Raw genomic sequence first — 57,671 nt, 5'->3', positions numbered from 1 at the left:
GCGGCCGGGTGCTCGGCGTCGTCAACACCGTCGGCAGCGCCATCGCCCGCGAGTGCGACGGCGGCATCTACCTGCACGCCGGCCCGGAGATCTCGGTCGCCTCCACCAAGGCGTTCACCTCCACCGTGGTCGCCTTCGCGCTGATCGCCCTGCACTTCGGCCGGATCCACGACCTCTCGCCCGCCGACGGCCGCCGGATCGTCTCCGCCCTCAAGGCGCTGCCCGACCAGATCCGCGAGGTCCTCGCCCAGAGCGACGCCATCGCCGAACTCGCCGCCGAGTACGCCGGGTCCGAGGGCATGATGTTCATCGGCCGGGTGCGCGGCTACCCCGTCGCCCGCGAGGGCGCGCAGAAGCTCAAGGAGATCTCCTACGTCCACGCCGAGGCCTACCCGGCGAGCGAGCTGAAGCACGGCCCGCTGGCGCTGATCAGCCCCGAGCTGCCCACCGTCGCCCTCGTCCCGGACGACGAGCTGCTCGACAAGAACCTCACCACCCTCGGCGAGATCAAGGCCCGCTCCGGCCGCGTGCTCGCGGTCGCCCACCGCCGGCCCGAGGCGAAGCTCGCGGACCACTGCATCCTGGTGCCCAAGAGCGAGCCCGAGCTGGACCCGCTGCTGCTCAACATCCCGCTCCAGCTGCTCGCGTACCACGCGGCGGTGGCGCTGGGGCGCGACGTCGACAAGCCGCGCAACCTCGCCAAGAGCGTCACCGTCGAGTAGTCGCGGACGCGCCCCGGGGCCGGCCGTGCTCCACGGCCGGCCCCGGGGGCGCGTTCCGAGCGCTGTCGCTGTCGCTGTCGCTGTCGCGGGCCCGGAGGTCGGACGGTCAGCCGGCCGCCCCGCGCACCGCCCCGGCGGCGCGGACGACGGCCTCGGCCAGCCGGTGGTTCTCCGGGCCGAGCGGGAGGGAGCTGAACCGGCGCCGCGTGTACCCGTAGGCGACGCCGCTGCGCGGATCGGCGAAGGACTGCGCGCCCACCGCGCCGCTGTGACCGAAGGCCTCCGCCCCGAGGAACGGGAAGCGGGTGCTCTGCGCCTCGAAGCCGAGGCCGAAGTGGTCCACCTCGCCGGTCACCAGGTCGGTGCCGTGCGTGCGGACCGGACCGAACTCGGCGATCGTGGCCGGTGCCAGGAACGGCGTCCGCCCGTCCAGCCCCTGCGCCGCCGCCGCGTACATCGCCGCCAGACCGCGGGCGCTGCCGAAGCTGCCGGTCGAGGCCGGGCCCTGGGCCTGCACCGGGCGGAGGTTGCCGAAGCCCGCCAGGTCGGTGGGCGGGGAGGCGTTCAGGTTGAAGGCGATCCCCATCAGGCTGTCGGGTGCCGGCTGCTCGCCCTGCTGACCGGGGAGGGGGACCGCCGGAAGCACCGACAGGTACCGCGACTCCAGCTCCGCGGGCAGGCCGAGGAAGAAGTCCAGCCCGTACGGGGCCCGGATCCGCTCCTCGAACAGCTCCTGCACCGTGCGGCCGGTCCGGCGGCGGACCACCTCGCCGGTCAGCGCGCCGATGACGTAGGCGTGGTACCCGTAGGCCGTCCCGGGCTCCCAGTAGGGCTTCTGGCCGGCCAGCCGATCCGCGATCCGCCGGTCGTCCGCCAGCTCCTCCGTCGTGAAGCCGCCGTCGACCCCGATCAGCCCCGCCCGGTGCTCCAGCAACTGCCGGAACGTGAGTGCGCCCTTGCCCTCGGCCGCGAACTCCGGCCAGTAGTGGGCCACTTCCTTGTCCAGGTCGAGCACGCCCTCCTGCACCAGCAGGGCCGTCACCAGGTGCGCCGCCCCCTTGGCGGAGGAGTAGAGCGCGAACAGCGACTCGCCGGAGACCCCCTCGCCGGCCCACAGGTCCACCACCCGCCGCCCGTCCAGGTGCACGGCGAGCTGCGCGCCACCGCCCGCCGGCTCCTCCGCCACCACGGCGGCGAACTCCTCCCGCACCGCCTCGAACCCCGGCGCCACGCTTCCGCCGACGACGTCACTGCTGGACATGCTTCCCCCTGAATGCGCTCCTGCGGCCTTGATCACCGGCCTGCCGGGGCGTCAACCCGCCCCGGCGCCGCAGTATTCCGGCGCCGGGGCGGGGAGCGGGCGGGTCGGTGTCAGTAGTCCGCGCTGGGTGCGCGGGTGGTGGGGCCGAGGTCCGGCTCGTCGCGGATCTCCAGGGCCTCGGCGTGGCGGTCCAGTTCGAGCACCACGAGGGTGTTGCGGCCCGGCAGCCAGAGCGGACCCGGCGCGTACAGGGTGCGCTGCGGGCCCTCGTGGGTGTAGCGGCCGAGCAGGAAGCCGTTGAGCCAGAGCAGGCCCCGGCCCCAGTCCGGGAGCGCGAGGAAGGCGTCCGCCGGTGCCTCGACCTCGGCCTCGAACCGGTGGAAGACCGGGTCGCCCCCGGCGGCGCCGACGTCCTCGCGGAAGGCCAGCGCGGAGAGGTCGGCGAGCGGCAGCGGCCGGATCTCCCAGTTGTGCAGCCGCTGGCGCTCGTGCTGGACGCCGCGCCGGATGCCCTTGCGATCGTCCAGCTGCGGGCCGTAGTTGGCGCGACCCAGCGCCTCGACCAGGATGTCCAGGGTGACCCCGGCCGGGCCCACCGCCAGCGGCAGGGTGCCGCCCGGGGAGTTGCGGTCCAGCACGCCGAGCGGGCGGCCGTCCGCGAACACCTGCGCGCGGTCCCCGACGCCGTCGATCCGCAGCGGCATCTCCGGGCGCGGCCCGGGGACGTGCGTGCGGTAGTGGATCAGGCCGAGCGACTGGCCGACCCGCTCCATCGGCTCGGTGGTCGGCCGGTGCAGGGGCATCGACAGCGCGTCCAGGGAGTCCAGCAGCCGCGCCCGGCCGCTCGCCCGCTCCAGCCGGCGGGGCTCCAGTCGCGGCGGCCGGGCCGGGAGTTCCCCCTCGGGGAGCGGCACGTACTTGCCGATGACGGACCGCAGGGCGTGGAACTTCTCGGTCAGCTCGCCCGCCTCGCCGATCGGCGCGTCGTAGTCGTAACTGGTCACGGTCGGCTCGTAACCGGCGGTCTCGGGCCCGGTGCCCGAGTGGTTGGCGCCCGCCCAGAACCCGAAGTTGGTGCCGCCGTGCGCCATGTAGAGGTTGACCGAGGCGCCGGTCGCGAGCAGCTCGTCGAGCGAGGCAGCCGTCTCCGCGACGTCCCGGACATGGTGCGGCTGACCGATCCGGTCGAACCAGCCGATCCAGAACTCCATCGCCGCCAGCGGTCCCTTGGGCTGCTGCCGCCGCAGCACCTCGAAGCGCTCCGGCGCGCGCGAACCGAACGTGCCGGTGGCCAGCACACCCGGGATCGCCCCGCCCTGCTGCATGAAGTCCTCGGAACCGTCGGCGGTGAACAGCAGGCAGTCCACCCCGCGCGTCACCAGCCCGTCCCGCAGATGCGTCATATAGGCGGCGTCGTTGCCGTAACTCCCGTACTCGTTCTCCACCTGCACGGCCACCACCGGCCCGCCCCGGCTGCCCAGCAGCGGCAGCAGCTCCGGCACCACGGCGTCGAACCAGCCGTCCACCTCGGCGAGGAACGCCGGGTCCGAGCTGCGCAGCCCCATCCCCTCGGCGGTGAGCAGCCGGGCCGGCAGGCCGCCCGACTCCCACTCGGCGCAGATGTAGGGCCCCGGGCGCAGGATCACGTCCAGACCGTGCCGTTCGGCGGTCCGGACGAACCGGGAGATGTCCCGCCACCCGGTGAAGTCGATCCCGCCGGAGGGCAGTTCGTGGAAGTTCCAGGGGATGTAGGTGTCAACGGTGTTGGCGCCCAGCGCGCGCAGGCGGGCCAACCGGTCGTCCCACAGCTCCGGGTGCACCCGGAAGTAGTGCAGCGCTCCGGAGACGATCCGGTGCGGCGCGCCGTTGCGGCGGAAGCCGTCGTCGTCGAAGTCGAGCTCGATCATGCGGACCAGCTTTCGGTTGACGCGGTCGTCGGTCGGGTACTGCTGCGTCGGAGCCGGCCCGGGGGTGTCGGCCCACCGGGCCTGCCCTCGTCCAGCCAGCGTATACGACGTGTGTACGCGTCCCACCTACGTTTCGGCGGGCACGCAACACTCCGTAGGAAGGCGAGGTCGCCGACGCCCATGCGCCGGGATTCCCTCAGTAGCAGAACGCGGTCGCTGGTGGCCGCGATGATCGCGGGGGTGATGGCGGTCCCCCTGGTGGGCGCCGTGTCACCGGCCGCCCACGCGGTGGAGCCAGCTTCGTTCACCGGTCTCCATCCGTGTTTCAACACCGACAGTCCGCCTCCGCTGGAGGTCTTCCGGGGGGTGGGTCTCAACTACGGAAGCAGCAAGAACGATGCGAACCCCCAGAAGGCACCGGAGTCCCAGGGCGTGGACCCGGACACAGTGTTCCAGGTCGGCTTCACCGCGCGAGGGCAGAATTTCTCGCTGAAGCGACACATCGAAGGTGATAAGGACGGTAGCGCCCCGGCCGATTCGGGCTATGTCAGTACGAGCGAGCTCTACACTGTGGCCCGGGAGTTCGCCTCGCTGCACTCCGGCTTCTCCGGGCAGGACGACAACTCCGCCTGGTACAAGGAGGGCTGGGTCTACACGATCGTGCCCGACCTCCGGTACGTGGGTGTGGTGCAGCAGTACCTGCCCGAGAAGCTCCCCCTTAAGGCCAATGGCGAGTACGAGTGGGCGGGCATCGGTGCCATCCCAGCCAGCAGCGTGAAGTCGGCCAGGAAGGTGCGGACAACCTACACACGCAACGTCGCCGGAGAGATGTTGGCCGGCGAGCCCGTGGAGATCGGGGGCGAGGTACCCAACGTTGGGTTCAGGCAGCCGAACCGGACGGAGATCCCGGACCTCAACAGCTTCGGCTTCAGGCGTCCGGCATGGCGCATGGTCGGGGTCGGCGCGCCGAACCTCCCGGAAAATGCGAAGGAACTGTGTGGGAAGGCCAACGAAGGGGACTTCGAGTTCGAGGACGAAGAGGAGTGCACGACCCCCGGTGGAACCCCCGCGCCGGTTGCGAAGAGCGGGGTGCGGAGTGTCGCGCTCGCCACGGCCTCCGCGACGGAGCCGGTGCCCACGGCCCCGCCCGTGCCGTCCCCGATCGACGGAGCGATGTACCAGTTCAGGGCGGCGGGGTCGGCGAACGGTCCGATCTACAATCTGGACGTGCGTGGCGGGGTGAGCACCAACGGGACCACCGTGCAGGCGTATCCCCGAAACTGCACCGCCTCGCAGAACTGGCGGCTGCGCGCGGCCCCGGACGGCCGGTTCGTCCTGGAGAGCGCGCTCGCCCCGGGCATGGTCCTGCAACAGGACCTCTACAGCCACAACACCCTGCTCTGGCCGCTGCAGCGTGACGACCAGGGCCGCTCGCAGGGCACGCCCAACCAGCAGTGGACCGTCAAGGACGCCGGTGACGGGGCCTACAGCCTGGTCAGCGCCGCCGACCAGAAGTGCCTCACGATGGCCGGGCAGGAGTCCGTCGGCCTGAGCGTCAAGCCGTGCGACGGCGGCCCGGCGCAGAAGTGGACCCTGGCCGTGCCGTGCGTGCCGACCGACCCGGCCTCGCTGCCGGCCACCGGCCGCACCGTGCCCGGGTACCCCGCGCTGAAGTGGCCGACCGTCAAGGGCCACCCGGAGCTGACCTGGCCGTCGGTGCCCGGCGCTCCCGGGGTTCCGTGGCCCGCGGTGCCGGGCAGCCCCGACGTCCCGATGCCGGGCCGACCGGATCTGCCGGTGGTCGACTGGCCGGGCGCGCCAGCGCTGCCGAAGGTGTCCTGGCCGACGCAGGCGGGGCAGCTGCCGTGGCCGAAGGTTCCCGGCTTCCCCGAGGTGAACTGGCCGATCATGCCGGGGACCAAGAACGTCCCCTGGCCGATCCTGCCGCTGCCGGTCGTGCCCGGGACGGGTCCCGACGCCGGCGCCGGGATCGTCGTCCCGGGTCGGCCCGTGCCCGACCGGCCGACCGTCGCCGGTCATCCCGAGCTGACGTGGCCCACCGTTCCCGGTTTCCCGGACGTACGGTGGCCGTCGGTGCCGGGATCCCCGGACGTTCCGTGGCCGGGCCACCCGGACATGCCCGCCGTTTCCTGGCCGGGCGCTCCGACCCTGCCCGCGACCGCCAAGCCTTCGTTGCCGGGCTTCCCGAACTGGACCTGGCCGGACATCCCCGGTTTCCCGGGGGTGCCGTGGCCGTCGCTGCCCGATGTGCAGCGGGCGCCGTGGCCCTCGGCCTCCGACTTCCCCGAGGTGCCGAAGACCCCGTCCGTGCCGATCGTCTGCAAGCTGCCCACCGACCCGGGGACCAACCCCACCGACCCGGGGACCAACCCCACCGACCCGGGCACCAACCCCACCGACCCCGGTGGGCCCGTGCCCTCACCGCCCGGGATCGGGCTGCCGAGCTTCCCCTTCCTCCCCATGCTGCCACCGTGGGGCACGCCCCCCACCGGCCCCGGTGGCGGCCCCGGCGGCGGGCAGAAGCCCGACCCGGTGCAGGGCATCGGCCTGGTGTCAGCCGCGGACCCGCAGCTGGTGCCCGACGTCGCCGGCGGCGTTCCCGCCTCCGGGACGCCCGTGCAGGCGTGGACGCCGAACGAGACCGACTCGCAGCGGTGGGCGTTCTGGGACCGCGGCAACGGCAACTGGCTGATCGAGACGCGGCTGACCTACGGCGGCAGCGACCCCGCGTCCCGCCTCGTCCTCGGCCAGGACCCCGCCACGCACCGCACCGCGCTCCAGCCAGTGGCCGCCAACCGCACCGAGCAGCAGTGGCGGTTCGCCGACGCCGGTGACGGTCGGACGACGATCGCCAACCGCAACGGCGGCGGCTGTCTGACGCTCGCCGCCAAGGGCCAGCCGCTGACCGTCGCTCCTTGTGACGGTTCCGACCGGCAGAAGTGGCGGCTCAACGGCGTGGTGGCCGGCGGCGACGGCAACGCCGACGGTGCCCCCGTCCACTCGGCCTTCCCCGGCAAGTGCGCGGATGTCACCGGCGGCAACACCGCCGACCGCACCCCGATCGACCTCTACGACTGCAACGGGACGCCCGCCCAACGCTGGACGGCGTCCGCGAGCACCGGTGTGTTCGCCCTGAAGGCGTTCGGCAAGTGCCTGGACGTCTCCGGGGGCCTCACGGCGCACGGCACCCGGGTCGGCCTCTACACCTGCAACGACTCGCCGGCGCAGCGCTGGCAGAAGGGCCCGGACTCCTCGCTGGTCAACCCGAACTCCGGCATGTGCCTGGACGTGACTGGTGGCGTCGACGTCAACGGGACCGTCCTGCAGATCTGGGACTGCAACGCCACCGACTCCCAGCGCTGGGGCCTGGGTACCGTCCCGCCGCGTGCGCCGGTGACCCCGAACCCGACCCCGCCGCCGGGCACCGGAGCGGTGGTCAATCCGGGGATCGGCACCTCCCAGGTGTCCACCCTCGTCTCGGCCAACAACGGGACGGTGGCCGACCTGGACCGGTCGAACACCGGCTCCGGCACGTCGATCAAGGCGCTCGCTCCGAACGGCAACGACGCGCAGCGCTGGGCCTTCTGGAGCACCGCCAACGGCCGGTGGATCATCGAGACGCTGCTCACGGACGGGAAGGCGGCGGCCGGTCAGGGCATGGTCATGGACCACGACCCGGGCCCGCACCGCACCCATCTGATCCGCACCATGGACGGGAACGCCAACCAGCACTGGGCGTTCCGCGCCGCGGGCGGCGGCTGGTTCTGGGTGACCAGTGACACCGACAACAACTGCCTGACGGCCAACAACGCCGGTGAGGCGCTGGCCGTCTCCGCCTGCGACGGCTCCGACCGGCAGAAGTGGCGGCTCGGGGACGTGACCGACGGCCCGGCGCAGCCCGGCCAGCCCGGTCAGCCTCAGCCGAACCGGCCGGACCCGGCCACCGGCCCGGCGGTCACCCCCGGTGGCGTCCGCAACAACCAGGTGGCGGTGCTGCGTTCCGCGAACAACGGGATGGTGGCGGACCTTGACCGGTCGAGCACCGCTTCCGGCACGTCGATCAAGGCGCTGGCGCCGAACGGCGGCGACGCGCAGAAGTGGGCGTTCTGGGACGCCGGCAACGGCCGGTGGATCCTGGAGACGCTGCTGACCGACGGGAGGACGGCGGCCGGTCAGGGCATGGTGATGGACCACGACCCGGGCCCGCACCGCACCCATCTGATCCGCACCATGGACGGGAACGCCAATCAGCACTGGGCGTTCCGGGACGCGGGCGGTGGTTGGTTCTGGGTGACCAGTGACACCGACAACGGCTGTCTGACGGCCAACAACGCCGGTGAGGCGCTTGCCGTCTCCGCCTGCGACGGCAGCGACCGGCAGAAGTGGCGGCTCGACGGCCTCACCCAGGGCCCGAACCCGCCGAACCCGGCCACGGGCGCGGTGGTCAACCCCGGGGTGGCGAACAACCGTGTCGCCACGCTGCGTTCCGCGAACAACGGGATGGTCGCCGACCTCGACGGTGGGACGACCAACTCCGGCACGTCGATCAAGGCGCTCGGCGCCAACGGCAACGACGCGCAGAAGTGGGCGTTCTGGAGCACCGCGAACAACCGGTGGATCCTGGAGACGCTGCTCACGGACGGGAAGGCCGTGGCCGGTCAGGGCATGGTGATGGACCACGACCCGGGGACGCACCGGACGCATCTGATCCGGACGATGGACGGGAACGCCAATCAGCACTGGGCGTTCCGGGACGCGGGCGGCGGCTGGTTCTGGATCACCAGTGACACCGACAATGGCTGTCTGACGGCCAACAACCCGGGTGAGGCGCTGGCTGTCTCCGCCTGCGACGGCAGCGACCGGCAGAAGTGGCGGCTGGACAACGTCACGGACGGACCGGCGGCCCCGCAGCAGCCCCAGCCGGGCAACGGCGGCTCGGGTGGCGGCGGCCCGGTCGTCCGGCCGGCCGTGGGCAACAGCCAGGTCGCGACCCTGCGGTCGAACAACAACGGCCTGGTCGCCGACCTCGACGCCGGCAGCACCGCCTCCGGCACCTCGATCAAGGCGCTCGGCGGCAACGGCAACCCCGCCCAGCGCTGGGCGTTCTGGGACGCCGGCAACGGCAGCTGGATCGTCGAGACCCTGCTCACGGACGGCAAGTCCGCCCCGGGCCAGGGCATGGTGATGGACCACAACCCGGGTCCGCACCGGACCCACCTGACCCAGAACCAGGCGGGCAACGCCAACCAGCGGTGGTCGTTCCGCGATGCCGGGAACGGCTGGTACTGGCTGGTCAGTGCCGCCGACGGCGGCTGCCTGACCGCCAACAACGCCGGTGAGCAGCTGGGCGTCTGGCGCTGCGACGGCTCGGACAAGCAGCGCTGGCGGCTGGACAACGTCCAGACCGGTCCGACCCCGGGCGCCGGTTCCGGCGGTGGCAACACCGGCGGTGGCGGTAACACGGGTGGCGGCGGCGGTGGCGGTAACACCGGCGGCGGTGGCGGCTGGGACGGCGGCATCGGCGGCGGTGGCAGCGGTGGCGGCAACGGCTCCGAGCCGGGCGGCTGCGGCTTCCAGGAGCCGACGGCCGAACACCGGGGCGGCTGGATGTGGAAGAACTGGAGCATCTGCCGCGGCACCGAGATCTCCACGGGCGACAGCGAGCAGTCGACCGCGCTGCGGATGCGGGAGGACGGCACGGTCGAACTCGTCTACTCCTGGTACAGCGAGACCACCAGCCGGATGGTCTCGGCCGTCAGCTGGACCGCCCCGAACACCACCGGGTGCGGGCGGACGGCCACCATGCAGACGGACGGCAACTTCGTCGTCTACGGCGACGGCAACCGAAGCTGCTGGTCCTCCGGGACGAGCGGCTACCAGAACGCCTGGCTGGAGGTGAACCGGAGCGGCACGCTGACGATCTGGTGGGTCGACGACAACGAGTTCCAGCAGGCGCGCAGCCAGGCGGGCCGCCCCGGGCCGGGCCTCGGCGGCAGCTTTCTGGACCTGGTGATCACGCTCGCCCGCATGATCCCGCGCCGGGAGTGGGGGGTGGGAACGCAGCACCGGATCTCGACGCCGAACTGCGGGAAGATCCACTGCACCTGACGCGGTGGCGCTCCTCCTGACGAAGGACCGTCCGGGCACCCCGCCCGGGCGGTCCTTCCGCGTCCGCGGCGCAGGCTGTTCCGGACGCCGCTCCGGCCCTAGACTGCTCAGCTCGCGCGGCATTACCGACGGGTAGGTACGTATCCGCGGGCGCCGCCACCGACTGGCAGGGATGGGGAGTCCGGATGGCCGACGAGCGGGTGCACGCGTACGCGGACGACGCGCTGGGGGAGCACGACGCGGTGGCGCTGGCCGCCCTGGTGCGGGCCGGTGAGGTCGCCCCCGCCGAGCTGGCGGCGGCCGCCGCGGCCCGCGCCGAACGGGTCGACGCGGCGCTCGCCCCGGTCGCCTTCGCCGCGTACGGGCGGCCGCACGGGGCGGACGACAGTGCGCGGGACGCCCCGCTGTACGGCGTGCCGAGCTATCTGAAGGACAACACCGACCTGCGCGGGATGCCGACCGGCCAGGGCAGTTCGGCCTACCGGGCCAGGCCCGCCCGCCGCAGCGCGGGCTTCGCCGAGCAGTTCCTCGGCACCGGCCTGGGCGTGCTCGGCAAGACCCGGCTGCCGGAGTTCGGGCTCAACGCCTCCACCGAGTTCGCCTCCGCCCGACCCGTCCGCAACCCCTGGCTGACCTCGCACTCCCCGGGCGCCTCCTCGGGCGGCGCGGCCGCCCTGGTCGCCTCCGGTGTCGTCCCGATCGCGCACGCCAACGACGGCGGCGGCTCGATCCGGATCCCGGCCGCCTGCTGCGGGCTGGTCGGACTCAAGCCCACCCGGGGCCGGGTGGTGCCCAACGCCCAGGGCCGCCGGCTGCCGGTGGACCTGGTGACGGACGGCGTGCTGACCCGCTCCGTCCGCGACACCGCCGCGTTCTTCGCCGCCGCCGAACGCCACTACCGCAACCCCGCGCTGCCCCCGCTCGGCCTGGTCGAGGGCCCGGGCGAGCGCCGGCTGCGGATCGGCCTGGTGGTGGACTCGCCGGTCGCGACCAGCGACGCGGCGACCCGGGCGGCGGTCGAGGGGACGGCGGCCCGGCTGGAGGCCCTGGGGCACGAGGTGACCCCGGCCGTGATGCCGTTCGGCGAGGAGTTCTCCCGCGACTTCGTCCTCTACTGGGGCTACATCGCCTTCCTGATCGCCACCACCGGCCGGCTCACGGTCGACCCCGGCTTCCGGGCGAGCCGTCTCGACGGGCTGACCACCGGGCTGCGGCGGCTCTTCCACCGGGAGTTCCGGCGTGTGCCGGGGGTGGTCCGGCGGCTGCGGAGCGCCGAGGAGACGTACGCGGGGATGTTCCGGACCCACGACGTGGTCCTCTCGCCGGTGCTGGCGCACGTCGCGCCGCCGATCGGCTACCTGAGCCCGAACGTCGCCTTCGAGGAGCTGATCGACCGGCTGACCCGGTACGTGGCGATCACCCCGGTCAACAACGTCACCGGCGGCCCGGCGATCGCGCTGCCGACCGGTGCGAGCGCCGACGGCCTGCCGATCGGCGTCCACCTGTCGGCGGCCCACGGGGAGGAGCGGGTGCTGCTGGAGCTGGCGTTCGCCCTGGAGGCGGACCGGCCCTGGCGGCGGATACAGGACTGAGGGCGGACACAGGACCGAGGGCGGGCAGCGGGCCGGGCGCCGCGGTGGCCGGTCAGCCGAGCACCGGGGAGGCGATCGCGCAGGCGGCCCGGACCTCGCTGCGCAGCGGGCCGAGCACGTCGGGGCCGGTCGCCCCGGCCGCCCCGGCGGCCGCGTCCCCGTCCGGCTTCGGCAGTGGAGTGCCGGTGCGCAGCGCCCCGGCCAGGGCGGTCAGGTCCGCCGCGATGGCGGCGACCTCGTCCGGCGGCGGCGCCGGCTCCCCGTGCTCGACCCGGACCCGGGTGGCGGTGGTGGCCTCCACCACCCGTTCCACCGCGATCACCAGCGGCCACCACGCGGCCGCCCGGGGCCCGGTCGGCGGCGGTTCGGTGAGCGCGCGCTGGAATTCGGAGCGGACCGCCGAGAGGTCCCGGTAGAGCCGCCGGCGCCGGACCGGCCGGGCGGGCCGGTCGTGGCCGGGGGCGCCGGCGAAGGCCAGCGCCACGTACGCGGAGGCGTCCGCCACGGTGTCGGCCAGCCGGTCGCCGATCCGGGTGTGCCAGGACTCCGGCCAGCACAGGTACCCGGCGACCAGGGCGATCCCGCAGCCGATCAGCGAATCGTAGAGCCGGGGCAGGACGAGCCCGAACCCCTGGTGGTTGAGCAGGTCGGACAGCAGCAGGATGACCGGGGTGATGGCCGCCGTCTGGAACGCGTACCCCTTGGCGGAGAAGGCCGGGATCAGCGCGGCCAGCACCGCGACGGTCGGCACGTCCCACCAGCCGCGCGGCACCTCGGCGAGCACCGGCACGGCGAGCAGCAGCCCGCCGGCGGTGCCGAGGGCGCGCAGCACGGCCCGGGAGAACACCGAGCCGAAGTCCGGCTTGAGGACGAAGGTGACGGTCAGCGCGACCCAGTAGGAGCGCGGCACCGGCAGCACCGACACCACCACCTGGGCCAGGCCGATGCAGAGCGCGAGTCGCAGGCCGTAGCGCCAGGACGCGCCGGAGAGCAGCGCCGCCCGGGCCGCGCGCCGGGTCCGCACCCAGGGCGCGGCGGGGCGGCCGAGGCGGTCGGGTTCGGCGGTGTGCGCGTGGTCGGGCTCGGCGGCGACGGCGGCCGCGTAGCGCAGCGCCCGTTCCAGCGCGCGTTCCGAGGGGCCGGTCGGCGCGGGCAGGTCGAGCGGGAGGGGCTGGTCGGTCCGGGCCCCGTCCTCGGTGCCGTCCTCGGTGCCGTCCTCGGTGCCGTCGGCGAGTGCCGCGACGGCCGCCGGCCAGGCCTCCGGCAGCGGGCCGAGCCGGGCCGGGCGGAGTTTGGCGGCGGAGGCCGCCTCGACGATCGGGATCAGCGCGTTGAGCCGGGCGATCAGCCGGGTCAGCCCGGGGGAGCGGCCGTGCCGGCGGGTGCGGTGGGCGAGCAGCAGGTCGTAGGAGGCGTTGAGCGACTGGGTGACGTCCTGTCGCCGTTCGTCGTGCTCGGGGGTGCCGGCGGCCCGGACGAACGCGGCGACCGAGCGGTAGGAGGCGGCGACCGCCGCCCGTTCGGGGACGCCGCCGCGCAGCGGCCAGCCGAACAGGGTGAGCAGCAGCACCACCGCCCCGCCCGCGGTGAGCAGCAGCGGCGCCGTCCACCACGGGCGGGGCATCGGCAGCCCGGCCCCGACGACGGCGTTGAGGAGCAGCAGGAGTCCGGAGACCGAGGCTACCGAGCCGATCGAGGAGATCATCCCGGAGACCAGCGCCACCAGGGTGAGGACGGCGACGGCGGTCCAGTCGCGGCCGTACACCAGGGTGCCGAGGGTGACGCCGACGGCGCCGAAGAGCTGGGGGACGGCGATGTTGAAGAACCGCATCCGGTAGGCGTCGGCGGTGTCGCCGATCACGCCGGACAGGGCGCCCATCGAGACCAGCGCGCCGTACGCGGGCCGGCCGGCGGCGAGGCCGACGGCCAGCGGCGCGGAGAGCGCGACCGAGGCGCGGGCCACCGCCGCCCACGGCACCGGCGCGGGTCCGGGCCGCAGCCCGGCCGTCAACCAGGTCGGCGGCGAGAGCCGGACGCCGTGCGCGTGCTGTGCCATGGGCCCAACCTACGGCGCCCGCCGCTACGGCCCCGGGCGCGGCGCGCTCGGGCGGGCGGGGTCCACCGCGTGGGGTCGACCGCGCAGGTGAGGGCGGGTCAGGCGGTGGCGGCGGTGGTGCCGCGTCCGGGCGCCGGTGCGGGTGCCGGGTCGGCCGGGCGGCGGGTGGTGGGGAGGTCGCGGACCCGGCCGACGGGGGAGAGCAGCAGGACCAGCGCCGCCAGCGGCACCCCGGCCGTGGTGATCCACATCGCCGGGCGCAGGCCGACCGCGGTGCCGAGCACACCGGCGAGCAGGGCGCCGACCGGGATGGTGCCGTAGTTGAGGACGGCGGCGCTCGCGGTGATCCGGCCGAGCAGCTCGGGCGGGCAGTAGTGCTGCTGGAAACCGGACTTGATGACGTTCCCGGCCACCACCCCGGCCGAGACCCCGAACCCGCCGACGGCGTAGCAGAGCACGCCCGCGCCGGTCCCGGTGAGCGGGATCAGCAGCGCCAGCGCGGGCAGGCCCAGCTCGAACAGGATCATCGCGCGCGCCGTGCCGACCCGGGCGGCAACCCGGCGGGCGGCGAACGCGCCGAGGACACCGCCGCTGCCGGCCGCCGCGACCAGGGCGCCGACGGTGCCGGGGGCGAGTCCGACCTCGCGGACCAGGAAGGCGACCAGGATCGACTGGTAGCCCATCAGCGCCAGGTTGGAGGTGGCGCCGTAGAGGGTGAGGGTGCGCAGCCAGCGGTCCCGGGCGACCAGTCGCAGGCCCTCGCCGATCTCGCGCCGCAGCGCCCGCTCGGCGCCGCGCTTGTTGTCGGCGCGGGTCTCGCGGTGCCGGATCCGGCCCAGGCAGAGCAGCGAGACCAGGAAGGTCGCGGCGTTGGCGAGCATGCCGTTGGCGGCGCCGGCCAGCTGGGCGAGCAGGCCGCCGGAGCCGAGGCCGACGATCTGGGCGGCGGAGGCGCTGCCGTGCAGCTTGGCGTTGCCCTCGGGCTGGTCGGCGGGGGAGAGCAGGTCGGGCAGGTAGGCGGTGTACGCGGTCTGGAAGAACACGGCCGCGGTGCCGGTGAGCAGGGCGACCGCCAGCAGCAGACCGGTGCTCAGCCGCCCGGCCCAGGCGGCGGCGGGGACGGCGGCGAACAGGACGAGCGAGACGGCGGCGGCCGCCAGCATCACGGTCCGGCGGGGTGAACGGTCCACCCAGACGCCGGCCGGCAGGCCCACGACCAGCCAGGGCGCCCAGGAGGCGGCGCTGAGCAGGCCGATCTGGAAGGTGGAGGCGTGCAGTTCGGAGACGGCGACGAGCGGCATCGCGACGCCGGTCACGGAGGCGCCGAACTTGCCGGCCGTCTCGCCGCACCAGAGCAGCCGGAAGTCCCGGTGGCGGCGGAGCAGGCTGCGGCGCTGCCCGTCGCGCGTCACTCGGCGCTCCCGGGTCCGTCGGTGCTCCCGGGCCCGTCGGTGCTCCCGGGCCCGTCGGTGCGGGAGCGGCGCGGGAAGGACTGGAGCTGGACGACGATCGGCAGTGCCGCCGGGTCCGGCGCGGCGTCCGGGGCCGGGGTGTGGCGCTCGACGACGGCGAAGATCTCGTCGTTGAGCGCCTGGAGCTGGGCCGGGTTCAGCCGCAGCCGGCGCCAGTCCGAGATGGTGCCGACGTTGCGCCACTCGTCCGGCCAGTCCTCGTTGATGTAGTCGTTGACCCGGTTGAAGTACTGCTGGACCAGCTGGTGCAGGTAGAGCGAGACCGCGCCGCGGGTGTCCGGGTCGTTGCGGAAGTCGGCGGTGTCGAGCCGGTTGGACACCTCCACCCGCCGCCACCAGCGCTCGCGCTTGGTGCCGCGCCCGGTCTCCTCCTCGATGAAGCCGTGTTCGGCGAGGTGGCGCAGGTGCCAGCTGACGGTGCCGGTGTTCTCGCCGAGCCGCTCGGCGAGCCGCGTCGCGGTCGCGGGCCCGTCGAGGTTGAGGAGTTCGAAGATCTGCATCCGCAGCGGGTGCGCGAGCCCGCGCAGGCTGCGGGCGTCGAGCCGGCGCTGCGGCGGTCCGGGGGGATCGGGCGGTCCTGCGGTGGCGGGTGTGTCAGGGGTGGCGGAGGCGTCGGGGTGCTCGGTGGTCATGTCGGCAGCCTAGATTGCAGAGGATCCTCTGCATAGGGGTGTCTGCAGAGAAACCTCTGCAAGTCTCCCGTTGTCCCGAATCGCCTCCCGAGCGGTCCGATGATCTTCTAGAGTCGCGAGCGGTAGGACCGTACGACCGCACGGTGCGCTCCACCCTCGCGCACCGGTTCCAGGGAGAGGCAGCACCATGACCGAGCCGCAGCCGAAGCCGTTCGAGCACGTCGACGAGGACTGGCAGAGCGCCCTCGTGGTCGTCGCCCACCCCGACGACATGGAGTACGGCGGGGCCGCCGCCGTCGCCCGCTGGACGGACCAGGGCAAGAAGGTCGTCTACGTGATGGCCACCAGCGGCGAGGCCGGGATCGACAGCATGGACCCGGAGCAGTGCGGCCCGCTGCGCGAGGCCGAGCAGATCGCCTCCGCCGCCGTGGTCGGCGTCGACACCGTCGAGTTCCTCGGCCACCCGGACGGCACCGTCGAGAACGGCTTGCCGCTGCGCCGCGACATCGCCCGCGCCGTCCGCCGGCACCGCCCGGACATCGTCATCACCATCAACTTCCACGACACCTGGGGCGGGCCGTACCTCAACCAGGCCGACCACATCGCGGTCGGCCGGGCTCTCCTCGACGGGGTGCGGGACGCGGGCAACCGCTGGGTCTTCCGCGAGCTGACCGCGGAGGGCCACGAGCCGTGGAACGGCGTGCGGGCGATCTGGGTCTCCGGCTCGCCGGAGTCCGGGCACGCGGTCGACATCACCGAGCACTTCGACCGGGGCGTCGCCTCGCTGGAGCAGCACAAGGCGTACCTGGCCGGCCTCGGCGGCGCGATGGCGGACGCGCGCGGCTTCCTGGAGGGCTTCGGCCGCGAGGCGGGCACCCGGCTCGGCACCCGCTTCGCCGTCCCGTTCGAGGTCTTCCCGCTCGGCTGAGGTCCTCAGGACCCGTTCGGCCGCTCTCCCTCGCGCTCCTGCTCCTGCTCGCCCTCCCGCTCCGGCTCCCGTTCCGGTGCCGGCCGCCGTCGACGGCGCAGCAGCTGCCGGACGGCGAGGGCGGCGACCAGGACGCCGAGCGCGATCAGCAGCCAGAGCTGGTAGCGCAGCGCCGTCCGCCAGACCGTGCCGATGTTGGCGCCCGCGACATAACCGAAGCCCGCCCACACCCCGACCCAGAGCGCCGCGCCGAGCACGTTGAACACCTGGAAGCGGGGCCAGGGCATGCCGGTCGTCCCGGCGATGATGCCGCTGGTCTGCCGCAGGCCGTCGACGAACCGGGCCACCGTGACCACCTTGCCGCCGTGCCGGGCGAAGAACACCTCCGCGCGGGCGGCGCGTTCCGGGGTGAGCAGCACGTACCGGCCCCAGCGGTGGACGAAGGCCCGGCCGCCGGTGGCGCCGATCAGATGGCCGAGGGTGTTGCCGAGCACCGCCGCGGTGAAGGCGATCGCCACCACGGCGGCGAAGTCGAGGTGCCCGGTGCCCGCGTAGACGGCGGCCAGCACCAGCACGGTCTGGCCGGGCGCGGGGACGGCGCAGTTGTCGAGCAGCACGAACAGCGCCACCAGCGCGTAGCCGTACTGCTGCAGCAGCGGCGCGAGCGCGGCGAGCGGCCCCGGCAGCTCGGGCGCGGCCTCGGCGAGGAGCCGCGCCGTCCAGGGTGGGAGGGGCACGGCTCACCGCCCCGGGCCGGACGGGCGCGGGGCGGTGGGCGGTGGCGTCAGCGGGTCGCCCCGCGGGGTTCGATGTTGCAGTCCGGGCCGGGGTAGACCAGGCCCTCGTGGCCGTCCTCGAAGCGGACCACGTACGGCGGCGAGCCGTCCGGGCCGCGCACCTCGACGATCTCGCCCTTCTGGTCGATCATGCCCACCGCCCGACTGTGGATGTGGAGCTGGTCACCTACCGCTGCCTGCATGGTCGTGCTCCTCGGGTGTGTGCTGACTTCGGCGGCCGACCGGCCGCCCGGGTCCCCGTCCACTGTCTCCACTCTGCTGCGGGCGCGCACGCCCCGCAACGGCGCGTCCGGGCGCCGAGGGCGGGGGGACCGGCTCAGCGCGGCCCGAGCTGGTCGGCCAGGTAGCACCGGACCAGCCGCTTGCACTCGGTGATCATCGCCGGGTCGCCGTTCCGGTCGCCGCGGAAGGCGAGCTTGAGCACCGCGTCCGCCGCTTCCAGCACCACCCGCAGGGCGAGGGTCAGCGCGGCCGGGTCGGTGGTGCCGAACAGGCTGCCGCCGAGGGCCTGGAGCCGCAGCGCGACGGCCGTGTTGTTGTCCACCTCGGCGTCCAGCAGGTGCCGGTCCTCGTGGCCGCCGCCCGGCGCGGCCGGTCCGGAGAGCCCGAAGTCCACCTGGCCGAAGCCGGGGACGGTGCGCTTCATCGCGACGAACTCGTCCACCGCGAGGTCGGTGAACCCGGCCGGCCCGATGGGGGCCTCGGTGCGCAGCCGGTCGTCCAGCCGGTGCAGATAGTGGTCGAGGTTGCGGCCGGCCAGTGCGGCGAGCAGGTCCTCCTTGCCCGCGAAGAACTGGTAGAGGGTGCCGATCGGCACCTGGGCGCGCTGGGCCACTTCCTTGGTGGTGAGCGCGGCGGCCCCGGCCTCGTCGAGCAGCGCGGCGGACGCGTCCAGGATCCTTTCGTAGCGCTCCTGGCTGCGCTGCTGCACCGGCCGTCGCCGCCCGGGGCCCGTCCACCCCGCCGTCCGGTGACTCCTCGTGTCCGCGCTCATGTGGCCACTGTGCCGCATCTGCCGTTCGGCGGGCCAATCCCCGGGCCGATCCCGACCTGATCCCCGACCTGATCCCCGGGCCGATCCCCGGGCCGATCCCCGGGCCGATCCCCGCAGGACAGGCCGTAGGCTCTCTGCGCTGATCATGAGGGGCAGGAGAGGAAGCCATGGGGCAGAAGATCATCCGGTTCTCGGACCTGACCGGCCGGCACGCCGAGGACGAGGACCAGCTGGTGCGGGTCGTGGTCCGCGCCCACCCGGAGCTCGCGGACGGACCGGTCGCGATCGAGGCGCTCGCCGGGGAGCTGGCCGAGGTGCGGGGGCTGGCGCTGGACCTGGTGACGATCGAGCTGCACCGCCCGGACGCGGAGGAGCCGGAGACGGTCGTCATGACCGCCGAGGCCTTCGACCGGCTGGCCACGGTGACGCCGATGGCCGAGGTGCTGCGCGGCGCCGAGCGGGTCGCCGCCCGGACGGTGCCGGTGCAGGCCGCGGCCGCCGGGGCGGGCCGGGAGCGGGTCAACTACGCGAGCCCGGAGCACGCCGGCCGTCCGCACAAGGGCCGTACCACCGACGCCGAGAAGCAGGTCGTCCGGGAGCACCTGGACGAGATCAACGAGCGGCTGGCCGCCGAGGGCGTCCGCACCGTCGACCTGGCCAACCCGGAGCACGTGGCCCGGTACGGCCTGGAGGAGCTGGCCGCCGAGCGCGGCGTCACCCTCGGCTGATCAGGCGGGGCCCGGCCCCCGGGAGCGCGGCGGACGCGCTCCCGGGGGCATCGGTACGGGAGTGGACCGGCGGGCGGACAAGGATTCTTGACGGCCCGTCAGTTCTTCCCGTCCGGCGGTTCTCAGCGGAACGCCGGTGCGGTGCGGGCGGCCCAGTCGGCGAACGTGCGCGGTGCGCGGCCGAGGACCCGCTCGACGTCCGGGCCCGGCGTCCGCTCGGCGGGCAGCGGGCGGCCCAGGATGGCGAGGGTGCCCTCCACCACCGGCTCCGGCATGAACGCCAGCAGTTGGGCGCGGGCCTCGTCGCGGGTCTGCTCGACGAACCGCACCGGGGTGCCCAGTGCCGCGCCGATCGCCTCGGCCCGTTCGCGCGGGGTGACCGGGGCCGGGCCGGTGAGCTCGTACGTCCGGCCGGTGTGGCCGTCCTCGCGCAGGGTGGCGGCGGCGACCGCGGCGACGTCCGCCGGGTCGACGGTGGGCAGTCCGACCTCGGCGAACGGCGCGGCGGCGGTGCGGTCGGCGCGGATCGAGTCGGCCCAGGCGAAGGCGTTGGAGTTCAGGCCGCCGGAGCGCAGCACCGTCCAGTCGAGGCCGGAGTCGCGCACGGCCTCCTCGAACCCGGCGGCGTGGCGGTAGACCTCGGGCCGCGTCCCGACGCCCTGGGAGGAGAGCAGGACGACCCGGCGCACCCCGGCCGACCGGGCCAGCCGGAGGATCTCCTGCGGCTCCTCCCCGGCCACCAGCAGGAACAGGGCGGTGGCGCCGTCCAGGGCGGGGCGCAGGCTCTCCGGGTCGGCGAGGTCCGCCGGTACGTGCCGGACGCCGGCCGGGAGCGGCCCGGGCCGGCGGGAGACGGCGGTCACCCGCTCGTCGGCGGCGACCAGGGTCCGGACCAGCTCGCGGCCGACGTTACCGGTCGCACCCGTGACAACAATCATGGCAAACCCCCTGTGAGGGACGGTGGTCGGCCGTCCCGATCGAGTTAGTCAGTTGGCTGACTGAGAGGGACGGTAGCCGATGCCCGGGGCGGACGTCTACTCTTAGTCAGGTGACTGACTCAAAGACCTCGAAGACGGCGAAGACAGCAAAGGCCGCGAGCACGAAGGCCGCGAAGAGCGCCGGCCGCGCCCCGGGCAAGCGCGAGCGGCTGGCCGCCGCGGCGGCCCAGGTGCTGCACGAGAAGGGCGTGGAGCAGACCACGCTCGCCGACATCGCCCGGGTGGCTGACGTCCCGGTCGGGAACGTCTACTACTACTTCAAGACCAAGAACGAGCTGGTCGAGGCCGCGATCCAGGCCCACGGCGGCGGGCTGGAGGAGCTGATCGAGCAGCTCGACGCGCTCCCCGCCCCCCAGGACCGGCTGAAGGCGCTGCTGGCCGGCTGGGTCGGGCAGCGCGAACTCACCGCCCGGTACGGCTGCCCCACCGGCAGCCTCGCCTCGGAGCTCGACAAGCGCGCCGACGGCCTCGACGTCGCCGTCGCGGAGGTCATGCGCAGGCTGCTCGACTGGGTCGAGGCGCAGTTCGCGGAGATGGGGCGGGAGGACTCCCGCGAGCTGGCCGTGGCAATGGTCGCCGCCTATCAGGGGATCTCGCTGCTCACCAACACCCTCCGCGACCCCGGGCTGATGCTGGCCGAGGGGGGCCGGCTGGAGCGCTGGATCGACTCGCTGGGCGGCTGACCGCCGGTGTCCGGAACCTGCCAAGGGCGGTGGCGGGGACGGGAGCGGACCGCCGGACTCCGCCGCCGACGTGCGCGAATTTCTCGTTCCACCAGGAGAAACGCCGCCGCGGCCCGACGCGAAACGCGGCCGCGGCGGGATCCCCCTTGCGTTGGTGACCTTGACCGCCTTGATTCATTGCGGCAGGATGCCCGATGGTCGGAACGCGCATCTGAGTCGCACGACCCCGTTCCTGCACTGCTGAAATACCCGCAGAACTGCTGCTTTTGATCGCACTTGACGACAAGGGAGCTTTGTGTGAGTTCAGCACATGACGGTGCCGCATTGGACAGGAAGCAGTCGCTCGCGGGTATGTTGGCGCGTGCCCGGGCCAAGATCACCGAAGGCCCCCGCCCGCGCCAGGACCGGAACAATGTACCGCTCTCGCATTCACAGAACACTTTGTGGTTCGTGGACCGGCTGCAGACCGGTACGACGACCTACAACGTCGCTTTCCTGTTCCGGCTCGAGGGCGATCTCGACGTCGCCGCGCTCACGGATTCCTTCGCGAGCATCGTCGCGCGGCACGAGGCACTGCGCACCCATGTGCTGGTGGAGAACGACGAGTACTTCCAGGGTGTTGTCGAGAACCCCGAGATCGTCGTCGAACGGACCGTCGCGGAATCCGCGGCCGAGGCCGAACGGCTGATGGCCGAGCTCGCCGGGACGGTGCTGGACCTGACCGCGTTCCCGCTCTGGCGCGCCTCCCTGGTCAGGGTGGGTGACGACCTCCACTACTTCGGCTTCCTGGTCCACCACATCGTCTTCGACGGCGTGTCGACCTCGATCTTCTTCGAGGAGCTGGAGCAGGAGTACAACGCGCGCCGGGTCGGCGCCGAGCCCAAGGTCGAGCCCCCGACCGTGCAGTTCGCCGACTTCAGCGCCTGGCAGCGCAAGCGCATGAGCTCCGGGGCGTGGCAGGAGAGCGTGGACCACTGGGCCGCGGCGCTCCGCGGTGTCGACGTCATGGACATCCCCGGCGACCGTCCGCTGCCGCCCGAGACGACCTACGCCGGCGCCGCCGAGGTGACCACCTGGGAGGGCCTGGCGGCCCGGGTGAACGAGCTCGCCTCCTCGCTGTCGACCACGCCGATCACCGTTTACGCCACGGCGATGGCGGTGCTCTACAACAAATACTCGGGGTCCGAGGACATCATCTTCGGAGTGCCGACGGCCAACCGCACCGAAGTCGAATGCGAAAGGACGATCGGCTTCTTCATCAACATGCTGCCGCTGCGCTGCCGGGTCGATCCCGGGGCGACGTTCCGGGAATGTCTGGTGGATGTCCAGCGGCGGTTCCGGGACGGGCAGGCGCACGGCCACCTGCCGCTGGAGGAGATTATCGCCGGGGCCGGTGTGCGGCGTGAATCGGCGCGCTCCACCCTGTTCCAGTACACGTTGACGATGAACGAATGGGCGGAGCCGCTGCGGCTCGACGGAATCACCGCGGTGGAGACCGAGCCGGAGACCACGCACGCGAAGTTCTTCCAGTCCTGGACGGTCACCCGGAACGGTGCGGACCTCGATGTCCACACCGCTTACAACACCGATGTCTTCGACGCCGCGACGATTTCCACGATGCAGCGCGCGTTCGTCGGAATCCTGGACCGGGCCATCGCTTTTCCAAACCTTTGCATCGGTGAGGCGTGGGCCCACGACGAGGATTCCCGGGCGGTGCAGTCCGTTCTCGGAAAGGGCCGCGAGACCTCGCTCCCGACCGGCAACGTCTTCACGCATTTCCGTGCCGTCGCGGCCGAGCACCCGCAGCGGCCGGCGGTGGTCACCCCCGGTGCGACCCTGACCTACGGCGAGCTGCTGGACCGCGCGGAGGCGCTCCGGGCGCACTTCGCGGCGCAGGGCATCGGCCCCGGCGACCGGGTGGGTGTGGCGCTCGAACCGTCCACCGACCACCCCGCGACCGTCCTGGCGCTGATGGCGCTGGACGCCGTGTACGTCCCCGTCGACGCCATGAACCCGCCGGGCCGCATCGCGTCGATCCTCGACGGTGCCGCGCCGAGGCTCGTGGTCTGCGACGCGACGACGGCCGGGGTCGCACCGGCCCTGGAGTCCCCGCTGCCGGCGGAGCTCCCGGCGGCCGGCCCGGCCCCGGCGGAGGCCCCCGGCGGCGGAGCCGTCGCGTACCTGATGCACACCTCGGGCAGCACGGGGACGCCGAAGGGCGTGCTCGTCACCCACGACAACATCCTGGCGTTCATCCGCAACGTCCGGACGCTGTTCGAACTCACCCCGGAGGACCGGTTCCTGGGCTATGCGTCCTGCGGCTTCGACGTATCGGTCTTCGAGATGTTCGGCGCGCTGCTGACCGGGGCCTCGCTGCACCTGGTGCCGGCCGCGACGCGGCTCGACATGACGGGCGTGCAGCGGTTCCTGGAGGAGCACCGGATCACGGTGACCGACCTGCCGCCGTCGGTGATGAAGCTGCTCGACCCGGAGCCGCTGGACGGGCTGCGGATCGTCTTCGTCGGCGGTGAGGCGTTCTCGCACGAGCTGGTCCGGGCCTGGGGCAGGGGCCGGCGGATCTTCAACGGCTACGGCGTCACCGAGTGCACCGTCACCAGCATCGTGGAGGAGCTGGCGGAGCCGCTGGCGCCGTCCGCGCTGCCGATGGGCGGGCCGATGGACAACCACCTCGCGTACGTGCTGGACGCGCGCAACGTCCCGGTGCCGCAGGGTGTCATCGGTCAACTGGCCATTGGTGGCGCCGGGTTGGCGGCCGGGTACTGGAACAGGGACGAGGACAACCGGCAGCGGTTCATCCCCGACCCAGTCGGTGACGACCCCTCGGTCCGGCTCTACCTGACCGGCGACCTGGCGCGCTTCAACGGCGACGGCCGGCTGGTGTACATCGGCCGGGCCGACAAGCAGGTCAAGATCAACGGGGTGCGGATCGAGATCGGCGAGATCGAGAGCGCCGTCCGCTCCGCCCGCGGGGTGCGCAATGTGTTCGTCCAGGTCCAGCAGGACCAGGAGCAGAAGCGGGTGGTCGCCTACTGCGCGACCGGCGGGACCGGCGAGGCCTCCGAGACGGCCCTGCGCGACCACTGCCGCAAGCTCCTGGTGTCCACCATGGTGCCCAGCCGGTTCGTGCTGCTGGACGAGCTCCCGATCAACGCCAGCGGCAAGATCGACGAGCGCGCCCTGCCGGGCGTCGACGACGCCGGCGCCGTCGAGCCGGAGCCGGCGGACCGGCTCACCGAGGTCGAACAGCGAATGCTGACCCAGGCGTTCGGCCCGATCCTCGGCCGCACCGACTTCGCGAAGAACATCAGCTTCTTCGACCTGGGCGGGACCAGCCTCCAGGCCGCCCAGCTGGTGTCCAAGATCAAGAAGCTCTTCGGCACCGACATCCCGCTGGCCGCCTTCTTCGCGGACTCCAGCGTGCAGGCCCTGGCGCTGGAGGTCGAACGCGCCCAGCTGGCCCGGCTCTCCCCGGAGGAGCTCCAGGCGGCCATCGAGGGGATGACCGAAGAGGACGTCGCCCGACTCCTGGCCGAGTGAGGGCCGGGGGATGGGCCGGGACGGAGTTCGGGACGGAGTTCGGGACGGCGGTCGGGACACGGACCGCGACAGTAACCGCGACAGGGACCGCGACGCTGGGGGACATGTGACGCACGACGGCGGGGAACGCCTGAACGCCTATCTCCGGACGAGATCGGCGCCGGCGGACACATCGAGTCTCGTCGAACTGAGCCGTACGACAACGGCGGGCCGGGTGGTGCTGTTCGCCCACCCGGTGGGCGGCAGCCTGCTGGCCTACCAGCCGCTGGTGCGGCGACTGGCCGACCACCGGTGCCTCGGGCTGGACGCGACCGCCCGCGCGGTCGCCGACGCCGGGCCGGCCGGCTCGATCCAGGAGCTCGCCCGTCGGCACGTCGAGAGCTTCGGCGAGCACGGCCCCCGGATCGACGTGGTCTGCGGCTGGTCGTTCGGCGGCGCCCTCGCCTGGGAGATCGCCTGCCTGCTCGCGGAGCGCGGGGAGCGCCCCGAGGTGGTGCTGCTGGACTCGACCTGGGCGGGCCGGGCGGTCCCGGTGTGGACGCCCGCCGAGGCGTTGCACGGCTTCGTCCAGGACGCGCTGCAACTCGGCGGGCAGGACGCCGGGTTCACGGCCGGGACGGCGGAGGAGGCCGCCGCGCGGTTGGACATGGACCCGGAGGTGTTCGCCGAGCGGCTGGCCCTCTTCACCCGCAACCGGCGGCTGGTCTGCGAGTGGCACCCCACCCCGGGCGACCTCGACCTGGTCTCGGTGCGCGCGGCGGAGTCGCTCACCTCCGACTGGCGCACCGCGACCACGGGCGCCGTGCACCTCCACGACCTGCCCGGCGACCACTACGGACTGCTCGGCGACAGCGGCAACGTCGCCGCGATCGAGCGGATCCTCCGGGAGCACCGGACCACCGCCACCGCCGCGGGACCGGCCCCGGGCGCGGTCGGGCCCGACGAAGCCGTGGTGGCCGACGGGGCCGAGGGGACCGACGAGGCCGCCCTGCACACGGCACTGGCCAAGCTGGTCGACACCCCGCACTGGCGCGACCTGGTGATCCGCTCCCGCCGGATGGACCCGGACGCGATCGCCGAGGCCTACCGGGAGCTCGGCCGGCGTGGACTGCTCGCCCCGGACTGGCCGCGCGAGTTCGGCGGCGGCGGCCTGCCCACCCGGCTCGCCATCGAGCTGTTCGAGGGCTTCTGCTCGACCGGGCTGCCGGACCTCGTCCACGCGCTGACCGTGCAGATCGTCGGCAACTTCGTGCTCAAGTCCGGTTCGGAGCGCCTGAAGCGCGAACTGCTCCCGCGCCTCGCCGGCGGCGAGGAGTTCGCCACCGTCCTCTACAGCGAGCCGCGCGCCGGCAGCGACCTCGCCGCGCTCCGCACCAGGGCCGAGCGGCGGGACGGCCGCTACGTCCTCAACGGCGTCAAGGTGTTCAGCATCTACAGCGACATCTCGGGTTCGGCGCTGGTGGCCGCCCGCACCGGCCGGGACGGCCACAAGTACGACGGCATCACGCTCTTCGTCGTCGACCTGGCCGCCGCCGGGGTCACCGTCGAGCTGGTGGAGACGGTGCAGCGCGAGCGGATGTGCCGGGTGCGGCTGCAGGACGTCGAGGTCGAGGACTGGCGCCGGGTCGGCGAGGAGGGTCGAGGCTGGGCCCTGCTGGACGGCGCGCTGGCCATCGAGCGCACCGGCATCGACCACGTCGTCAGGGCGGCCCGCTGGCTGCGGGCGCTGCGCGCGACGGTCGGCCGGGCGCCGGGGCTGGAACGCCTGGAGGGCCAGGTCGAGTGCGCCACCACGCTGGCCCGCGCGGCCACCGAGGTGTTCCTGCGGGCCGACGTCCGGGCGATCGACACCGCCGTCGCCAAGCTGTACACCAGCGAGACCTGCCAGCAGGTCGGGCACGAGGTGCTGCGGCGCTGGAGCACGCTGGGCCGGAGCACCCCGGACCGGACCGCGCCGGGTCTGACCACCGGCGTCGACGACCTGGTGCACGAGGAGCTGTTCTCGGGCCTGACCGAGTCACCGGGGCTCACCCTGTCCGCCGGCACCTCGGAGATGATGCTCTCCACCATCGCGGCGGACCTCAAGGAGGAGTACGAGCGGCGCTGCCTGGCGATCCTGCACCGCTTCGGCGAGGAGCTGGTCGACACCGTGCTGGAGGTCCTCGGGCCGGTCGGCGCCGCCGTCCGGGTGGAGCCGCTGTTCGCCCACTCGCCGGCCCGGCGCACCGCGCTCGCGGAGACCCTCGCCGACCTCGGCCTGGACGGGGTGGAGCGGCCGGAGGAGGAGGGCGGCCTCGGCCTCGGACTCACCGTCGGCTGCGCGATCGCCCTGGGCCTGGGCTACCTCGGGTACGAGAACGCCTACCGGTCCTGCCGCCTCGGCCACGGGTCGGCCGGGGGCGTCGGCCCGGCCGACGAGGACTCCCACGGCGGTTGCGCCGCTCCCGAGTGCCGGCTGCGCCACGCGGCCCACGCGCTGGGCCTGGGCCTCGGACTGTTCCGGACCGCCTGGGAGCACGCCTCCGCCCGGGAGCAGTTCGACCGCAAGCTGGTCGACCTCGACGCCCTGATGTTCCCGCTGATCCGCGGCTACGCCGAGCTGAACGCCGTCGGCACCCGGCTGCACGAGCTGGCGGAGCACGTCGCCGAGGTGGACGGGGAGGTGCTCGGCCGCTTCGAGCTGGTGGCCCAGGACGCCCTGGTGCGCGTGGTCCGGGCGGCGATGCAGGTGCTGGGCGCCCAGGGAATCACCGAGTGGTCGGTCGGCTCGCGCTTCTACATGAAATGCGCGGAGAGCATCGGATTCCTCGACCGGGAGGGCGCGGCGGCCGGCGGATAGACCCGGACCGTGCGCGTGTGTTGTTCGAGTGTCGGTTATCCCAGGTGAAGGCGGTATTTCGATGCGAATTTCTCCCGCGGGCCCCGAATCCTCCGACCTGCTGTCGTCGGACCTGTTGTCCCCGGACCTCTACGAGGAATCGCAGTACGCGGTCCGGAACATGCATTCCCTCTGGCAGGACCTGCGCAAGCAGGACGGGCTGCCGCTGCAGCGGACGCCGGACGGCCAGGAATTCTTCGCGGCCCTGCGGCACGCGGACGTGTTCGAGGTGCTGAACGACCCCGCGACGTTCTCCTCCGCGTACAGCACCATGCTCACGGTGCGCGGTGACGGCGACGTCGCGGCCGGAGCGGCGATCCACCTCACCGACCCGCCGCTGCACCCCGCGATCAAGCGGGTCTTCACCCCGCTGATGACGGCGCAGGCGGCGCAGCGCCTGGAGCGCGGCATCACGGACCGGATGTCGGAGCTGTTCGACACCCTCCGGGGTCGGGAGTCCTTCGACTTCTGCGAGGCCATGGTCACCCTGCCGATGACGATCACCGGCCTGCTGATGGGCATCCCGCAGGAGGAGTGGGCGGTCACCGGCCGGGCGACGGTGCGCGCGATGGGCGGGGTGGACGCGGCCGAGTCCGAGCGCCAGCGCCGGATCGAGCTGTTCCAGGCGCACACCACCATCATGTCCGTGCTGGGCAACGTCCTCGAGGACGCCCCGCCCGCCGACTCGGTGAGCGGCCGCTGCCCGGCCACGGCCGAGGTGGTGGGGGACACCACCGGTCGGGACGTGCCGCTGCTGAACGCCTACGCGTTCCTGATGGGCGCCAATCCGACCGTGCCGCAGACGATCAACCAGATGCTGATCATGCTGGCCGAGGACGCGGACCTGTGGTCCTGGTTCACCCGCCAGGAGGAGACCGACCAGCGGTTCGTCGACGAGGCGCTGCGCTGGGCGAGCCCGGTCAACCACGTGCTGCGGCGCACCACCGGGGACAGCCTGGTCGCCGGGACCGAGGTGCCGGCCGGGTCGCTGGTCTCCGCCTGGATCGCCTCGGCCAACCGCGACGAGGAGGTGTTCGCCGATCCCTTCCGCTTCGTCCCGGACCGCTCGCCCAACCGCCACCTGGCCTTCGGCCTCGGTGTGCACCGGTGCATCGGCCAGCATGTCGCCGCAATCGGTATGAAGATATTCTTCGACCTTTGGCGAAAGAATGTGCGGTCGGTGGCCCTCGACGGCGAACCCGGGCACCTGATCTCGAACTTCCTGAACGGCGTAGTATGTCTGCCGCTCGCCGTGGCCTGGAAGTAATCGGCGACCGGGACGGCGACAGCACCGCGGAAGGCAGAAGCGATGAGCGATTTCGTCACCACGATTGTCGGGCCGGGCGACTGGCCGACGGTCGGCGAATTCTTCGAGCCGAAAGGCCTCGTGGAGAACTGCTGGTGCACGTATTTCCGCATGACCGCCAAGGAACGCTCCTCCTGCGGCACCGCGGCGCGCAAGGACCGGCTCCGCGAACTGGTCGAGGGCGGCGAACGGGTGGGTGTCCTCGGCACGGTCGACGGCGTCCCCGCCGGCTGGATCGGGGTCGGCCCCCGGCTCGGCTTCCCCCGGCTGGCCAGGTCCCGGGCGGCCAAGCTGCTGAAGGGCGACGACCCGGAGCGCATCTGGTCCGTCGTCTGTCTCTACCTCACCCGCGACCACCGGCACCAGGGACTCACCAAGGTGCTCATCGACCGGGCCGCGCAGTGGGCGCGGGACGAGAAGGCCGAGTTCATCGAGGCCTACCCCGAGGACGACCGGGACCCCGCGGCCGCCTTCGAACGCGGCAGCTTCCGCGGCCGGGTCACCACCTTCGAGTCCTGCGGCTTCACCGTCGTCGAACCCCGTCTGCAGAGCAGGGCATTGGTACGGAAGGATCTCCGTTGACCGCTCAGACCGCTCAGACCGCTCAGACCGCTCAGACCGCTCCGACCGATCAGACCGCTCCGACCGATCAGACCGCTCACAAGGTGCTCGCGCTCGAACCCTTCATGAACAACCAGGCCGCGACCACCCTGGCGAACCTCGCCGACGGCCGCCTCAACGTCTGGCGCAACTCGCTGCCGGCCCAGGACGCGCCGCTGGAACTCCTCGTGGACGGCGTTCCGCTGCGCACCGCCCGCCTCGACGGCACCGGCCCGGACAACGTCCGCTGCGCCGGGCAGCGGATCGAGGTCCCGGAGCGCCGGTGGGACTGGCTCTACCTCATCGGCTGCGGGGAACGCCGGGTCAGGGACGTGCTCACCTGGCACTTCTCCGACGGCACCGTGGACCGGGACCACCTCGCGCTCTCCGACCTGTGGGAGGGCCGGTCCGACTTCGGCGAGGAGCTGGCGCTGCGCACCGACGTCATCCACTACCCGCACCATGTGCAGGAGCGGATCGGGATCACCCTCTGGTGCCAGCGCGTCCCGGTGACCTCGCGCAAGCCGCTCACCGCCATGTCGCTGCCCAGGAACCCGGCCGTCCATCTCTTCGCCCTGACGCTCGTCGGCCGCCACCTGGGCGCCGGCGCCGACGGCGAACCGCTGATACAGGGAGCCAGCCGTGCACTCAGCTAGGACGACCGGAGCCGGGACGACCGGTACCGCGCCGCGCGCCGCCCGGTGGAACGGCGCCGCCGGGAGCTACCCCCAGTGGTACGAGGACCCGTTGAGCTGCCTGCAGACCACCCTGGGCGGCGTACTGCTGGAACACGGGTTACGGCCCGTCGAAGTCCTGGGCCTCTCCTGCGAGTTCGTCTTCGCGCCGGAGGACGTCCCGCGCGAGGAGTTCTACCGCCCGGCCCAGGGGGACCGGGGCGTGGCGGGCGACCTGTGCCCCTACCACGAGGTGGAGTCCGCCTGGACGACGGGCGCGGACGCTGACGACCTGATCGGGCTGATCGAGCAGCACTCCGGCGTCGTGGTGGCGGTGGACAACTACCACCTCCCGTTCCGCCCGGCCTTCCACGACGTGCACGCGGCCCACCTGGTGGTGGTGCCCGGCTGGCGGCGGACCGCCGCCGGCGCCGTGGAGTTCTACGTCTCGGACGCCCAACCACCGCGCTTCCAGGGCTGGTTGGCCGCCGAGCACCTGCTCGCGAGCTGGCTGTCCGGCAATCCCTCCGACGCCCAGGACGTCTTCTTCTCCAGCCGGGAGATCGGCGGCCGGGTGCTCACCACCTCGGTGCGCGAGCAGCCCGGCGAACTCACCGCCGACCGGGTCGCCCTGGCACTGCGCGGCAACCTGGACCGCTGGACCGGCGGCACCGCCGGGACCGGGGACCGGCTCTGGACCGGCCGGGCCGGACTCGGACGCTTCGTCGAACGGCTGACGGAGCACCGCGGCGACCCCGCGGAACTCCGCAGCGCCTACACCCTGGGCTGGTCGATGCAGTCGCAGGCGTTCCTGCACGGCCGCCTCGCCCAGGAGTTCGCGCACCGGAGCAAGCAGCCCCTACTGCTGGAGGTGGCCGCCTCGGCGGACCGGGTGGTCGCGGCCTGGTCGAACGTCCGGCTGCTCGGCGCCCACGCGGCGGAGACGGCCGGGACCACGGAACTCGTGCCGCGCCGCGGCGCCGAGCTGGTGCACGCGTACGAGCAGCTGGCTGCCGACTGGCAGCTCGCCCTGGCGACGGAATGGACGGACGTCTGATGGATGGCGGGTCTGTGGGCGGGCTGGCGCTCGCCGGGGGCGAACCCGTACTGGGGTCGCTGGCACCGGTGGACTGGCCGAGGACGACGGACGCGGACCGGGCGGCGGTGCTGTCCGTCCTGGAGTCGAACGTCTTCGTCTCCGACCGGACGGAGGAGACCGCCGTCGAACGGCTGGAGCGGTCCTGGGCGGACTACCTGGGCGTGCGGCGCTGCGTCGGGGTGAGCAACGGCACCACCGCCATCGAACTCGCCCTGCTGGCCCACGGCGTGGGCCCCGGCGACGAGGTCGTGGTGCCCGCCCTGACCTTCGTCGGCACGGCGATGGCCGTGGTGCACGTCGGGGCGACCCCGGTGTACGCGGACGTCGACCCGGTCACCTTCACGATGTCCCCGGACAGCCTGGCCGCCGAGATCACCGGGCGCACCAGGGCCGTCCTGCCGGTCCACCTGCACGGCCTCAGCGCCGACCTGGACGCGATCGGCGAGGTCGCCCGCCGGCACGGTCTGGTGGTGGTCGAGGACGCCGCGCAGGCCCACGGCGCCCGCCACCGCGGGGTGCTGTCCGGCGCGTCCGGCAACACCGCCACCTTCAGCCTCCAGATGACCAAGAACCTCCCCACCTGCGGGGAGGGCGGCCTGGTGGTGACCGACGACGACCGCGTCGCCGACCGGATCGTCCAACTGCGCCAGTTCGGCGAGACGATCCGCCCGGACCGCCCCCGCCGCTACGTCAGCCACCGGCTGGGCTTCAACGCCAAGCTGAGCAACGTCCAGGCCGCCTACACCTCCAGCCAGTTGGAGCGGCTCGACGAGTACCACGCGGCCCGCCGGGCCAATGTCGAGGCCTTCCTGGCCCGGCTGCGCCCGCTGGAGGGCCTGACCTGCCCGTCCGAGCCGGACGGCTACGAGCACGCGTGGCACATCCTGCGCTTCGTGGTCGACTTCGAGCGGGTCCTGCCCGGTCTGGAGCCGGGGGAGGCCAGGAACCTGCTGATGCGGGCCCTGCGCGCCGAGGGCATGCCGGTCACCAGGTACCAGATGATGCCGCTCGCCGACCAGCCGGCCCTGCGTCCGCTGAACCGGCAGACCCCCGCCTCCTGGCCGGTCACCCAGCAGGTCATCGACCGCAGCTTCACCCTCCAGCAGCGCCAACTTCCCCCCGACGCCGGACCGTTGCTCCAGAGCTTCGCCGACGCCGTGGAGAAGGTCTGGTCGCACCTGAAGGTCCTGCCGGAACTCGCGGAAGGTGCGGGCCGCTGACCGGATCCGAGCACCAGCCGACGACCGCGCAGCTGGCGGCCCGCGCCCGCGCCGTCCGCGAGCACATCGTGGACATGTGCGCGGGGCCCGAGGGCGGCCACCTGGGGGGCTCGATGTCCGCCGTCGAGATCCTGGTCGCGCTCTTCTTCCGGACCATGGACATCGACCCCGCCGACCCCGAGTGGAAGCAGCGCGACATCTTCGTGCTGAGCAAGGGCCACGCGGCGATGGCCCTCTACGCCACCCTGGCCGAACGGGGGTTCGTCCCCCGCGAGGAGGTCGCCACCTTCTGCCGTCCCGGCAGCCGGCTGGCCACCCACGGCAATGTCGCCGTCCCCGGGGTGGAGTTCGCCACCGGCTCGCTCGGCCACGGGCTGGCGCTGGCCAACGGCACCGCGTGGGCGCAGCGCCAGGCCGGCGGCACCCCCGCCCGTACGTTCGTGCTGATCGGGGACGGCGAGCTCCAGGAGGGCACGGTGTGGGAGGCGGCGCAGGTGGCCCGCGCCCTGAACGCCGACAACCTGGTGGCGGTCGTCGACGTCAACGGCTTCCAGCAGACCGGCGCGGTGCGCGAGGTCAGCGACGGCGCTCCGGTCGCCGACCGCTGGGCCGGCTTCGGCTGGCACACGGTCGAGGTGGACGGGCACGACCTGGCGGCGCTCGGCGAGGCCCTCGACGGCGCGGTCCGCGCCCCCGGGCCGGCGGCCGTGGTCTGCCGCACCGTCAAGGCGAAGGGCGTGGGCGTCCTGGAGGGCCGTTCCGCCTCGCACTTCGTCCGGCTCGACACCGAGCGCAAGCTCGCCCGGGTCCGCGGCAGCCTCGGAGCGGCGGCGGCGCCCGCCGCGACCGGCGGGGGGAGGCCCGGCCGTGGCTGAGACCGCACCGGAGCGGGCGAGCACCAGGGCGGCGTTCGCCGACGCCCTGCCGGAACTCGCCGCGCGCCACAACGTACTGGTGGTCGACACCGACACCGGGAGCGTCAAGCCGGCCCCCGGGATGGACTACCTCAACGTCGGCATCGCGGAGAACGCCGCCGTCGGGCTCGCCGCCGGCGCCGAGCACTGCGGACGCCGCGCCCTGGTCTGCACCTTCGCCGCCTTCTCGGTGAGCCGGGCGTTCGAGTTCATCAAGCTCGACATCGCCTACCCGAGGCGACGGGTGTGCGTGGTCGGCACCCACGGCGGCGCCAGCGGCGGCTGGCTGGGGCCCACCCACCACGCCACCGAGGACCTGGCGCTGATGAACGCGCTGCCGAACATGCGGGTGGTCGTGCCGGCCGACGCGCGCCAGGCTGTGTCCCTGCTGGGGCAGTGCCTGCAGTACGACGGCCCGACCTACCTGCGGCTCGGCCGCAAGGACTCGCCGGTGTTCGCGGGACTGCCCGAGCCGGAGCTCGGCGTGCCGCAGGAGGTCAGGCCCGGCCGCGACCTCGCCCTGGTCGCCACCGGCCCGGAGATCCTGGCCACCGCCCTGGAGGTCGCCCGGGGGCTCGCCGCCGCCGGGTACGACGCCCAGGTGATCAACGCCCACACCGTCGACCCGGAGGCGGCCCGCGCGGTCGGCCGGGCCGTCGCCGCCGACTGCCGGTGGCTGGTCACGCTGGAGGAGGCGTGGACCTCCGGCGGCATGGGCGCGCAGGTGGCGTCGGCGCTGGGGGCGCGCGGGATCCGCTGGCTGCCGGTCGGCGTCTCCGGATTCCTGCCGCCCGGCAGCCACGGCGACCTGCTGGAGGACAGCGGACTCACCGCCGGAGCCGTTCTGCGCCGGGTACTGGAGTTCCTCGACCGACCGTAGCGACCGAGAGACGACCGACCGAAGTGACCGGGAAACGACCGAGCAGAGACCGAGAGAGGACAGGAAGAGATGGATGCACTGTGCGTCAGCTGTGACGGCCCGCTGAAGATACCGGGGGACAGCTACCAGGGGGAGATCGTGAGCTGTCCCGGCTGCGCCACCGAGCTGGAGATCCAGTCCGTCGACCCGCTGGAGCTGGCCCTCGCGCCCGAGCCCGAAGAGGACTGGGGTGAGTGATCCGCGGAGTGCGTCGACACGGCTCGGGATCCTGCTGTCGACCGTCCGCTACGAGGAACGGCGGCTCCTGTCCGAGCTGGACCGCCGCGGGATCCCGGTCGCCAGACTGGACCCCCGCACCATGTCGTTCGGACCCGGGGAGACCGAGGAACTGCGGGGGACGACGGTGCTCAACCGGGAGATCTCCAGCCAGCGCGCCGCCCTCGCGGGGGAGTCGCTGGAGGCCTTCGGCGCCCGCACCCTGAACGACGCCGCGGCGATCCGGGTGTGCGGCAACAAGTGGTCCACCTACCTGCGGTTGCGGCAGGAAGGCGTACCGACCCCGACCACCCTGCTGGCCCCCACCCCGGAGGCCGGCCGGGCGGCGGTCGCCGCCCTCGGCTACCCCGCCGTGATCAAGCCCCTCAGCGCCTCCTGGGGCAACCGGGTCAGCCTGATCACCGATCAGTACGCGGCCGAGGCCGTCCTGGAGCACTGCGCCGCGCTGCCCTCGGCGGTCGCGCGCACGGTGATCGTCCAGGAGGCGGTCCGGCCGGGCTCGCCGGACATCCGGGGCATCGTCGTCGACGGCGTGTGCGTCGGCGCCATCACCCGGTCCAGCAGTGACTGGCGCAACAACGTGGCGAGGGGAGCGACGGTCGAGCAGCACGCGCCCGACGAGGAGGTCCACCGGCTCTGCGTCCGGGCGGCCGCCGCCGTCGGCGCGACGATCGCGGGCGTGGACCTGGTCGAGCGCGCGGACGGGAGCCACACGGTGCTGGAGGTGAACTCCCGGGTCGAGTTCCAGGGGTTCGAGCGCGCGACGGGTGTCGACGTCGCCGCCCGCATCGTCGAGGCCTGGACAGCCGAGATGGTCGAGGTGGAGGAACCGGTATGAAACGCATCGCAGTGGTGGGTGGGCGGGGCTTCGTGGGCGGTGAGCTGCTGCGCCTGCTCGTGCACCATCCCGAGGTCGAGGTGGCCGCGGTCACCTCCGACACCCAGGCCGGCCGCGCCGTGGAGACCGCGCACCCACCGCTGCGCGGCAGCGGACTGCGCTACCGCAGGCGCTCCGAACTGGAACCGGTCGACCTGGTGTTCCTGGCCGGGGTGCACGGGTCCACGGCGGAGATCCTCGACGACATGGCCGCGCTCGCGCCCAGGATCGTCGACCTCACCGCGGACTTCCGGATCGAGGACCCCGCGCTGATGGAGCGCTACTACGGCTGGAGCCGCGACGGGGAGCACGCCGCGGCCTTCGTCCGGGGCCTGCCCGAGCTGCACCGCAAGCAGATCGTCGACGCGACCCGGGTCGCCGTCCCGGGCTGCATGGCCACCAGCGCCATCCTGAGCCTGGCGCCGCTCGCCGCCCGCGGGCTGCTCCAGGACGTCCAGGTCGACGCCAGGACCGGCAGCAGCGGCTCCGGCGCCTCCGGCGGCGACGCCAACTCCCATGCCCTGCGCAGCGGAGTGATGCGGGTGTTCGCGCCGTTCGACCACCGGCACGAGGCCGAGGTGGCCGAGGCGCTCGGGGTCGACGTGTCGATGACGGTCACCGCGACCCCGCAGGTGCGCGGTGTGCAGACGCTGGCGAAGGTGTCGGTCGGGGACGTCGGCGAGCGCGAACTGCTCGCCATGTACCGCGAGGACTACGGCCCGGAGCCGTTCGTCCGGCTGGTCAACAGCGCGCGCGGGACGTTCCGCTACCCGGACCCCAAGGTGCTGCTCGGCTCCAACTTCTGCGATGTCGGCATCGTCGCCGACCACCGCGGCCGGGCCCTGGTGATGGGCAGCCTCGACAACCTGGTGAAGGGCGCGGCCGGCGGCGCGGTGCAGTGCATGAACCTCATGCTCGGTCTGCCGGAGACGTCCGGGCTGACCTTCCCCGGATTGCACCCGGTGTGACCGGCATGAGAATCGTGGTGAAGTGGGGCGGAAGCCTCCAGCAGAACAGCGGCGCGATCGCCGACGACATCGCCGCCCTGTGGCCCGGGCACCGCATCGTCGTGGTGCACGGCGGCTCCCGGGACATCGACGACACCGTCGCCGAACTCGGCCTGCCCCGGCGCACCCTGCGGTCCCCGGACGGCATGGTGACCCGGTACACCGACGCGGCGACCCTGACCGCCCTGATGATGGCGATGCGGGGGCGGACCCAGGCCCGGATCGTCTCCGAGCTGGCCGCGCGCGGCGTCACCGCCGCGGGACTCTCGGGCATGGACGGCGGGCTGGTCCGCACCCGGCGCAAGGCGGCGATCCGCGCCGTGTTCGGCGACAGCGTCCGGGTGGTGCGCGACAACCTGGCCGGCAAGGTGGTCGGCGTGGACACCAGGGTGCTGGAGGCGCTGCACTCCTGCGACATCCTGCCCGTGGTCTGCCCGCCGGGGATGACGGCCGAGGGCGAGCCCACCAACGTCGACGCGGACCGGATGGCCTGCGCCATCGCGGCGGCCTGGCGCGCCGACCGGCTGCTGCTCTGCACCGACACCCCGGGCGTGCTCGCCGACCGCGACGACCCCGCCTCCGTCGTCCCCGAACTGGACCGGGACGCCGCCGCGGAGCTGGTGGCCACCCTGGGCGGCGGCATGCGGATGAAGGTCGCCGCCGCCGTGGAGGCACTGGACCACGGCGCCCTGGCGGTCCAGGTCTGCGACGGCCGGGTGGAAGCCCCGATCGCGGCCGCCCTGCGCGGCAGCGGTACCCTCATCGGAAAGGGCCGTGGCAGCATATGACGATCCATCAGTTGGACACTGAAACGCGGGCGTTGAGCGACAGCGAAGCCGTCGCCCTGCTCGCCGAGGTGGTGGCGGTCCCGTCCGTCTCCGGCAGCGAGCGGAAGCTCGCGGAACGCCTCCGGGACATCGCCGCCGCCCACGGCGCGCAGAGCCACCTCGACGAGGTGGGGAACGTGCACGTCCTGGTCGGGCACGGGACCCGCACGGTCATGCTGCTCAGCCATCTCGACACCGTGCCGGGCGAGGTGCCCTTCGAGCACACCGAGACCCTGGTCCGCGGCCGGGGCGCCGTCGACGCCAAGGGCCCGCTGACGGCGATGCTCGTCGCCGCGCTCAACAGCCGGGACCTCGGCATCCGGATCCACTGGGTGGGCGCGGTCGAGGAGGAGACGCTGCACTCCCGGGGCGCCGAGCACGTCCGGGTAACCGTCCCCGTCCCGGACGCCGTGATCGTCGGCGAACCGAGCGGGGCGTCCTCGGTCACCGTCGGCTACAAGGGCATGGTCCAGCTGGCGGTGCGCTGCGAGGTCGAGCGCACCCACACCGCCACCCCGGGACCGAAGTCCAGCGAGACCCTGGTCCGCGCCCTCGCCCGGCTCTTCGACACCTACGGCACCCGGGGCAACGACACCTTCGACGGGATCGGCATGGTCGTCCGGGACGGCCGGTTCGAACCCTTCGTCAGCTCCTGCTCGCTGCTCTTCCGGACCCCGCCCGGCGCCTCCGCCGAGGACCTGCTGCGCGACGTCCGGGCGGTCCTCGGCGAACAGGTCGAGGTGTCGGCGGTGTACGAGGTGCCCGCCGTCACCGTGCCGCGCGGCTCCGCCTGCGTCCGCGCGCTCTCCCGCGCCATCGCCGCCACCGGGCTGCGCCCCGCGCACAAGCTCAAGACCGGCACCAGCGACATGAACACCCTGAGCAGGACCTGGCGGGTACCGATGGCCACCTACGGCCCGGGCGACTGCCACGAGGACCACACCGACAGCGAGCACATCCTGGTCCAGGAGTACCTCGACGGCATCCGCGTGCTGCGCGCCGCCCTGGCCGAACTGGACAAGACCCTTCCGGAGGCGGCGTCATGACGGAACAGCCGAGCCTGCTGGCGCTCTGGAGCGTGCCGAGGTCGCGCTCCACCGCGTTCGAGCGCGCGATGTACGAGCGCGGCGACTTCCTGGTGGTCCACGAGCCGTTCTCCCGGGTGTGCGACTTCGGCGAGGCGGACGTGGCCGGCCGCAGCTGCGCCAGCCAGGAGGAGGTGATGGCCGCGCTGGTCGACACGGCGGCCGAGCGGCCGGTGTTCTTCAAGGACACCACCGACTTCCCGCTCGACCGGCTCGGCACCGACCTGGCCTTCCTGCGGCGGTGCCGGCACGCCGCGATGGTCCGCAACCCCCGGGACACCGTGCGCTCGCACCTGGTGATGCAGGCCGACGCCACCTCCTCGGCGATGGGCTTCGGGCACCTGTGGGACATCGTCGAGACGGTGACCGCCGCGGGCCTGCCGATGCACCTGGTCGACGGCGACCGGCTGGCGGGCGGCGCGGAGGCGGAGGTGCGGCGGTACTGCGAGGCGATGGGGATCGACTTCCGCGCCGAGGCGCTGGCCTTCAAGCAGCAGCCGCCCGCCAGTTGGGAGGCCACCGGGCGCTGGCACGCCGCGGCCGGCGAGTCGCGGGCGCTGGGTGCCGCTCCGGCCGGGCGCAAGCCGTTCCCGGCGGAGCTGGAGCCGATCGCCGAGGCGTTCGAGCGGGACCAACTCCCCTACTACGCGCGGATCACGGCGGCCCTGGGCGGCGCCCCGGCGCCGGCGAACGGCTGATCCGGTCCTCGAAGGCACGCGAGAACGCACGGCATGCACGGCATGCACGATCCGCACGGCACACCTGCACGTACGCACGAACAAGAGGAGCGGACATGAGTTTGGGCCCTGGCTTCACCAGGCTGTGGTGGTCGCAGGGGTTGTCGAATCTGGCCGACGGCCTGGTCCTGGCGGCCGTACCCCTCCTCGCCGTGGAGCTGACCCGCGACCCGCTGCTGGTCGCCGGGATCACGGTGGCGCAGTTCCTGCCCTGGCTGATCTTCACCCTGCCGTCCGGCGCCCTCGCCGACCGCATCGACCGGCGCCTGATCATGGTGTGGGGCAACGCGATCCGGGCGGTCGGCTTCCTCCTGCTCGTCCTGACGCTGGCGGCCGACCTGCACAGCATCGTTGTCCTCTACCTCGCCGTGTTCCTGGCCGGCACGGCCGAGACGCTGGTGGACAACGCGGCGCTGACGGTGCCGCCGCGGCTGGTCGAGCGCGCCGACCTGGAACGGGCCAACGGGCGACTGTTCGCCACCCAGTCGGCGATCAACAACTTCGTCGGACCGACGGCGGGCGCCGCCCTGTTCGCCCTGTCGGCGGTCATGGTGTTCTCCTCCACCGCCGGGCTCTTCGCCCTCGCCGCGCTGGCCGCGGTCACCCTGCCCCGGATGCTCCCCACCGCGAGCGACACCAGCGGCGGCAAGCACTCGGCGGGCGACGTCCTGCGCAGCATCCGGGCCGGCTGGTCCTACTTCTGGGAGCACCGGCTGCTGCGCCGGGTGGCGTTCATCTCCGGCTCGATCAACCTGTTCTCCTCCGCCACCGCCGGTCTGCTCGTCCTCCTGGCGACCGGGCCGCTGGGCGTCTCCAAGTCCTGGTACGGCGTCTTCATCGCGGTGCCGGCCGTGGGGGCCGTGATCGGCTCGCTGATCGCGGCGCGGGTGGTCCCGGCCATCGGCGGGGGGCCGGTCACCTGGCTCGCCGCACTGGTGCCCGCCGCCAGCTACCTCGTCCTCGGGCTCAGCGGGAGCATCGTGCTCTCCGAGATCGTCATGTTCCTCGCCGCGATCTCCACGGCCCTGAACCAGATCGTGGTGAGCACCCTGCGGCAGGCCGCCGTCCCCGACGAACTCCTCGGCCGGGTCACCGCCGCCTACCGGCTGATCGTGCTCGGCGCGGTGCCGGTCGGCGCGCTGACCGGCGGTGGCCTGGGCCGCTGGCTGGGCCCCGCGCACGCCTTCGTGGTCTGCGGCGTCGGACTGGCGCTGGCGGCCGTGGTGTTCGCCTCCCGGGTGACCACGCGCGCCCTGCGCGAGGCCGAGCGGGACGTGCGGCCCGCGAGCGCCGTCGAACCGATCGCCTGAGCCGGGCCGCGCTGCGCCCAGTCGCCCAGTCGCCTTTCCGCATCCAGCCGTTGAGCACACCCAGCCGTCGAGACAGGCCGAGCAGCCGATCAGCCGAGAACAGGAGATCCCGTGACCGAGAACCGCGACGTCGTGTGCAAGGCCGAGTACGAGCCCCCGGCCGACGAGCTGGAGCAGCAGGTGGCCGACGTCATGGCCGAGGTGCTCGGCGTCGACCTGGTGGGCCGCCGCGACAGCTTCTACGACTTCGGCGGCACCTCGCTGGCGGCCATCCGGATCTGCGCCCGGATCGAGCGCCGGCTCGGGTTCAAGGTCGACCCCGCCTGGCTGCTGGAGTACGACGAACTGGCCGACTTCACCGAGCAGATCCGGCTCGGTGCGGAATGACCGCCGAGACCGACGTCCCCGTGCCCGACGTCCCCGCCGCCTACGTCCCGCCGCCGCGGAGCGTGCACGCCGCGGTGGCCGCCCACGCCGACCGGGCGCCCGGGGCCCTCGCCCTGGTCCAGGGCGAGGAGCGGATCGACTACCGGACCCTCGCCTCGGCGGCCCGGGTCCTCGCCGGCCGGCTGACCGACTGGGGCGTGCGGCCCGGCGACATCGTCCCGCTGCTGCTGCCGCGCGGCGCCCAGCTGATCGCGCTCCAGCTCGGCGTGCTGATGAGCGGCGCCGCGTACGCCACCCTCGACCCGCGCTGGCCCGCGAGCCGCCTCGCCGCGATCCTCGCCCAGCTCGACGACCCGGTGGTGGTCGGCCGGCCCGGCGGCGAGCCGCTCGGCGTCACCAGGACGCTCGCCCCCGGTCCGCTGGCCGCGCTGGCGGCCGGGGCGGCGACCAGGCCGTTCACCCCGGTGCGGACCGCCCCCGACGACCTGGCCACGGTGTTCTTCACCTCCGGCAGCACCGGCGTCCCCAAGGGGGTGCTGATCCCGCACCGGGCGGTGACCCGGATGTTCGGCCCGGGCGGGCTGGACGGCTTCGGCCCCGGGCACACCACCGCCCAGGTCGCCCCCGGCGCCTGGGACATGTACGCCTTCGAGCTGTGGGGCCAGCTGACCACCGGCGGCACCTGCGTGGTGGTCGAGGAGAACCACCTGATGCCCGGCCGGCTGCGGGCCCTCGTCGCCGAGCAGGGCGTGGACACGCTCTGGCTGACCACCTCCCTGTTCAACCTGGTCGTCGACGAGGACCCGGACGCCTTCGCGGGCCTGGGGACGCTCTACGTCGGCGGTGAGAAGCAGTCCCCCCGGCACGTCGCGCGCTTCCTGGAGCGCTTCCCCGACCTGCCGCTCTGGAACGGCTTCGGCCCGGCCGAGAACTGCATGCTGACGACCGTGCACCGGATGCGGCCGGCCGACACCACCGTCCCCACCGGCATCCCCGTCGGCCGGCCGGTGCCCGGCACCACCGTGCTGCTGCTGCGCGAGGACGGCACACCCGCGCCGCGCGGCGAACGCGGCGAGATCGTGGCGCTCGGCCCCGGCGTGGCGCTCGGGTACCTGAACAACGCGACGCTGACCCGCGAGCGGTTCCCCACCCTGGAGATCGACGGCCAGCGGCGCCGCGCCCTGCGCACCGGCGACCTCGGCCTGCTCGACGAGCACGGCGTCCTGCACTACCACGGCCGCCGGGACCGGCAGGTCAAGCTCAGCGGCAACCGGATCGAGCTGGGCGACATCGAGGCCGCCGCCGGCGCGCTGCCGGAGATCCGCACCTGCGCCGCCGTCGCGCGGACCGACGCCGGCGGGACGGTCGAGCACATCGCGCTCGTCTACACCCTGGCCGAGGGCGCCGAACTGACCGCGCGGGACGTCCGCAGGAAGCTCACCGGCACGCTCCCGGCCTACGCCGTGCCCGGCCGGTTCGAGCAACTGGACGAGCTGCCGAGGCGCGAGAACGGCAAGGTCGACCTGTCGGCTCTGGAGAGGCGCCCCCGCTGATGCGCGAATTCCCGCAGACCTACGAGCAGGAGGCGCTCTGGATCGCCGACCGGTTCCTGGGCGAGCCCTCACCGTTCCTGGAGACCTGGGCCCAGCGCATCCTGGGACCGCTCGACGTCCCGGCCCTGGAGCGCGCCCTGGCCGCCCTGGTCGCCCGGCACGCGGTGCTCCGCAGCGGGTTCGACCTCGGTGACGACGGCCCGGTGCAGCGCGTCGACCCGGCCGGTACCGTCCCGCTGGAACGCCTGCCCTGGCCGGGCGGGGAGCCGGACCACGACGATCTGTACGAGACGCTGCGCCGGGCCGGGCAGCGACCGCTCGACCTGACCGTCTCGCCCGCCCGGTTCACCCTCTACGACCGGGCGCCGGACGAGCACGTGCTGCTGCTGCAGATCCACCACGTCGCCGTCGACGACGCCTCCCTGGTGCTGCTCGACCGGGAACTGTCCGCCCTGTACACCGAGGAGACCGGCGGCGCCCCGGCCGGGCTCGAACCGCCCGCGCTGCTGCTCGGCGAACACGCCGTCCGGGCCCGGGCGGTGGGGACCGCCCCGGCGGACCTCGCGTTCTGGGCCGACCTGCTGGCCGGGGCGCCCGCCCTCGCCCAGCTGCCGCCCCGCCCGAGACCGCTCGCCGCCCGGCGCGGCTCCGCCTGCGACACCGTGCGGACCACCGTGCCCGCCGAACTGGGGGAGGCCGTCCGCGCGGCGGCCCGCGCGCTGCGGACCACCCCGCACGTCCTGATGAGCACCTGCACGGCCGTCACCGCCGCGGCGGTGAACGGCGAGGACGTGGTGATCGGCACCCCGGTGTCCCGCCGCGGCGAGCCCGACCTCGACGGCGTGTTCGGCTGTCTGACCGACCTGCTCCCGGTCCGCTACCGGGTCCCCGCCGACTCCACCTTCGCCGAGGTGTGCGCCGCCGCCAAACGCCGCTCGCTGGACGTGCTCAGGCACCGCAACGTGCCCTACGCCCGGCTCGGCGGCGGCGTCGGCCGCACCCGGGGCGTGCTGTCCGGCGAGCACCTCAGCCGGATCTGTCTCGTCCTCGACCAGTCGCCGAGCCGGCTGGAGCTGCCCGGCCTGCGCTGCGAACGGGTGCACGTCGGCGGCGCCGCGGCGAAGTTCGACTGGCTCCAGTACGTGGTCGCGGACGGCGACGGGTGGGACGTCCGGGCCGACTACGCCCTGGACTTCTTCAGCGCGGACGAGGCGGCGCTCGTACTGCGGCAGTGGCGGACCGCGCTGGCGGCGGCCGCGGCCGACCCCGGGGTGCCGGTGCGGGACCTGTTCGACCGGCTGGCCGCGACCGCCTGAGCCGGGCCGCCCCACCCAAGGACTTCCGGGCTTCCGGACCTCCCGACTTCCCGACTTCCCGACTTCCAGAAAGAGAGCGACACACCGGTGGAAACGGAGTTGCGAACCAGCCCGACGACGCGCGCGTGCGAGTGCGGTGCGACGGTGTGGCTGACGGGCCTGCCCAGTTCGGGAAAGACGACGATCGCCCATGCCGTGGCCGAGCGCCTGCGCGCCGACGGCCGCCGGGTCGAGGTGCTGGACGGCGACGAGTTCCGCCTGACCCTCTCCTCCGGCCTCGGCTTCGGCCGCGCGGACCGGTACACGAACGTGCAGCGCATCGGCCTGGTCGCGGAGGTGCTGGCGCGCAACGGCGTGCTGGTGCTGGTCCCGGCCATCGCGCCCTACGCGGACAGCCGGCAGGCCGTCCGGGAACGGCACGACACCTCCCGCACGCCCTACCTGGAGGTCCATGTCGCGACCCCGTCGAGCACCTGCGCCGAACGCGACGTCAAGGGCCTCTACGCCCGGCAGGCCGCCGGGGAGCTCACCGGACTGACCGGCGTCGACGACCCCTACGAGGCCCCGGCCGACCCCGATCTGCGCATCCCCGCGCACCGGCAGACGGTCGCCGAATCGGCGGCGGACCTGCTGAACCTGCTGGCGGAAAGGCGGCTGACATGAACCCCCGCCCGATCGGCACGATGACGGACGACCTCTCCGCCCTCGGCCACCTGGACGCCCTGGAGTCCGAGTCGGTGCACATCTTCCGCGAGGTGGCGGGGGAGTTCGAACGGCCGGTGATCCTGTTCTCCGGCGGCAAGGACTCCATCGTCATGCTGCACCTGGCGCTGAAGGCGTTCGCGCCCGCGCCCGTGCCGTTCGCGCTGCTGCACGTGGACACCGGCCACAACTTCCCCGAGGTCCTCGACTACCGCGACCGGGTGGTGGCCGAACGCGGACTGCGCCTGCACATCGCCTCCGTGCAGGACTACATCGACCGGGGCGTGCTGCGCGAACGCCCCGACGGCACCCGCAACCCGCTCCAGACCGTGCCGCTCACCGAGCGGATCCGCACCGAGCGCTTCGACGCCGTCTTCGGCGGCGGGCGGCGCGACGAGGAGAAGGCCCGCGCCAAGGAGCGGGTCTTCTCGCTGCGCGACGAGTTCTCGCAGTGGGACCCGCGCCGCCAGCGCCCCGAACTCTGGCAGCTGTACAACGGCCGCCACGCGCCCGGCGAGCACGTCCGGGTCTTCCCGCTGTCCAACTGGACCGAACTGGACGTCTGGCAGTACATCGCCCGCGAGAAGATCGACCTCCCGGCGATCTACTACGCGCACGAGCGGCCGGTCTTCCGGCGGGCCGGCATGTGGCTGACGGCGGGGGACTGGGGCGGCCCGACGGCGGACGAGCCGGTCGAGACCCGGCTGATCCGCTACCGCACGGTCGGCGACATGTCCTGCACCGGCGCCGTCGACTCCGACGCGACCACCATCGAGAAGGTCATCGCCGAGATCGCCGCCTCCCGGCTCACCGAGCGCGGCGCCACCCGCGCCGACGACAAGCTCTCGGAAGCGGCGATGGAAGACCGCAAGCGGGAAGGGTACTTCTAGGATGAGCAGCCACCGCACCGCCGCCGAGGGCCTGTTCGGCCCGTCGCCCACCACCCTGCTGCGCTTCGCCACCGCCGGCTCCGTCGACGACGGCAAGTCCACGCTCGTCGGGCGACTGCTGCACGACTCCAAGTCCGTGCTCGCCGACCAGATGGAGGCCGTCGAGCACGCCTCCCGCGCGCGCGGCGCCGCCGTGCCGGACCTGGCGCTGCTCACCGACGGCCTGCGCGCCGAGCGGGAGCAGGGCATCACCATCGACGTCGCCTACCGCTACTTCGCCACCCCCCGGCGCCGGTTCATCCTCGCCGACACCCCGGGCCATGTGCAGTACACCCGCAACATGGTCACCGGCGCCTCCACCGCCGAACTGACGGTCATCCTGGTCGACGCCCGCAACGGCGTCGTCGAGCAGACCCGCCGGCACGCCGCCATCGCCGCGCTGCTGCGTGTCCCGCACGTCGTCCTCGCGGTCAACAAGATGGACCTGGTCGGCTACGCGGAGTCCGTCTTCGCCCTGATCGCCGAGGAGTTCACGGCGTACGCCACCGCGCTGGGCGTCCCCGAGGTCACCGCGATCCCGATCTCCGCGCTGGCCGGGGACAACGTGGTCGAGCCCTCCGCGCGGATGGACTGGTACGGCGGCCCCACCGTGCTGGAGCACCTGGAGTCGGTGGAGGTCGGGGACGGCGCGGCCGAGGGTGCCACCCGCTTCCCGGTCCAGATGGTCATCCGGCACCAGGGGGAGCGCTACTACGCGGGCCAACTGCTCAGCGGGCGGCTCCGGGTGGGCGAGGCGGTGACCGTGCAGCCCTCCGGCCGGGTCACCACCGTCGCCGCGCTCGACGTGCTCGGACAGGCGGCGGACGCGGTCGCGGCGGGCGCCTCGCTCAGTGTCCGGCTCGCCGACGAGATCGACGTCGGCCGGGGCGACATGCTCACCGCCGGACCGCGGCCGCCGCGGATCGCCAAGACGGTCGAGGCCACCGTCTGCCATGTCGCCGACACCCCGCTCACCGTCGGCCAGCGGGTCCTGCTCAAGCACACCACCCGCACCGTGAAGGCGATCGTCGAGGACATCCCGTCGCGGCTCACACTCGACGACCTCTCCCAGCACCCGGAGCCGGGGAGCCTCGTCGCCAACGACATCGGGCGGGTCAGGGTCCGCACCGCCGAGCCGCTCGCCCTCGACTCCTACGCCGACTCCCGGCGCACCGGGGCGTTCCTGCTGATCGACCCGGTGGACGGCACCACGCTGGCCGCGGGGATGGCGGGCGACGCCTTCCGGGCCGCCGGTGCGGTCGTCGCCGCGGTGGCGGTGGAGGCGGACGGCTGGGACTTCTAGACGGTGCCTCCCGTCGGGCGGTGTCCATTTCAATTTTCTTTCGGCCAACCGTGCGAGAGGTCTGTTCGAGTCCGCAGCACCCCCCTAGAGTGGACCGCGCTCCTCCACAAGTGACCTTTGTGTCACAGGAGTTCGCTGGTTCCTCGAACGTTCGGCGCAGCCTTTTCCCACCATCGAGCCGGAAGGGCGGGTCCGTGACACAGGCGTTCCAGTCCCCGGGCTTCGCCGCGCTCGCGGCGGGCCGAGCGGTCGAGACGCGGCTCGTCGAGGAGCGCTGGCAGGCGGTGGCCTGGGACCTCGGAACGGACCGGCGACGGGTGGTCACCGACCGGCCCGGCGGCGTGCACCTGAGCGAGATCGAGCCGGACGGCGACGCCATCTGGTGGTTCGACGCCGACAGCGACGAGCGGGGCCGGTGGCGGCGGGAGCCGTTCGCCGGCGGGCCGGACGGCGAGGCGCTGCACGGGGTGCCGGCCGGGCGCCCGTACGGCGTCGCCTTCGACCGGACGGGCGCGCTCGCGGCGGTGGCGGTCGGCGTCGACGGGGCCTCGCACTGCTACGTCGGACCGCCCGCGGGCGAGGCACGGCTGATCGGTTCCGCGCCGGGGTACCTGAGCCTGGCCGACCTGTCGCCGGACGGCCGGCTGCTCGCCCTCGGCGGGCGGCCCGACGGGGACGACGCGGTGCTCCTGTGGCGGACGGACGGCGGCCCGGCCGTCAGTGCGGCCGGGGGCGGCGGACTGCGGCTCTGGCCGATCGAGTTCAACCCGCTCGCCGTCCACGACCCCGAACTGCTGCTGGTGGTCGAGGAGGAGGAGCGGTACACCGTCGCGACCTGGCGCGCGGACACCGGGCTGCGCCGCTACCCGGGCCTGTCCTTCGACGCCCAGATATCGGCCGGCTGGTACCGGGGGCCGCGCGGGGTGCTGATCCAGCACGAGCGGGCCGGACGGAGCCGACTGCTGCTCGCCGAGCTCGACCCGTCGCCCGTCGTCCGGGAGCTCGGCACACCCGGCGGCACCATCCACGACCTGTCCTGCGCCCCGGACGGCACCCTGCACTGCGTCTGGAGCCGGGAGTCCACCCCGCCCCGCCCGCTGGTGCTGCGCCCGGAGGAGCGGGCGGAGGCGGGTACGGAGGCGCGGACGGGGGCGGCGGTCCGATCGGGCCCCGACCCGGACCACCCCGGCCTGGACCTGGACGGCACCTCCCGCGGCCGCCGCTGGACGCCCCGCCCCTACGGACGGATCCACAGCTTCGTCAGCACCCCGCCCGGCCGGGGCCCGTGGCCGACGCTGTTCCTGGTGCACGGCGGCCCCGCCACCCACGACCGGGACTCCTACGACCCCAGGGTGAACATCCTGGTCGGCCACGGCTACGCGGTGGTGCGCACCAACTACCGCGGCTCCACCGGTTACGGCACCCGCTGGCAGCACGAGTACGACTACCGGGTCGGGCTGGCGCAGATCGAGGACCTCGCCGCCGTCCGCGCCGAGCTGGTCGCCGACGGCACGGCGCTCGCGGACCGCACCGGCCTCTGCGGGTTCTCCTGGGGCGGCTATCTGACCCTGCTGGCGATGGGCGTCCAGCCGGACCTGTGGTCGCTCGGCATGGCCGCCCAGCCGATCGCGGACTACCCCGCCACCTACCGCGGCACCACCCCGGCCCTGCGCGCGCTCGACCGGCAGCTCTTCGGCGGCAGCCCCGAGGAGGTGCCCGAGCGCTACCGCGCGGCCGACCCGCGGTCGTACGTGCACCGGGTCCGTTCGCCGGTGCTGCTGGTCGTCTCGCGGGACGACGAGCGGTGCCCGCCCGAGCAGGTGGCCCGGTACGCCGCGGACCTGCGCCGGCTGGCGGTGCCGCACGAACTGCTCCGGGTGGACGGCGGCCACTACAGCCGCCGGACCGCCGACCACCGGTCGGTGCTGGCCGCGATGGTCCGGTTCGCCGGACAGGCCTGGCCGACACCACCCGCACCACCCCACCGACCACCTCGGGGCGACCGCCCCGGGGGAACCGCCCAGCCGATGGAAGGAGGTGAACAGCCATGAAGCGTCGCAGCATCCAGAACGACCCGATCGGTACCCCGGAGCGTGACCGTGGCGCGGTGATCGTCCAGAACTTCGCGCTCGACATCACCAAGGCCGCACCGGTCGCGCCCGCCCTCAAGGGGCAGCCGAAGCCGAAGCCGGAGTCCAAGAAGTGATTCCCGGTCGCTCCGGGGCGCCTCGGCGCTCCGGAGCGACACTCCGCGCACCGCCCCTGCCCACAGCCTATTTGCCACCGCCCGAGTCCACCGCCCGCGCACGACAGAAGTGGCCATCATGCGTATCGTCCTGCTGCACATGCCCTGGGGTGCGATCGACGTGCCGTCGCTGGCGCTCGGGATCCTGCACACCGCCGCCGCCCGCGCCGGCCACGAGGTCGAAGTGCGCTACGCCAACCTGGACTTCGTGGACTGGGCGGCCGAGACCGCCGGATTCGGCGTGGACGACTACGAGTACTTCTCCGAGAAGTCCTACTTCCAGGGCGCCGGCGACTGGGCCTTCGCCGGCGCGCTGTACGGCGAGGACGAGCCCGCCCCGGGCTTCGCCGAATCCGCCGACGCCGAGCGGTACTTCGAGTACCTGGCCACCAACGGCGCGAGCGAGCAGGAGATGGCCCTCACCCGGGCCACCCGCGCGCTCGCCCCCGTGTTCATCGCCCGACTGGTCGAGGAGATCGCCGCCGACCCGCCGGACCTGGTCGGCTTCACCACCACCTTCCAGCAGAACACGGCGAGCCTCGCCGCCGCCCGGCTGCTCAAGCAGCGCTGCCCGCAGGTGCGCACGGTGTTCGGCGGCGCGAACTGCGACGGCCCGCAGGGCGCGGCGCTGCACCGCAACTTCCCCTTCCTGGACTACGTGGTGCGCGGCGAGGGCGAGGCGGCCTTCCCGGCGCTGCTGGCGGGCGGGGACCTCGCGGACGTCCCCGGGCTGTGCTGGCGGGACGGGTCCGGGAAGTCGACGGCCAACGAGATGTCCAGGCGCCCGCTGCCGCCCGCGGCGATCCTGACCCCCCGCTACGACGGCTTCTACGAGCGGCTGGACGCCTCCGTCGCGGCCGGCTGGGTCGACCCCAAGCTCGTGCTCGAAGGCTCCCGGGGCTGCTGGTGGGGGGAGAAGCACCACTGCACCTTCTGCGGTCTCAACGGCTCCTCGATGGAGTTCCGCTCCAAGCCGCCGGCGGACTTCCTCGCCGAGGTGCTCACCCTCGCGGAGCGCCACCAGCTGCTGGACGTCTACGTGGTCGACAACATCCTGGACATGGGTTACTTCGACACCGTCCTGAAGTCCCTGGCCGAACTCCCGGTCGACCTCCGGCTGCACTTCGAGATCAAGGCCAATCTGCGCCGCCACCAGTTCCAGCTGCTCGGCGACTCCGGTGCGGCCCAGGTGCAGCCCGGCATCGAGAACCTGAGCACCCGGGTCCTGCGGATCATGGACAAGGGGGTGACGGGCTGCCAGAACGTGCGCGCGCTGCGGGACGCGCAGAGCGCGGGCGTCTCGGTCACCTGGAACTACCTCTACGGCTTCCCCGGCGAGCAGCCGGACGACTACGAGTCGGTGATCCGCCAACTGCCCGTGCTGCACCACCTGGACCCGCCGACCGGTGCGGGGCGGATCGCGATCGAGCGCTTCAGCCCGTACTTCGACCGCCCCGAACTGGGCTTCGCGATCACCAGGCCGGCCTTCCAGTACCGCGCGACCTACCGGCTGCCGGAGAGCGAACTCGCCGAACTGGCCTATGTGTTCACCGCACCGCCGCGCGGGATCGGCGGCGCGGTCGCGGAGCGGCTGGGCGAGGCGGTGGACACCTGGCTCGCCCGGTTCCCCGACAGCCGGCTCACCTACCGGGAGGCGGGCGGGCGGATCGTGCTCGTCAACACCCGGCCCGGCTACGACTGGCGGGTGGTCGAGCTGACCGATCCGGTGGAGATCGCCGCCTTCCGGCTGCTGGGGCAGCCCCGTTCGCCCGCCGCGCTGGCCTCGAAGCTCCCCGGCGGCGCGGCGGCGGTCGAACCGGTGCTGGAGCGGTTCACCGCGCTGGGCCTGCTGTTCCACGACGGGGACAGCTACCTCCAGGTCGCAGTCGAGTCCGACAACCAGGTGCTGATGCGGATGCGGCACCGGCACGGCCCCGCCGCCGCCCGTCCCGCCCGTCCCGCCCGTCCTGGCGGTCCTGGCGCCGGGACCGAGACCGAGGAGGTGCTGGATGCCGTCCCGATCGGCTGAGCGGACCGACGCCGCGGCCTGGCAGGCGGCCGGCCCGGAGGCCGAGCTCTGGCTCGACTACGACCCCGCCGTCAGGGAGTTGCCGGGCATCGGGCTCGGCCGCCGGACCCTGACCGGACCGGCGGGGGAGGAGATCACCGAGCTGCACCGGGCCGGCGTCCGCTGCCTGCGGCTGACCGAGCCGGTGCGGCTGTGCGCCGACGCGCCGGCGGCCTCGGCCCGGGCCCTGATGCTGCTGCGCGAGGCGACCGGGCAGGGGCTGGCCGCGCTCTGGCACGCGGTCTGCACCGACGGCTGCGTCGAGCAGCGGCGGTTCCACCATCTCTACCCGCCCGAGGAGTTGACCGGCGGCGCGGCGGCCGAGGTGGCCGCCGACTGGCGCGCGAGCTACTTCCCGAGCAAGTGCGTCTACCGGCGCGGCCCCGGCTTCGTCGAGGTGCGGGACCGCCGCTTCGGGACGCTGGAGCTGTTCACCGTCGACGAGCCCGGTCACCTGGCCCAACTGGACGCGCTGGCCGACGGCGTGGAGGTCGGCCTGCTGCCGGAGGCCGTCCACCGGGACTTCGCCGAGGCCGGCCTGATCGCCGAACAGGCCGGGCGGGCCTGGTTCCTGCCCATGCGGGTGCGCCGCTGGCCGTTCCCGTCCCTGACCGTCTGAGCAGTCCGGCCTGTCCGACCCGTCCGGCCTGTCCGACCCGTCCGACCCGTTCGAGGAGAGAAGCATGAGCACCGCGGTCGACGACGCCGCCGCGCGGATGTCCGCGTTCATCCGCGACCCCTACCCCACGCTCGCCCGGATCCGCGAGGCCGGAGCGGTCTCCGTGGTGGAGTTCGGCGAGGGCCTGCCGGTCTACCTGGTGACCCGGTACGAGGACGTCCGGGCCGCGCTGATGGACCCGCGGTTCGGGCAGGACGTCCGCCGCAGCCAGGCCATCGCCAGCGGACGGGGCGCCGGTCTGACCCTCGGCTCGGACGTCGTCCACATGCTCAACAGCGACCCGCCGGACCACACCCGGCTGCGCCGGCTGATCCAGGGCGTCTTCACCCGCCGCCGGGTGGACCTGATGCGGCCGATGGTCGAGCGCATCTCCGGCGGTCTGCTGGACGGGCTGCGCGGACGGGGGACGGCCGACCTGGTGACGGACTTCGCCTTCCCGCTGCCGATCATGGTCATCTGCGAGCTGCTGGGCTTCCCCCCGGAGGACATGCAGTCCTTCCGCACCTGGTCGACGGCGATCCTGACCCAGGGCGGCGAGATGACCTTCGACCAGGCCACCGGCGAACTGAACGACTACCTGCGGGAGTTGATGACCGCCCGGCGCGCGGCCCCGCGCACCGACATCCTCACCGACCTGGTGCAGGCCTGCGACGCCGGTGAACTCACCGAGAAGGAGGTGTTCTCGATGGTCTTCCTGCTGCTGATCGGCGGCCACGAGACCACCGTCAACCTGCTCGGCACCGCCACCCTGGCCCTGCTCCACCACCCGGACCAACTGGCCCTGCTGCGCGCCGACCCGGCGGCGATGCCGGTCGCGATCGACGAGTTCCTGCGCTACGAGTCCCCGGTCAGCATGGCCACCATGCGGTTCACCAACGCCGAGGTGACGGTCGACGACGTGGAGATCCCGGCGGACGAGCTGGTCCTGCTCTCGCTCGGCGCGGCCAACCGCGACCCGGCCCGCTTCACCGACCCGGACCGGCTGATCCTGGACCGGAACGACCCTGGCCACCTCGCCTTCGGACAGGGCCTGCACCGCTGCCTCGGCTCCTTCCTCGGCAAGCTGGAGAGCGAGGTGGCGCTGACCGGCCTGCTGGAACGCTTCGGCCGGATCGAGCTGGCCGCCGAGGAGGAAACCCTGCCGTGGCGCAACACGATCATGCTGCGTGGTCTGGAGTCGCTCCCGGTCTCGCTCGATGAGTAGCGGCACGGGCACGGGCGGCAGCACGGGCACCGACAGCGGCCCGAAGCCGGGCGGACTGCTGCGCTTCCGCCCCCGCATCGGCCTCGCGCCGCTGCGCTCGCGCGGCTACCGCCTGCTGGTGATCGGCCAGGGCACCTCGGAGTTCGGCAACGCGTTCCAGGTGGTCGCCCTGCCGCTGCTGGTCCAGTCCCTCGGCGGCGGCGCCCGCCAGCTGAGCCTGGTGGTCGCCGCCTACGGCGCGGGACGGCTGGCCGCCACCCCGCTCGGCGGGATGTTCGCCGACCGGTTCGGCGCCTGGCGGGTGATGATGACCGCCGACCTCGGCCGACTGCTCGCCACCGCCGGACTGTGCGCGACCGCCGCCGCAGGCTCGGCGAACTACTGGCTGATCGGCACGCTCGCGCTGCTGGTCGGCCTCGGGGCGGGCGTGTTCCTGCCCGCCGCCTGGGCGATCACCCCGACCCTGCTGCCCGCCGAGGACCTGCACGCGGGCAACGCGCTCAACAGCACCGTGACCTTCGGCGCCGGCCTGCTCGGCCCGGCCGCCGCCGGCCCCCTGGTCGCCTGGCTGAACCCGGCCGTAGCCCTGGGCCTGGACGCGGCGACCTTCGCCGTGTCGGCGGCGACGCTGCTGCTGATCGGCCGCGGCAGCACGGTCGCACCGCCCCGCCCGATCTCCGAACGGGCCTCCGTACCGCGGAACTTCCGTGCCCTGCTGCGGGAGTCGCCGCTGCTGCGCGCGGTGCTGACGGTGACGGTGATCGCCAACCTGACCGTCGGCGGCGCCACCAGGGTCGCCCTGCCGACCCTGGCCACCGACGGCTTCGCCGCCGGCGCCGTCGGCCTCGGCCTGCTGCTGGCCGCCTTCACCGGCGGAGCCCTGGTCGGCGGCCTGTTCGCGGCCGGCCTCACGGCGGTGCGCTCGCGCGGCCGCACCGCCATGCGCTCCGGCCTGGTGATGGGCGCGGCGATCGGCCTGGTGCCGTTCACCGGCCTGGTCGGCGCGGTGCTGCTGCTCCTCGTCGCGGGCGGCGCCAGCACGGTGACCAACGTCCTGGTCGTCACCGGCGTCCAGAAGAGCACCCCGCCCGCCCTGCTGGCCCGCGTCATGGCGGCCATCACCTTCTGCGGTCTCGGCGTCTTCCCCGTCTCCGTGATCGCGGCCGGCGCGGCGGTCGAGGCCTTCGGCAGCAGCGGCGTCCTCGCGACCACCGGCGTCTGCCTGCTCGGCGCCTTCGGCTACGCCCTGACCCGCCCGGAGATCCGCGAGCTGTGAGCCCGGCGCCGTCAGCAGGCGCAGGAGATGCCCGAGCGCGGGGCCGTCAGGTCGTCGATCGGCCGCCGCTCGGTGCCCTCGGCGGTCTCGAAGGCGAAGCCCTCGCGGACCCAGTACTCGAAGCCGCCGAGCATCTCCTTCACCCGGTAGCCGAGCCGGGCGAAGGCGAGCGCGGCCCGGGTGGCACCGTTGCAGCCGGGTCCCCAGCAGTAGGTGACGACGGTGGCCCCGGGGTCGACCAACTGCCCGGCCAGCTCCGGGATCCGGGCGGTCGGCAGGTGCAGCGCACCCGGGATGTGCCCCTGCGCCCACGCCACCTCGCTCCGCGAGTCGACGACGACCAGCCCGGGCACCCCCGCCGTGAGGTCGGCGCGCACGTCCGAGACATCTGCCTCGAAGCTGAGCCGGGAGAGGAAGTGCGCCTCGGCGACGGCCGGCTCGGCGGGCGGAACGGAGAGAACGGCGCTGCTCATCGAGTACTCCTGGGATCGAGCGGTACGGGCTGATGCACCGATCCTGGCCGATGGCCCACCCCACCCACGAGTGTCGTGATCGCCGCCGTCCGCCAATATCCCGCCACCCTTCTCGGCCGGTCGCACTCGCGCCACCGCGCTCGACGGACGGCCCGCGACCTCCGCGCGGGCGGCCGACCCGAGGGTCCGCCGCCCGCGCGGGGGCTCAGTCGAGTACGGTCCGCACCGTCCCCGCCGCCACCGTCCGGCCGCCCTCGCGGACGGCGAAGCCGAGGCCGGGCTCCAGCGGCACGGAGTGCCCGAGCGTCACCGTCACCTCGACGGTCTCGCCCGGCCGCGCGACAGCGACCCCCTCGGGCAGCCGGACCTCGCCGACCACGTCGCCCGTCCGCAGGTAGAACTGCGGGCGGTAGCCGTCGGCGACCGGCGTCCGGCGGCCGCCCTCGGCCGCCGACAGCAGGCGCAGTCCGGCGGTGAAGCCGGTGTGCACGGAGGCGCTGCCGACCGCCGCGACCACCTGGCCGCGCCGGACCTGTCCGCGCTGCACCCCGCGCAGCAGCAGCGCGACGTTGTCACCGGCCTCCGCGGACTCCATCGTCCGGCCGAAGGTCTCCACCCCCGTCACCACGGACCGCAGGTCCGCGTCGTGACCGAGGATCTCCACCTGGTCCCCCGTCCGCACCCGCCCGCGCTCGACCGCGCCGGTCACCACCGTGCCGCGACCGGTGATGGTGAGCACGTTCTCGATCGGCAGCAGGAACGGCGCGTCGGTGTACCGCACCGGTGTCGGCACGTACGCGTCCACCGCGTCCAGCAGCCGCAGCAGCGCGGCCGACCAGTACGGGTCGCCCTCCAGCGCGCGCAGCCCGGAGACCGGGACCACCGGCAGGGCCGCGCCGTCGTACCCGTGCGCCCCGAGCAGCTCGCGCACCTCCAGCTCGACCAGCTCCAGCAGCTCCGGGTCGCCGGCGTCGGCCTTGTTCAGCGCCACCACGACGTGCTCGACGCCGATCTGGCGGGCCAGCAGCACGTGCTCGGCGGTCTGCGGCATGATGCCGTCCTGGGCGGAGACGACCAGGATCGCGCCGTCCAGCTGCGCCGCACCGGTGATCATGTTCTTCACGAAGTCGGCGTGGCCGGGCATGTCGACGTGGGCGTAGTGCCGGGTGTCGGTCTCGTACTCGACGTGCGCGATGTTGATGGTGATGCCGCGGGCGGCCTCCTCCGGGGCTCGGTCGATCCGGTCGAACGGGACGAAGGAGCCGCCGCCGCGCTCGGCCAGGACCTTGGTGATGGCCGCGGTGAGGGTGGTCTTGCCGTGGTCGACGTGACCCATGGTGCCGATGTTGAGGTGCGGCTTGCTGCGCACGAAGGCCTGCTTGGCCATGGTTTCTCTCCGGGAGTCGTCAATGTGCTGACGGGACCTCTGCGACGGGCCGACCTTCCCCGTCCGAGGTCCCGGGGACGACCCGGGGAAGGTCAGCTTCGTGCGCCGTCGAATGCGGCTGCGACTGCCGGGGCAGCAGCCATCGCGCCCGCGACTGCGGGGAACTCGGCGATGGCGTACTGGAACATGCGGTTCATCATGCCGGTGCGCGCGGCTGTCCGCGAGCGAGTTTCCGCCGGGCACCGGCCCGCGTCGCGCGGGCCGGTGCCCGGCGGGCGGTGTCAGTGTGGCGCCCGGGCCGTCCCCCGAACCGGACGGGTCAGCGCAGGTACCACTTCTGGTTGGGGGTGCCGGAGCAGTCCCACAGCTGGATCGTGGTGCCGGCGGCGGTGCCCTTGTCCTTGGCGTCCACGCACTTGTTCGCCTGCGGGTTGACGAGGTCCTCCGGGCCTGCGAGGACGAACTTCTGGGCGGGGCTGCCGTTGCAGATCGCCACCTGGATCCGGGTGCCGTTGACGACCGAGCCCCAGGCCACGTCCATGCAGAGGTCGCCGGCCCGGACGGTGCCGTCCGGGCGGAAGTCCCAGGTCTGCCAGGCGCCGCCGGTGCAGTCCTGGAGCTCCAGTCCGACGCCGTCGGAGAGCCGGCGGCCGATGGTGCCGATGCAGCGCTGCGAGCCGCGCCCCGCGATGGGGCGGCCGGGCGGCGGAGCGGGTGCGGCGGGTGCGGGCGCCTGGGTGGTGGGCGCCGGTGCCGGTTGCGCGGGTGCGGCGGGCGGTGGTGCCGGGGCCTGGGTGGCGACGGCCGGCGGGGCCGCCGGAGCGGCCGGCTGGGCCGCGGGTGGCTGGGCGGCAGGGGCCGGGGCGGCGGCGGGAGCCGGGGCGGCGGCCGCCGGTCGGTCGGTGGTGACCGGTGCCGGTGCGCGGGTCTGCGGTCGGGCGGCGACCGGTGGGAGGGCGGCGGGCCGGTCGGCGCTCCGGTCGGTGGTGTCCGGCCGGTCCGCCGCCGCCTCGGTCGGCACCGGTTCGGCGGCCACCGGGGCGGGTTCGGCCGCCGGAGGCGGCTCGGCGGGTTCGGCGGCCGAGGGCTCCGGGGCGGGAGGGGAGCTCGGCGGGCCGTCGGTCGGGTCGGCGGCCCCGGGCGCGACGGTCGTCACCGTCGCGGCGGGGGCGGCGGCGTTCGGTGCGGCGTGCGGTGCGGCTCCGTTCCCGGTGGGCAGCAGGGCGGAGCCGAGGGCGACGGCGCCGACCAGCGCGGCCGCGGCCGCCGTGGTGGTCCAGACCCGGGCCTGCGGCAGGAGCCCGCGCGGCGGGTTCGGGGTGTGGCGCAGGAAGCTGTCGGAGAAGCGTGCGGGCGCGGGGTCCGGGCCCGCGGCCGGTGTGCCGCCGTCCCGGTGCGGCCGGGGCGCCGGAACGGGCGGGGACTCCCTGTCGGGCACGGCGGCTGACGGCGGGTCGGGCGGTCCGGACACGTGGCCTCCAGGGCGAGGGCGGGCGCTGGGGATGTTCCTCCGGCCGTCCGGCCGCAGCGTGAACCAGGGGTGTCCTGCGCGTGGCGGCGCTCCGACATTCATGCGTGTCCATCTCATGAAAGACGGGGGTGGCCCGGAGTTCACCGGAGGATCGGCCGCCCGTTCCCCTGCGGCGCTACGGTGACGGCCGTCCGGGGACGGACCCGTGATCCACCCGAGGACGCGGCACCGTCCGGACCGGTCCCGCGAGAGAGCAAGGCACCAACATGGCGCAGACAGCCGACGAGGCCCGGTCGGGGCCGACCGCCGCACCGTGGGCGGAACTCCTGCTGGCCGAACGCGAAGTCCTGTTCCGCTTCATCAGCGGGCTCAGCGACAACGATCCGCACCGGGCGGAGGACATCGTCCAGGAGGCGATGTTACGGGCCTGGCAGGCCGCCGAGGCCCTGGACTGGGACAGCCGGCCGATCCGGCTGTGGCTGTTCACGGTCGCCCGGCGCCTGCTGATCGACGAATGGCGCAAGAACCGCG

At 73.6% G+C, this 57,671-nt stretch carries 47 protein-coding genes (2 of these 47 cut by a window edge); 35 read left to right on the top strand and 12 right to left on the bottom strand.

Going from position 1 to position 57,671, the window contains the following annotated elements:
• Positions 1-722, top strand: the 3' end of a protein-coding gene (glmS, locus tag IF01_RS0127600) for a glutamine--fructose-6-phosphate transaminase (isomerizing) (RefSeq protein ID WP_030396259.1). 1,105 nt of this gene lie to the left of the window's left edge; only the last 722 of its 1,827 coding nucleotides appear in the window; its start codon lies beyond the left edge, outside the window; the stop codon is at positions 720-722.
• A gap of 106 nt (positions 723-828) precedes the next feature.
• Here the strand turns inward: glmS and IF01_RS0127595 are convergent, their stop codons facing one another.
• Positions 829-1,983, bottom strand: coding sequence for an EstA family serine hydrolase (locus tag IF01_RS0127595; RefSeq protein ID WP_030396258.1), 1,155 nt, complete (start codon positions 1,981-1,983; stop codon positions 829-831).
• A 110-nt stretch (positions 1,984-2,093) separates the two neighbouring features.
• The gene (locus IF01_RS0127590; protein ID WP_030396257.1) at positions 2,094-3,890 is read right to left on the bottom strand and encodes a glycoside hydrolase family 35 protein; all 1,797 of its coding nucleotides are present in this window, start codon (positions 3,888-3,890) and stop codon (positions 2,094-2,096) included.
• Between the two features lie 432 nt (positions 3,891-4,322).
• Here IF01_RS0127590 and IF01_RS51145 point away from each other — a divergent pair, with 432 nt between their 5' ends.
• Positions 4,323-10,019, top strand: coding sequence for an RICIN domain-containing protein (locus IF01_RS51145; protein WP_157855367.1), 5,697 nt, complete (start codon positions 4,323-4,325; stop codon positions 10,017-10,019).
• Between the two features lie 185 nt (positions 10,020-10,204).
• Positions 10,205-11,611 carry an amidase gene (locus IF01_RS0127580; RefSeq protein WP_030396255.1) on the top strand — a complete coding sequence of 469 codons (1,407 nt, stop codon included), beginning with the start codon at positions 10,205-10,207 and terminating at the stop codon, positions 11,609-11,611.
• Positions 11,612-11,663: 52 nt separating this feature from the next.
• Here the strand turns inward: IF01_RS0127580 and IF01_RS0127575 are convergent, their stop codons facing one another.
• The 3 genes from IF01_RS0127575 to IF01_RS0127565 all read right to left on the bottom strand — a co-directional run bounded on the left by IF01_RS0127575 (position 11,664) and on the right by IF01_RS0127565 (position 15,771).
• The gene (locus IF01_RS0127575; RefSeq protein WP_030396254.1) at positions 11,664-13,667 is read right to left on the bottom strand and encodes an FUSC family protein; all 2,004 of its coding nucleotides are present in this window, start codon (positions 13,665-13,667) and stop codon (positions 11,664-11,666) included.
• A 98-nt stretch (positions 13,668-13,765) separates the two neighbouring features.
• Positions 13,766-15,079, bottom strand: a complete 1,314-nt coding sequence (locus IF01_RS0127570) for an MFS transporter (RefSeq protein WP_030396253.1) — start codon at positions 15,077-15,079, stop codon at positions 13,766-13,768.
• Positions 15,076-15,771, bottom strand: a complete 696-nt coding sequence (locus IF01_RS0127565; protein ID WP_078880355.1) for an ArsR/SmtB family transcription factor — start codon at positions 15,769-15,771, stop codon at positions 15,076-15,078. Before IF01_RS0127565 ends, IF01_RS0127570 begins: the two co-directional genes overlap by 4 nt.
• 187 nt (positions 15,772-15,958) lie before the next feature.
• On the opposite strand from IF01_RS0127565, the gene IF01_RS0127560 reads away from it, so the two are divergent.
• Positions 15,959-16,699, top strand: coding sequence for a PIG-L deacetylase family protein (locus IF01_RS0127560; RefSeq protein WP_030396251.1), 741 nt, complete (start codon positions 15,959-15,961; stop codon positions 16,697-16,699).
• A gap of 5 nt (positions 16,700-16,704) precedes the next feature.
• On the opposite strand, the gene IF01_RS0127555 is transcribed toward IF01_RS0127560, so the two are convergent.
• The 3 genes from IF01_RS0127555 to IF01_RS0127545 all read right to left on the bottom strand — a co-directional run bounded on the left by IF01_RS0127555 (position 16,705) and on the right by IF01_RS0127545 (position 18,490).
• Positions 16,705-17,436, bottom strand: a complete 732-nt coding sequence (locus tag IF01_RS0127555) for a DedA family protein (RefSeq protein WP_051742591.1) — start codon at positions 17,434-17,436, stop codon at positions 16,705-16,707.
• Positions 17,437-17,483: 47 nt separating this feature from the next.
• On the bottom strand, positions 17,484-17,678 hold the full coding sequence (locus IF01_RS0127550) for a DUF1918 domain-containing protein (protein WP_030396249.1): 195 nt from the start codon (positions 17,676-17,678) through the stop codon (positions 17,484-17,486).
• A 134-nt stretch (positions 17,679-17,812) separates the two neighbouring features.
• Positions 17,813-18,490: a TetR/AcrR family transcriptional regulator gene (locus IF01_RS0127545; RefSeq protein WP_030396248.1), complete on the bottom strand. Its 678-nt coding sequence runs from the start codon at positions 18,488-18,490 to the stop codon at positions 17,813-17,815.
• A gap of 167 nt (positions 18,491-18,657) precedes the next feature.
• Here IF01_RS0127545 and IF01_RS0127540 point away from each other — a divergent pair, with 167 nt between their 5' ends.
• Entirely contained in the window at positions 18,658-19,218 is a 561-nt protein-coding gene (locus IF01_RS0127540) for a hypothetical protein (protein WP_030396247.1), read from the top strand.
• Between the two features lie 122 nt (positions 19,219-19,340).
• On the opposite strand, the gene IF01_RS0127535 is transcribed toward IF01_RS0127540, so the two are convergent.
• Positions 19,341-20,156: an SDR family oxidoreductase gene (locus tag IF01_RS0127535; protein WP_030396246.1), complete on the bottom strand. Its 816-nt coding sequence runs from the start codon at positions 20,154-20,156 to the stop codon at positions 19,341-19,343.
• Between the two features lie 110 nt (positions 20,157-20,266).
• On the opposite strand from IF01_RS0127535, the gene IF01_RS0127530 reads away from it, so the two are divergent.
• The 29 genes from IF01_RS0127530 (at position 20,267) to IF01_RS0127380 (ending at position 53,809) form a co-directional block, all read left to right on the top strand.
• A complete protein-coding gene (locus tag IF01_RS0127530; protein ID WP_208624362.1) occupies positions 20,267-20,899 on the top strand; it encodes a TetR/AcrR family transcriptional regulator in 633 nt (210 codons plus the stop codon).
• A gap of 351 nt (positions 20,900-21,250) precedes the next feature.
• Positions 21,251-24,457 (top strand): non-ribosomal peptide synthetase, encoded by a 3,207-nt coding sequence (locus IF01_RS0127525; protein WP_078880354.1) that lies wholly within the window; start codon positions 21,251-21,253, stop codon positions 24,455-24,457.
• A 214-nt stretch (positions 24,458-24,671) separates the two neighbouring features.
• A complete protein-coding gene (locus IF01_RS44325) occupies positions 24,672-27,296 on the top strand; it encodes a thioesterase domain-containing protein (protein WP_051756323.1) in 2,625 nt (874 codons plus the stop codon).
• A 61-nt stretch (positions 27,297-27,357) separates the two neighbouring features.
• On the top strand, positions 27,358-28,602 hold the full coding sequence (locus tag IF01_RS0127505) for a cytochrome P450 (RefSeq protein ID WP_094745659.1): 1,245 nt from the start codon (positions 27,358-27,360) through the stop codon (positions 28,600-28,602).
• Between the two features lie 42 nt (positions 28,603-28,644).
• Positions 28,645-29,223: a GNAT family N-acetyltransferase gene (locus IF01_RS0127500; RefSeq protein ID WP_051742593.1), complete on the top strand. Its 579-nt coding sequence runs from the start codon at positions 28,645-28,647 to the stop codon at positions 29,221-29,223.
• Positions 29,220-29,897 carry a beta-sandwich domain-containing protein gene (locus IF01_RS0127495; protein ID WP_157855365.1) on the top strand — a complete coding sequence of 226 codons (678 nt, stop codon included), beginning with the start codon at positions 29,220-29,222 and terminating at the stop codon, positions 29,895-29,897. The genes IF01_RS0127500 and IF01_RS0127495 overlap by 4 nt, the downstream gene beginning before the upstream one ends.
• Positions 29,884-30,972 (top strand): BtrH N-terminal domain-containing protein, encoded by a 1,089-nt coding sequence (locus tag IF01_RS0127490; protein WP_078880352.1) that lies wholly within the window; start codon positions 29,884-29,886, stop codon positions 30,970-30,972. The genes IF01_RS0127495 and IF01_RS0127490 overlap by 14 nt, the downstream gene beginning before the upstream one ends.
• Positions 30,972-32,234 (top strand): DegT/DnrJ/EryC1/StrS family aminotransferase, encoded by a 1,263-nt coding sequence (locus IF01_RS0127485; RefSeq protein WP_078880351.1) that lies wholly within the window; start codon positions 30,972-30,974, stop codon positions 32,232-32,234. Before IF01_RS0127490 ends, IF01_RS0127485 begins: the two co-directional genes overlap by 1 nt.
• A complete protein-coding gene (locus IF01_RS0127480) occupies positions 32,183-33,109 on the top strand; it encodes a transketolase (RefSeq protein ID WP_279617277.1) in 927 nt (308 codons plus the stop codon). The genes IF01_RS0127485 and IF01_RS0127480 overlap by 52 nt, the downstream gene beginning before the upstream one ends.
• On the top strand, positions 33,102-34,028 hold the full coding sequence (locus IF01_RS0127475) for a transketolase family protein (protein ID WP_030396236.1): 927 nt from the start codon (positions 33,102-33,104) through the stop codon (positions 34,026-34,028). Before IF01_RS0127480 ends, IF01_RS0127475 begins: the two co-directional genes overlap by 8 nt.
• Before the next feature lie 69 nt (positions 34,029-34,097).
• Positions 34,098-34,265: a lysine biosynthesis protein LysW gene (locus tag IF01_RS0127470; RefSeq protein ID WP_030396235.1), complete on the top strand. Its 168-nt coding sequence runs from the start codon at positions 34,098-34,100 to the stop codon at positions 34,263-34,265.
• On the top strand, positions 34,258-35,142 hold the full coding sequence (locus IF01_RS0127465; RefSeq protein WP_051742597.1) for an ATP-grasp domain-containing protein: 885 nt from the start codon (positions 34,258-34,260) through the stop codon (positions 35,140-35,142). The genes IF01_RS0127470 and IF01_RS0127465 overlap by 8 nt, the downstream gene beginning before the upstream one ends.
• Complete coding sequence (gene argC / locus IF01_RS0127460) at positions 35,139-36,149, top strand: N-acetyl-gamma-glutamyl-phosphate reductase (RefSeq protein WP_030396233.1); 1,011 nt, start codon at positions 35,139-35,141, stop codon at positions 36,147-36,149. Before IF01_RS0127465 ends, argC begins: the two co-directional genes overlap by 4 nt.
• A gap of 5 nt (positions 36,150-36,154) precedes the next feature.
• Positions 36,155-36,976, top strand: a complete 822-nt coding sequence (locus IF01_RS0127455) for a [LysW]-aminoadipate kinase (RefSeq protein ID WP_030396232.1) — start codon at positions 36,155-36,157, stop codon at positions 36,974-36,976.
• 11 nt (positions 36,977-36,987) lie between these two features.
• Entirely contained in the window at positions 36,988-38,061 is a 1,074-nt protein-coding gene (locus tag IF01_RS0127450; RefSeq protein WP_157855364.1) for a M20/M25/M40 family metallo-hydrolase, read from the top strand.
• Positions 38,058-38,798 (top strand): sulfotransferase-like domain-containing protein, encoded by a 741-nt coding sequence (locus tag IF01_RS0127445; RefSeq protein WP_030396230.1) that lies wholly within the window; start codon positions 38,058-38,060, stop codon positions 38,796-38,798. The genes IF01_RS0127450 and IF01_RS0127445 overlap by 4 nt, the downstream gene beginning before the upstream one ends.
• Positions 38,799-38,893: 95 nt before the next feature.
• Complete coding sequence (locus tag IF01_RS0127440) at positions 38,894-40,147, top strand: MFS transporter (protein WP_030396229.1); 1,254 nt, start codon at positions 38,894-38,896, stop codon at positions 40,145-40,147.
• A gap of 111 nt (positions 40,148-40,258) precedes the next feature.
• The gene (locus IF01_RS0127435) at positions 40,259-40,534 is read left to right on the top strand and encodes a phosphopantetheine-binding protein (RefSeq protein WP_030396228.1); all 276 of its coding nucleotides are present in this window, start codon (positions 40,259-40,261) and stop codon (positions 40,532-40,534) included.
• Complete coding sequence (locus IF01_RS0127430) at positions 40,531-42,087, top strand: amino acid adenylation domain-containing protein (RefSeq protein WP_051756314.1); 1,557 nt, start codon at positions 40,531-40,533, stop codon at positions 42,085-42,087. Before IF01_RS0127435 ends, IF01_RS0127430 begins: the two co-directional genes overlap by 4 nt.
• On the top strand, positions 42,087-43,403 hold the full coding sequence (locus IF01_RS0127425) for a condensation domain-containing protein (RefSeq protein ID WP_030396226.1): 1,317 nt from the start codon (positions 42,087-42,089) through the stop codon (positions 43,401-43,403). Before IF01_RS0127430 ends, IF01_RS0127425 begins: the two co-directional genes overlap by 1 nt.
• A 99-nt stretch (positions 43,404-43,502) precedes the next feature.
• Positions 43,503-44,066, top strand: a complete 564-nt coding sequence (cysC, locus tag IF01_RS0127420; protein ID WP_051756311.1) for an adenylyl-sulfate kinase — start codon at positions 43,503-43,505, stop codon at positions 44,064-44,066.
• Complete coding sequence (gene cysD, locus IF01_RS0127415; RefSeq protein ID WP_051742601.1) at positions 44,063-44,995, top strand: sulfate adenylyltransferase subunit CysD; 933 nt, start codon at positions 44,063-44,065, stop codon at positions 44,993-44,995. The genes cysC and cysD overlap by 4 nt, the downstream gene beginning before the upstream one ends.
• 1 nt (position 44,996) lies before the next feature.
• Positions 44,997-46,337 (top strand): sulfate adenylyltransferase subunit 1, encoded by a 1,341-nt coding sequence (locus IF01_RS0127410; RefSeq protein WP_030396223.1) that lies wholly within the window; start codon positions 44,997-44,999, stop codon positions 46,335-46,337.
• A gap of 194 nt (positions 46,338-46,531) precedes the next feature.
• The gene (locus IF01_RS0127405) at positions 46,532-48,388 is read left to right on the top strand and encodes a prolyl oligopeptidase family serine peptidase (protein WP_051756308.1); all 1,857 of its coding nucleotides are present in this window, start codon (positions 46,532-46,534) and stop codon (positions 48,386-48,388) included.
• Complete coding sequence (locus IF01_RS49065; protein WP_167349777.1) at positions 48,385-48,543, top strand: hypothetical protein; 159 nt, start codon at positions 48,385-48,387, stop codon at positions 48,541-48,543. Before IF01_RS0127405 ends, IF01_RS49065 begins: the two co-directional genes overlap by 4 nt.
• Before the next feature lie 118 nt (positions 48,544-48,661).
• On the top strand, positions 48,662-50,611 hold the full coding sequence (locus IF01_RS0127395) for a RiPP maturation radical SAM C-methyltransferase (protein WP_051756352.1): 1,950 nt from the start codon (positions 48,662-48,664) through the stop codon (positions 50,609-50,611).
• A complete protein-coding gene (locus IF01_RS0127390; RefSeq protein WP_030396220.1) occupies positions 50,592-51,269 on the top strand; it encodes a DUF5825 family protein in 678 nt (225 codons plus the stop codon). Before IF01_RS0127395 ends, IF01_RS0127390 begins: the two co-directional genes overlap by 20 nt.
• Positions 51,270-51,333: 64 nt before the next feature.
• On the top strand, positions 51,334-52,533 hold the full coding sequence (locus tag IF01_RS0127385) for a cytochrome P450 family protein (RefSeq protein WP_030396219.1): 1,200 nt from the start codon (positions 51,334-51,336) through the stop codon (positions 52,531-52,533).
• On the top strand, positions 52,526-53,809 hold the full coding sequence (locus IF01_RS0127380; RefSeq protein ID WP_078880350.1) for an MFS transporter: 1,284 nt from the start codon (positions 52,526-52,528) through the stop codon (positions 53,807-53,809). The genes IF01_RS0127385 and IF01_RS0127380 overlap by 8 nt, the downstream gene beginning before the upstream one ends.
• Before the next feature lie 11 nt (positions 53,810-53,820).
• Here the strand turns inward: IF01_RS0127380 and IF01_RS0127375 are convergent, their stop codons facing one another.
• From IF01_RS0127375 to IF01_RS49365, 3 genes are all read right to left on the bottom strand, one after another.
• Positions 53,821-54,282, bottom strand: a complete 462-nt coding sequence (locus tag IF01_RS0127375; protein WP_030396217.1) for a rhodanese-like domain-containing protein — start codon at positions 54,280-54,282, stop codon at positions 53,821-53,823.
• A gap of 205 nt (positions 54,283-54,487) precedes the next feature.
• Positions 54,488-55,669 carry an elongation factor Tu gene (gene tuf, locus IF01_RS0127370; RefSeq protein ID WP_030396216.1) on the bottom strand — a complete coding sequence of 394 codons (1,182 nt, stop codon included), beginning with the start codon at positions 55,667-55,669 and terminating at the stop codon, positions 54,488-54,490.
• Positions 55,670-55,988: 319 nt separating this feature from the next.
• A complete protein-coding gene (locus IF01_RS49365; RefSeq protein ID WP_051756306.1) occupies positions 55,989-57,140 on the bottom strand; it encodes a ricin-type beta-trefoil lectin domain protein in 1,152 nt (383 codons plus the stop codon).
• A 266-nt stretch (positions 57,141-57,406) separates the two neighbouring features.
• Between IF01_RS49365 and IF01_RS0127355 the strand changes: the two genes are divergently transcribed.
• Positions 57,407-57,671, top strand: the 5' end (the start) of a protein-coding gene (locus tag IF01_RS0127355; protein WP_051742603.1) for a sigma-70 family RNA polymerase sigma factor. 284 nt of this gene lie beyond the right edge of the window; the window shows 265 of its 549 coding nt (coding positions 1-265); the start codon lies at positions 57,407-57,409; the stop codon falls past the right edge of the window.

Origin of the sequence: Kitasatospora purpeofusca (assembly GCF_000718025.1) — a bacterium.
GTDB classification, from domain to species: domain Bacteria; phylum Actinomycetota; class Actinomycetes; order Streptomycetales; family Streptomycetaceae; genus Kitasatospora; species Kitasatospora purpeofusca.
Note: the sequence above shows the minus strand (reverse complement) of the source record. Positions and strands in the feature narration are given on the sequence as shown.

Coding starts and splice junctions, on each gene's coding strand:
- IF01_RS0127540 (WP_030396247.1), top strand. CDS start 18,658: ATGGGGCAGAAGATCATCCGGTTCTCGGACCTGACCGGCCGGCACGCC.
- IF01_RS0127550 (WP_030396249.1), bottom strand. CDS start 17,678: ATGCAGGCAGCGGTAGGTGACCAGCTCCACATCCACAGTCGGGCGGTG.
- IF01_RS0127455 (WP_030396232.1), top strand. CDS start 36,155: ATGAGAATCGTGGTGAAGTGGGGCGGAAGCCTCCAGCAGAACAGCGGC.
- IF01_RS0127580 (WP_030396255.1), top strand. CDS start 10,205: ATGGCCGACGAGCGGGTGCACGCGTACGCGGACGACGCGCTGGGGGAG.
- IF01_RS0127430 (WP_051756314.1), top strand. CDS start 40,531: ATGACCGCCGAGACCGACGTCCCCGTGCCCGACGTCCCCGCCGCCTAC.
- IF01_RS0127505 (WP_094745659.1), top strand. CDS start 27,358: ATGCGAATTTCTCCCGCGGGCCCCGAATCCTCCGACCTGCTGTCGTCG.
- IF01_RS0127440 (WP_030396229.1), top strand. CDS start 38,894: ATGAGTTTGGGCCCTGGCTTCACCAGGCTGTGGTGGTCGCAGGGGTTG.
- IF01_RS0127385 (WP_030396219.1), top strand. CDS start 51,334: ATGAGCACCGCGGTCGACGACGCCGCCGCGCGGATGTCCGCGTTCATC.
- tuf (WP_030396216.1), bottom strand. CDS start 55,669: ATGGCCAAGCAGGCCTTCGTGCGCAGCAAGCCGCACCTCAACATCGGC.
- IF01_RS0127525 (WP_078880354.1), top strand. CDS start 21,251: ATGTTGGCGCGTGCCCGGGCCAAGATCACCGAAGGCCCCCGCCCGCGC.
- IF01_RS0127380 (WP_078880350.1), top strand. CDS start 52,526: ATGAGTAGCGGCACGGGCACGGGCGGCAGCACGGGCACCGACAGCGGC.
- IF01_RS0127390 (WP_030396220.1), top strand. CDS start 50,592: ATGCCGTCCCGATCGGCTGAGCGGACCGACGCCGCGGCCTGGCAGGCG.
- IF01_RS0127565 (WP_078880355.1), bottom strand. CDS start 15,771: ATGACCACCGAGCACCCCGACGCCTCCGCCACCCCTGACACACCCGCC.
- IF01_RS0127445 (WP_030396230.1), top strand. CDS start 38,058: ATGACGGAACAGCCGAGCCTGCTGGCGCTCTGGAGCGTGCCGAGGTCG.
- IF01_RS0127425 (WP_030396226.1), top strand. CDS start 42,087: ATGCGCGAATTCCCGCAGACCTACGAGCAGGAGGCGCTCTGGATCGCC.
- cysD (WP_051742601.1), top strand. CDS start 44,063: ATGAACCCCCGCCCGATCGGCACGATGACGGACGACCTCTCCGCCCTC.
- IF01_RS49065 (WP_167349777.1), top strand. CDS start 48,385: ATGAAGCGTCGCAGCATCCAGAACGACCCGATCGGTACCCCGGAGCGT.
- IF01_RS0127595 (WP_030396258.1), bottom strand. CDS start 1,983: ATGTCCAGCAGTGACGTCGTCGGCGGAAGCGTGGCGCCGGGGTTCGAG.
- IF01_RS0127535 (WP_030396246.1), bottom strand. CDS start 20,156: ATGATTGTTGTCACGGGTGCGACCGGTAACGTCGGCCGCGAGCTGGTC.
- IF01_RS0127560 (WP_030396251.1), top strand. CDS start 15,959: ATGACCGAGCCGCAGCCGAAGCCGTTCGAGCACGTCGACGAGGACTGG.
- IF01_RS0127500 (WP_051742593.1), top strand. CDS start 28,645: ATGAGCGATTTCGTCACCACGATTGTCGGGCCGGGCGACTGGCCGACG.
- IF01_RS0127375 (WP_030396217.1), bottom strand. CDS start 54,282: ATGAGCAGCGCCGTTCTCTCCGTTCCGCCCGCCGAGCCGGCCGTCGCC.
- IF01_RS0127395 (WP_051756352.1), top strand. CDS start 48,662: ATGCGTATCGTCCTGCTGCACATGCCCTGGGGTGCGATCGACGTGCCG.
- IF01_RS0127590 (WP_030396257.1), bottom strand. CDS start 3,890: ATGATCGAGCTCGACTTCGACGACGACGGCTTCCGCCGCAACGGCGCG.
- IF01_RS0127545 (WP_030396248.1), bottom strand. CDS start 18,490: ATGAGCGCGGACACGAGGAGTCACCGGACGGCGGGGTGGACGGGCCCC.
- argC (WP_030396233.1), top strand. CDS start 35,139: ATGAAACGCATCGCAGTGGTGGGTGGGCGGGGCTTCGTGGGCGGTGAG.
- IF01_RS0127470 (WP_030396235.1), top strand. CDS start 34,098: ATGGATGCACTGTGCGTCAGCTGTGACGGCCCGCTGAAGATACCGGGG.
- IF01_RS0127410 (WP_030396223.1), top strand. CDS start 44,997: ATGAGCAGCCACCGCACCGCCGCCGAGGGCCTGTTCGGCCCGTCGCCC.
- IF01_RS0127485 (WP_078880351.1), top strand. CDS start 30,972: ATGGATGGCGGGTCTGTGGGCGGGCTGGCGCTCGCCGGGGGCGAACCC.
- IF01_RS0127575 (WP_030396254.1), bottom strand. CDS start 13,667: ATGGCACAGCACGCGCACGGCGTCCGGCTCTCGCCGCCGACCTGGTTG.